We start from the raw sequence: 53,588 nt of genomic DNA on the forward strand, positions 1-53,588 counted from the left end.
CTTCCCCCTCCTCCATCCGGTGGCACGCCGTGAATGTCGTCCCCTCCGTCGGCCCGTACCCATTCACCAGCACCCCCTCCGCCACCCTCTCCCTCACCCTCCCCACCGGCAGCACGTCTCCTCCGGCAAGCACCTGCCTCACCTTCTTCAGCGCCTCCCCCTGCCTCCCCTGCATCTGCTCGAAGAGCGCCGCCGTCAGCCACAGCGTCGTCACCCCCTTCTCTTCCAGCGCCCTCCCCAACTCCTCCAGCGTCGGCGTCCCCGCCGGGTACACCTCCAGCCTCCCCCCGTGCAGCAGCGCCCCCCACACCTCCAACGTCGACGCGTCGAATGTCAGCGGCGCCAACTGCAGCACCACCTCTCCCTCCCCAAACCGCGCGTACTCCACCCCCTTCACCAACCTCGTCACGGCTCGCTGCGGGACTCCCACTCCCTTCGGCTTCCCTGTCGAGCCTGACGTGAAGAGCACGTACGCCAGGTTCTCTCCGCTCACTTCCACTTCAATGTTTGTCTTTGCTCGCTTCTCAATCTCACCCCTGTCCCCGTCCACCAGCACCACCACCTCGCCTCCCTCCGCCACCTCCTCCGCCAACTTCTCCTGCGCCACCAACAGCGCCACCCCCGCCTCTCTCCTCATCCACCCCAACCGCTCCATCGGGTAGCTCGCGTCCAGCGGGACGTATGCTCCTCCCGCCTTCACAATCCCCAGCACCCCCACCACCATCTCCACCGAGCGCTCCACGCACAGCCCCACCCTCACTTCCGCGCCCACTCCCATCCCTCTCAAGTGGTGCGCAAGCTGGTTCGCTCGCTCGTTCAACTCCCTGTACGTCAGCTCTTCTCCCCCGCACGCCACCGCCACCGCATCGGGCCTTCTCGCCGCCACCTCTTCGAACTGCCGCCCCAGGCTCACCTCTCCCGGGTACTCCACTCTCTTCCCGCTCCACTCCTCCACCACGCGCCGCCGCTCCTCCTCCCCCATCAGCGGCAATTCCCTCACCTTCTCTTCAGGGCGCGCCACCGCCGCTTCCACCAGCACTCGCAGGTGCCCCAGCAGCCCTTCCACCGTCTCCGCGTCGAACAAGTCACTGTTGTAGTTGGCCACCACGGCCACTCGTTCCGGCAGCTCCTCCACCAGCAGCGACATCTCGAACTTCGACGTGCGCTCCTCCGCCGCCATCCCTGTGAGGGTGAGATCGCGGAGTGTGATCTCCGAGACCGGAGTGTTCTGGAGCGTGAGCGACACCTGGAACAGGGGACTGCGACTCAGGTCTCGCTCGGGCTGGAGTTCCTCCACCAGCTTCTCGAAGGACACGTCCTGATGTGCGTAGGCCCCGAGCGTCACCTCTCGCACTTGCGCCAACAGCTCTCGGAACGTCATGTCCCGTGACATCCGAGCCCGCAGCACCAGCGTGTTCACGAAGAAGCCGATCAGCCCCTCCGTCTCCGCGTGCGTCCGCCCCGCGATCGGCGAGCCCACGCTCACGTCCCCCTGCCCCGTGTAGCGCGAGAGCAGCGCTTGATACGCAGCCAGGAGCACCATGAACACCGTGGCGCCCTCGCGACGTCCCACCCCCTCCATCTCCCGCCACAGCGACTTCGGCCACGCGACGTGGATGTTCGCGCCTCGGAATGTCTGCGCCGCCGGGCGTGGGCGGTCCGTCGGCAGCTCCACGCCGCTCGGCGCTCCCTTCAACTGCTGGCGCCAGTACTCCAGCTGCGACTCCAGCACCTCACCCTTCAGCCATGCACGCTGCCACAGCGCATGGTCCGCATACTGGATTGGCAATTCCGGCAACATCGGCGGCCGGCCTTCGACGCGGGCCGCGTAGAGCGCGGACACCTCACGCACGAGGATGCCCATGGACCAGTAGTCCGAGACGATGTGGTGCATCACCAGCACCAACACGTGCTCTTGCTCCGACAGCCGCAGGATCGTCGTGCGCAGCAGCGGTCCCGCTTCGAGATCGAACGGGCGCTGCATCTCTTCCTCGACGCGACGCTTCGCTGCATCACGGCGCTCGGGTTCGGGCAGCGCGCTCAGGTCCTCGCGATGGAGCGACGGCTCGACTTCTTCCGAGATGTGCTGTCGTGGCAGCCCCTCCACCACTCGGAACGTGGTGCGCAGGGATTCGTGACGCGCGATCAGGTCCCGGAAGCTCTGCTCCAGGACATCGACCTCCAGCGTTCCCGTCAGCCGAACAGGAGCCCAGAGGGTGTACGACGTATTGCTCGGATCCAGTTGGGCCAGGAACCACAGCCGTTGCTGGGCGAAGGACAGCGGCGTCTCGCTCCCCCGCGTCCTGCGCCCGAGTGGCGGAGCGGGCACGCCAGCGGTCGCCACCACACGCGAGATGCGCTCCGCGATGGCCGCCACGGTGGGCGACTCGAAGATGTCCCGCAGCGGCAGTTCGATACGGAACGCCTCACGGACCCGCGCGACGAGCTGCATGGCCAGCAGCGAGTGCCCACCGGCTTCAAAGAAGTTGTCGTGGAGACCCACCGCCTCGACTCGCAACACATCGGCCCAGACCCCCGCGAGGATCTGCTCCGTCGGCGTGCGAGGCGCCGCGCGAACCTCGCGACGCTCGGAGCTCGCTGCCTCGGGCGACGGCAGCGCGTGACGATCCACCTTGCCATTGGGCAACAGCGGCAAGCGCTCCAGCACCACCACGGCCTGCGGCACCAGGAAGCGCGCCAGCCGAGTCTCCAGTTCGGCGCGAACCTGACGGCCCTCCAGCGAGTGCCCGGGCCGAGGCACGACATAGGCCACGAGCCGGCGATCCCCCGGGACATCCTCTCGAACGAGGATCAGCGCCTCGCGTACACCAGGATGCGCGAGCACGCCGGCCTCGACCTCCCCCAACTCGACGCGATGGCCTCGGACCTTCACCTGCGCATCGGCTCGCCCCAGGTACTCCAGGCCTCCAGCTCGGCGCCACCGAGCGCGGTCCCCCGTGCGGTAGAAGCGCTCACCCTCACCCCACGGTGACGGGACGAAGCGCTCCGCCGTCAGGTCAGGGCGCCCCAGGTAGCCACGCGCCACGCCTTCGCCCCCGACGAACAGCTCGCCCACCACGCCAACGGGCACAGGCTCCAGCGCGGCATCGAGCACGTAGACGCGGACGTTCGCGAGCGGCCGGCCAATCTCCACCTCGCGGCCCGGCGCATCCTCGGACGCGGCCAGGTCGACGGAGGTCGCGACCGCGGTGACCTCCGTGAGGCCGTACGTGTTCAACAGCGGAATCGTGCTGCCCACGTGCCGACGCCACTGCGAGACGCGCTCTGGCATCGCGCGCTCTCCGCCAATCACCACCCACCGCAGGCCCGAGGGGAGCCGAGCCTTTCCCTCCACCAGACGCGCGGTCACCTCATGCCAGAACGCCGTCGGCAGGTTGAGCTGACGAATCCCTGCCGCGGCGCACTTCTCCAGGAAGGACTCCGGGACGTCGAGCATCTCCGGGGTCCGCAGAACGAGCGTCCCGCCTTGTGTCAGGCAGGGATACAGCTCCTCGGCGCTCGTGTCCCAGCTGATGGATGCGAACTGGAGCACGCGGTCGCCCGGCGCCACGGGAAAGGCGCGCCACGCCGCGCACGTGAAGTTCACCAGCGAGCGGTGTTGAACGACGACGCCCTTGGGCCGCCCCGTCGAGCCGGAGGTATAGAGGACATAGGCCGCCGCCTCGCCGGGCACCTGCGCCCCCAGCGGACTCGACTCCACCGACGCATCGAGGGCCTGACGCGCATCCACCCAGCGAGCGGGAACAGTCCCCAAGCGCTCACGGAGCGCCGCGCTGCCGACGATGATGCTCGCGCCGCTGTCCTCCAGCATGAAGGCGAGCCGCTCCGCTGGATACTCCGGATCCAACGGGACGTAGGTGCCTCCAGCCTTCAAGATGCCAAGCAGCGCCGTCACCAGTTCGATGGAGCGCTCGACGTGGACCGCGACGCGCGTCTCCAACCCGACGCCGAGCGCCCGCAGTCCACGCGCCACGCGGTTCGCTCGCGCGTCCAGTTCGCGATACGTCACGAACTCGGCTCCCGCCATCACGGCCAGCGCGTCTGGTGTGCGAGACACCTGCGCCTCGATGAGGGCGTGGATGCTGTCGGGTCCCGAATGGGGGCGTCGCTCGCCGTTCCACTCCACCAGCAAGCGCTGTCTCTCCATCTCGGAGAGCAGCGGGAGGCGCTCCACGGCGCGCTCCGGCGAGGACACCGCGCCCTCCAGCAGCACCTCCAGGTGCGACAACATCGCGTCCAGCGTGGCGCTGTCGTAGAGGTCCGCGTTGTAGGTCGCGCTGAGCGCGATGCCCGTGGGACCGCGCGCCATCATCAAGGTCAGGTCCAGCTCGGTGCTCGTCGCATCCGCATCGAGCGTGCGAACCCCGAGCCCAGGCACCGCGCGGGTGCTGGGCAGCGCGTCGAGTTGACCGAACAGCACTTGAAAGAGGGGCGCGCGCGTCAGGTCGCGCTCCACGCCCAGCGCCTTGAGCAGCGGCTCGAAGGGGACATGTGGATGCGCGAACGCCTCCACCGTCCCGAGGCGCGCACGTCGCAGCAGCTCGCGGAAGTGAGGGCGGTCGGAGAGATCGCCGCGCAGGACGAGCGGCTCGAAGAAGAGGCCGATCAACCGCTCTGTCTCCACGCGGTCGCGGTTCGCGTAGGGCGCGCCCAGGAGGACGTCCCGCTGTCCCGAGTAGCGAGACAACAGGGCCTGGAGTCCCGCCAACACCACCATGAAGAGCGTTGCCCCCTCCTCACGCGCCAGTGACTCCAGGCACTCCGTCAACCGAACGGAGAGCAAGGCCTTGCGCTGTCCCGCCGCCCCCGTGGCGGAGCGTCGCGGGCGATCCGTGGGCAACTCCAGCGCATGAGGCGCGCCGGCCAGCCGCCGCCGCCAGAACTCCAAGTGAGCGTCCAGCGCTTCACCTCGGAGGCGGCCCCGCTGCCACACCGCGTAGTCCGGATATTGGAGGGGAAGCTCCGGCAGGGGCGAAGGCTGTCCGCGTGTGAAGGCGCCGTAGAGCGCGACCAGCTCATGGGTGAGCACGCCCATGGACCAGCCATCGGAGATGATGTGGTGCATCACCACGCGCAGGACGTGGCGCTCCGAGGAGAGCCGCAGCAGCGCGGCGCGAATGAGCGGCCCGGCCTCCAGCCGGAACGGCGTGCGCATCTCCTGCTCGATGCTCCGCGCGACCTCCGCGTCGCGGGCCTCGGGCGCGAGGTGCGTGAGGTCCACCACGTCCAGCGCGAGGGACAGCTGCGACTCGACGAGCTGCACGGGTGCGCCGCTCGCCTCGCCGAAGCGGGTGCGCAGCGCATCGTGACGCCGGACGACTTCCTGGAAGGCGCGTCCCAGCGCGGAGGCATCCAGGGCCCCCGACAGCTCCACGACCAGCGGCAGGTTGTAGGCCGGGAGCCCGGGCGCGAGCTGCTCCAGGAACCACATGCGTTGCTGGGAGAACGTCAGCGGCAGCGCTGGGCGAGGCTTCTTCTCCAGCCGCCTGGCCAACAGCGCGAGCTTCTCCTCACGCGTCAGCGTGGGCTTCTTCTCGGTCTCGGTCCCCATGGTTCAGCTCTCCGCCTCGGTTGCATCCAGCAGTGCGTCCAGTTCGTCGTCCGAGAGCTGCTCCAACGCGTTGGCGTCCAACTCTCGGGACACCCGCGCGATGGGCTCATCGGCGATGCGCTTCATCGCGCCAGCGAGTCGCGCGACCGCGTTCGCCATCCCCTCCAGCGTGGGGGACTCGAAGACCGCGGCCAGCGACAGCTCCACGCCCAGCGACTCGCGCACCCGCGCGACGATGCGCGCGGCCATGAGCGAGTGTCCGCCGAGCGCGAAGAAGTCGTCTCGGGCGCCGATCCCCGTCCGTCCGAGCAGCTCGGACCAGATGTCGGCGAGCAGTCGCTCCTCGTGCGTCGCGGGCGCGACATACGCCGCGGCGTTTCCGATGGGCGTGTCGCGGTCACGGAGCGCGCGCCGGTCCACCTTGCCCGTCGTGGTGAGCGGCAGCGCATCCACCGGTGCGAACGTGGAGGGCACCATGAAGTCCGGCACCTTCTGCTTCAGCGAGCCGCGAACGTCGGCCACATCGAGCGTGTGCCCGGGCCGCAGGACCAGCCACGCCACGAGGTGCACCTCGCCTGCCACGTCCTCGCGTCCGACCACCGCGACCTCGGCCACGGAGGGATGGGACCGGAGCGCGGCCTCCACCTCACCGGGCTCCAACCGAGCGCCACGAACCTTGAGCTGTTCATCGGCCCGGCCCAGGTACTCGAGCTGTCCATCGCGGCGCCAGCGCGCGACGTCTCCGGTGCGATACATCCGGCCGCCGGGCTCGTCGCTGAAAGGATCCGCCACGTAGCGCCCCGCCGTCAGGTCCGGGCGGTCCAGGTAGCCTCGCGACACACCCGGGCCGGCGATGAACAGCTCGCCGCGGGCACCGATGGGCACGGGGCGCAGCGCCGCGTCGAGCACGTAGGCGCGCAGGTTGTCGATGGGGCGTCCGATGGAGACCGGGCCCACGCCCACCTCGGTCGCGGTGGCGTCGCCGGCCACTTCCGACGAGCCATACAGGTTGAGCAACCGCGCCTGCGGCAGTTGCTCGCGGAAGCGCGCGGCGAGGTCCTCCGGCAACCGCTCGCCGCTGGTCACCCAGAGTCGCAGCGCCTTGAGGCGGCACGACATGTCCGGGACCTCCAGCAGCCCGCGCAGCACCTGCGGCACCAGGACGACGCGCGTGACGGCGCCCGCGTCCAACTCCGCCACCAACCGAACCGGATCCTTCAACCCCTCTTCATCTGGAAGGACCACGGGGACGCCCGCCAGCAACGGCCCCAACAGCTCCCAGACCGCATCCACGAACCCGAAGCCCGTGGTCAACGCGCCGACCTCTCCGGCCTCGAAGGGATAGGCGCGCCACATCCACGCGAAGCGGTTGAGCGTCGCCCGGTGCGTGGCCATGACGCCCTTGGGCTGCCCCGTGGAGCCCGAGGTGAAGATGACGTGGGCGAGGGCATCCCCGCCCGGCGCGGGAGGCAAGGGAGCAGCCCCCGGCGCCGCTGCGTCCTCGTCCTCCAGCCACAACACCGGCAGTCCCGCGTGCGGGGGCAACCGGTCCGCCAGGTGTCGCCGTGCGAGCAGCGCACCAGGGCGCGACTGCTCCACCATCCAGCCGAGCCGCTCGCGAGGATGCGTCGGCTCCAGGGGAACATACGCCCCTCCCGCGCGCAGCACCGCGAGCAGACCCACCACCAGCTCCACCGAACGATCCGCGAAGAGGCCGACCCGGACCTCGGGTCCTACGCCCTGAGCGCGCAGACGCGAGGCGAGTCGATTCACCCGCGCCGACAGCGCGCCAAACGTCACCGGGCCGCTCCGCGTGAGCAGCGCGGGAGACTGAGGCGTCCGCGCGGCCTGGGCCTCGAAGAGGGCCGAGAGGCTCGACTCCGAATCCAGCGCGTGCACCGGACCGCGACCCAGGTCGATCACCGCCGCGCGGTCCTCGTCGCACAGCATGGGCACCGCGTCCAGCCGCTCCACGCCTGATGCCAGCCCCCGCAAGAGCGTGCTCCAGTGCGACAACAGCCGGCGAATCGCGCCCTCGTCGAACAGCGCGGGCGCATAGGCGAGGCTCAGGCGCAGCCGCTCCCCAGGCAGCACGTAGGCAGACAAGGGTTGGTTGCCCTGGTCGTGACTCTTGACGTCCCGTACCTCCAAGCCGGGCGCGCCTTTTCCGAGCGCCGCATCGAGGGGGTAGTTCTCGAACACGAGCACCGTCTCGAAGAGCGGCTGGCCCCGCGCCAGCTCGCTCCAGGACTTCACCTGGATGAGCGGGCTGTGCTCGTGGCGACGCATGTCGAGCTGGCGGGCCTGGAGCTGCTGCAACCAGGGCACCACCGCCGCATCCGCGGGCAGGCGCGCGCGGATGGGCAGTGAGTTGATGAACAACCCGACCATCTCCTCGGCGCCGGGCAGGTCCACCGGACGACCGGAGACCGTGGCACCGAACACCACGTCCCGCGCTCCCGAGTACCGACTCAAGAGCAGCGCCCACGCTCCCTGCACCACCGTGTTCAACGTGAGCTGGTGCTTGCGTGCGAAGGCTTGTAGCTCCGCGGTCACCTCGGGCGCGAGGAACAGCACCTCCTCGCCCGAGACCTCCAGCTCGCCGCCCGCATGGTCGCGCCGCGCCCCAGGCAGTGGCGTGGGTGAGGTGAACCCCGCCAACTCACCACGCCAGTACGCCTGCGCGGCGGACAGGTCCTGGCGCTGGAGCCACGCGAGGTACTCACGCCACGCGGCTGGGCGCGGCAACGAGGACTCACGCCCCGAGGCGAAGTCGCCATAGAGCGTGAAGACCTCGCGCAGCATCAAGCCCACGCTCCATCCGTCCAGGATGAGGTGGTGATGGCTCCACAGGAAGCGGTGCTCCTCGTCGCCCAGGCGCACCACTTCCATGCGCGCGAGCGGCGCGGCGGCGAGCGAGAAGCCTCGCGCGTGGTCCGCCTCGACCAGCGCCGTCATGCGCGCCTGCTGCGCATCCGGCGACAGGCCGCGCAGGTCATGCTCGATCCAGGGCAGCACGGCGTCCCGATGGATGAGCTGAAGTGGATCGCCGAGTCCCTCGTGATGGAACGACGTGCGCAAGGTGCCATGACGAGCGATCACCTCGCTCCAGGCCCGGCGCAGCGCGACCAGATCCGCGCGGCCTCGCAGGGTCCACGCGAGACGCTCATGGAAGACGCCGGATCCCGGCGCCGCGAGCACCGAGTGCAACAGCATCCCTTGCTGCAAGGACGTGAGGACGCTGAGGTCCTCCAGGTCCGGGTGCTGCCCCAACAACCGCGAGAGCGCCGCGGGCGTCGTCCTCGCCAGCGGGAAGTCTCCCAGCGAGCGGCGAGCGGCGTCGTCCGTGCCCTTCCCCGCCACCAGCTCGCGGAGCCCCTCGGAGAACCGGGCCGCCACGGACTGGATGGTGGCGAGCGCGTGCACGGCGCGACTGAACGCGAACGTCACCACCAACCGGCCGTCGCGCACCACGGCGTTCACGGCGAGCCGATGCGGGCGCTGGCCGCTCGGGGCATGCCATGGGCCCGCGGGCTCATGGGTCAACCCGAAGCGCTCAGCGCCTCGGGCCGCCGCGTCGAGCTGCCCCAGGTAGTTGAAGCCCACCTCCGCGCCCGCCTGCGCACGGAGCACCTGCGCCGCATCCGGCCGCAAGGAGCGCAACACGCCATGGCCCAGGCCGTTCATCGGCAGCGCCCGACGCGCATCGCGCAAGGCTCGGAGCGCGTCTCCGGGAGTCGCGCCCTCCGGCACCGTCACGTCGAGCGGGAACACGCTCGTGAACCAGCCCACGGTCCGCGACAGGTCCACGTCCGGGAACAGCGACTCGCGACCATGGCCCTCCAGCTCCAGCCGCACCCGAGGTCCGCCCGTCCACCGAGACACCGCGCGCGCCAGCGCCGACAGCAGCACTTCATCCACTCGGGCGCGATAGGCCGACGGCACTTCGTTGAGCAGGGTCTTCGTCTCGCCCGGCTCGACGGACACCGTCAGGAGCTGCTCGCTCGCGAAGGTGTTGTCTCCGCCCGGGAAGTCCAGGGGCAAGGCGGGCACGTCGCCGGAGGTCCGCCACAGCGGAAGCTCACGACCCATCGCCTCCGTGTTCGCGTGCGCGAGGAGCTTCTCCGCCCAGGCCTTGAACGACGTCGTCTTCGCGGGGAGCACCACCGTCTCGCCCCGCTCCAGACGCGCATAGGCCGTCTCCACGTCCTCCAAGAGAGGGCGCAGCGACACGCCATCCACCGCGAGGTGGTGCACGACCAGCAGCAACCGGGCCGTGCGCGCCGGGCCTCTCTCGAACAAGACCGCGCGCAGCAGGAGTCCTTCGTCCAATCGCAGGCTTCGTTGAACCTCCGCGCCCACGGCCTCCAGCGCGGTCCCCAGCTCCGCCTCGGGGAGCGCGGAGTGGTCCACCCGGCGCACAACCACGCGCTCGGGCACGGGGCCATGCGACTGCGTCCAGCCGTCGGTGCCCCGCGTGAAGCGCAGCCGGAGCGCGTCATGGTGGCCCACCACCGACGCGAGCGCTCGCTCCAGGAGCGCCGCGTCAACGGGCCGGCGCACCTCCAGCACGGCGGACAGGTTGTAGTGGTGCGGCTCGGGCAGCGCCCAATCCTCGAAGAAGATGCGCTGCATGGGCGTCAGTGGCGCGTGGCCTTCCACCGGGCCCTGTTCGCCCAGCGGGGCCTGAGCCTTGCCCACGCCCTCGGACAACTCGGCGAGCGTCTGCCGCTCGAAGAGCATCGCCGGCTCCAGCCGGAGCCCGGCTTGCTTCGCGCGCGAGACGATCTGAATGCCGAGGATGGAGTCCCCGCCGAGCTCGAAGAAGTTGTCGTGGATGCCCACGCGCTCCACGCCCAACACCTGGGCCCACAGCGCGGCGAGTGTCCGCTCGACCTCCGTGCGCGGCGCCACGAAGGCCTTGCCCGACGTCACCTTGATGGCGTCCGGCTCAGGCAGCGCGCCGCGATCCACCTTCCCTCCGGGCGTCTTCGGCAGGGCCTCCAGCACGACGAACGCCGCCGGCAGCATGTGGTCCGGCAGGCGGTCCTTGAGGAAGTCTCGCAGCGCCGTGAGCGCCGGCGCACCCGCGGAGGTCGCGACGACGTAGCCCACCAGGCGGCGCGTATTGCTCACGTCCGCTCGCACCACCACGACCGCGTCCGCCACGTTCGGGTGCTGACGCAGCGCCGCTTCAATCTCTCCGGGCTCGATGCGGAAGCCTCGGATCTTCACCTGCGCATCGACGCGGCCCAGGTACTCCAGGCGGCCATCCTCGCGTGCTCGGACCCGATCTCCCGTGCGGTACAGGCGGGCTCCCGCCTCGCCGGAGAAGCCGTCCGGCACGAAGCACTCCGAGGTCAACTCGGGACGCCCCAGGTAGCCGCGCGTGATGCCCGCGCCCCCCAGGTACAGCTCGCCTGACAGTCCGATGGGTACGGGTTGGCCTCGGACATCGAGCACGTAGGCCCGCGTGTTGTGCAGGGGCCGACCGATGTCGGGCCGCTCCGCATCCAGGCCGGTGGAGACGGTCGCGCAGACAGTGGCCTCCGTCGGGCCGTAGCCGTTGAGCAGTCGGCGCCCACGGCTCCAGCGCTTCGCCAGCTCCGGCGTGCAGACCTCGCCCGCGGAGATGACCGTGGACAGCGCGGGCATTCCCTCCGGCTCCAGTTGCGCGAGCGACGAGGGCGTGAGCGTGACAGTGGTGATGCCGCGCGACTCCAGCACCTCGCGCAGCGGTGCCCCCGGCAGCAAGGACTCACGTGGCGCGAGATGCAGCTCCGCGCCGGCGATCAGCGTGGAGAGGATCTCCAGCACGGACGCGTCGAAGCCCAGCGCGGCGGCTTGGAGCACGCGGCGCCCCGGCCCCACGTCGTGCGCGGGGACGATGGCCCGCACCGTGTTGCAGATGCTCTCATGCGTGACGAGCACGCCCTTGGGCATCCCCGTCGAACCCGAGGTGTAGATGACATACGCCGCGTTGCCGGCCGAGGCCCGTGCATCCGGCGCCGTGGCGGGCTGCCGAGCGATGTCGCCCCACTCCGCATCCACCGTGACGAGCACCTCGCCGCCCGATGGAAGCTGTGACATCAGGTGCTCCTGTGTCACCACGACCGCGAGGTTCGCGTCGCGCATCATGAAGGCCAAGCGCTGAGCCGGATACGAAGGGTCGAGCGGCACGAACGCCCCACCCGCCTTCAGCACGCCCAGCACGCCGACGATGAGTTCCCAGGAGCGCTCGGCGCACACGCCCACGCGCACCTCGGGCCCCACGCCCAGGCCGATCAGGTGCCGCGCGAGCTGGTTCGCCCGCGCATCCAGCGCGCCATACGTCAGGCGCTCCGAGCCCGTCACCAACGCGACGGCGTCCGGAGTCCTCGTTGCTTGCTGCTCGAAGAGCTGGTGGACACCGTCCACCCCGGGGAACACGGCGCGGGTGTCGTTCCACTCCACCAGCACCTTCTTCTGCTCCTCGGCGCTGAGCAGCGGCAGCTCCGCGACGCGGCGGAAGGGGTCCTCCGCGAGCCCTGACAGCAACAGGAGGAACCGCGCCCAGAGCTGCTCGACGGTGCGACGGTCGAACAGGTCCGCGGCGAACTCCAGCGCGCCATCCAGGCCCGCCTTCGACTCGCGCAGCTCCAGTGACAGGTCCACCTTGGTCGCGCCGATGTCCAGGTCCATGGGCTGGACGCCGAGCCCCGGCGCGAGCACGTCGATGGGCGGCGTGTTGTGGAACGTCAACATCGCCTGCACGAGCGGCATGCGGCTCGGGTCGCGCGGCACGCGCAGCTCGTCCACCAGCCGCTCGAAGGGGACATCCTGATGGGCGAAGGCCTCGATGGACGCGGTCTTCACCCGGCGAAGCAGCTCCGCGAACGACGGCCGACGGGAGAAGTCCGCGCGGATGGCGAGCGTGTTCAGGAAGCAACCCATGAGGCCCTCCAGCTCGGCGCGATTGCGCCCAGCCGCGGAGGTCCCGATGACGATGTCATCCTGGCCCGAGTACCGATGGAGCAAGGTCTGCCACGCCGCGGTGATGACCATGAACGGCGTCGCGCCCTCGCGCCGGCCCACGGCCCAGAGCGCGTCCACCAGCGGGCGCGGCACCGCCACGGACAGGCGTCCCCCACGTCCCGACCACCGCGCGGGTCTCGGACGATCCGTGGGCATCTCCAGGACCTGCGCCCCCGCGAGCTGCTCCTTCCAGTACGCGAGCTGGGCCGCCATGGCGGGGCTGTCCAACCAACTGCGCTGCCACGCGGAGTAGTCAGCGTACTGAATGGGCAGCTCAGGCAACGGCGACGGACGTCCGGTGGAGAACGCCTCGTAGTGGGCCACCATCTCGCGGTAGAGCACTCCGCTCGACCAACCATCCGAGGCGATGTGGTGGAGCGTGAGCTGCAACACGTGCTCCGTCTCCGCGATGCGGATCATCGCCGCGCGCATCACGGGCCCACGCGACAGGTCGAACGGACGCCGCGCCTCATCCATTGCGATACGGACCGCATCGGACTGGTCGCGGGCCACGTTCCGCGCCATCACCAGTGGCATGGACGGCACGATGACCTGCCGGGCGCCGTCCTCGGTCAACGTGAAGGTGGTGCGCAACACCTCATGGCGGCGGACCACCGCGTCCAGCGAAGCCTCCAAGCGGTCCACGTTCACCGGGCCCGACAGCCGCAACGTGACGACGTTGTTGTAGGCGATGCCATCGGGATCCAACTGATTCAGCGCCCAGAGCCGCTGCTGCGGGAACGACAGCGGAAGGGGTTGATCTCGCGGCACCCGCACCACGGGAACACCCGTCGTGGCCGGCTGCGCGCGCGGCTGAGCCCGAGGCGCCGCGACTGCCGCGGCCTTCGCTGGCCGACGCGGCTTCGAGGCAGGTGCCGGAGCAATGGATTCCAGTGCGCCGTCGCGCCCCCAGCGCGCCCGCTTCCCGGTCAGGAACACCGTCTCGCCATCCACTTCCACGAAGCGAGCCCGGGTTGAGTCCGCGTCCTTCCAGAACCCATGCGGCAGCGAGGGCCCCCCCACGGCGAGCGCGCCCACCACGCCCACCGGGACGACCCGCCCCTTCGCATCCAGGACACGCGGCCTCGCCGCGAATCCCTCCACTCCGAGCCCCCAGGACGAAGCCTGATGCACGGAAGCCGTGAGCCCGCGGAAGCCACGGGCCTGGATGTCCGGCCCGTCCGCCGGCCCCGCCTCGCCCGCGAGGAGCAGCCCCCTCACGCCCGCGAGCGAATCCTCGGCCCCGGGCAACTCCGCGAGCGCACGCGCCTGCGACGGCGTGCACCGCAGCACGGTGACGCCCTCGGCGCGAATCCAGGCCAGCAGTTCACCCAGCTCCGAGCCCACCTCCGTCAGGGCCCGCGCTTCGGCAACGGGCGGCGCCTGCATCCGCTGGCGAAGCGTGTCGAGCAGGCGGAGGCTGTCCATCGTCGGCTCCAGCGGCACGCCGAAGTCGACGAGGCAGGCCACCTCGTCCACGTCCATGGAGCGCAGGCTCTCGACGATGCGGGCGCCGTCATCCACCGTGCCCAACAGGCCACCGTCCTCCAGGTAGTGCTCGAAGCCCTGGACGAGCAGCGCCTCCATGTCCTGCGGCGTCAGCCCGCGCACGTCCACCTGGAGGCCCTGGCTGGCCACCAGGTTCCCGAAGATGTCCACTGAGCTGCGGAAGTAACTCATCAGCGGCTCGCGCACGGCGGCGCGGACCTCCGCGGCGTCGCGGCCGAGGAAGGTGTGGAGCATCAGCGTCACGTGGCCGCGCCCTGGCCCGTGGCCCTCCTGTCGCCAGGCCTCGCGATACAGCGCCACCTTGGCCCGCAGCTCCTCCAACTGAGAGCCCAACCCGATGACGTTGGTGAGGATGCCCGCGCCCACCGCACCTGCCTGACGGAAGGTCTCGGGGTTGCCCGCCGCCGTGAGCCACACGGGCAGCTCGGCTTGCTTGGGCTTGGGCCGCAGCGCCAGCTCCACCTCATGGCCCGCGCCGTTGCGGCGCCGCACCGTCCCGCCACGCCACAGGCGCCGCAGTTCGTCCAGCCGCTCGCGCAGCACCTCCTTGCGGCGGGCGAACGTCCCCGGGGAGAGCGAGAAGTCATTCGCGTGCCAGCCCGTGGCGAGTGACACGCCCACGCGCCCGTTGGACAGGTTGTCCACCACGGACCATTGCTCGGCGACCTCGATGGGGTCATGCAGCGGCAACACGACGCTGCCCGCGCGAATGCGGAGATTGCGCGTGAGCATCGCGAGCGCCCCGCCGACCACCGAGGGCGCGGGGTACAGACCACCGAACGAGTGGAACCGCCGCTCGGGCGTCCAGATGGCCGAGAAGCCGTGCGTGTCCGCGAACCTCGCGCCCTCCAGGAGCTGCTCGTACTTGTGCTCGCCCAGCGAGTCCTCGTCGTTCGCGAAGTAGGACAGGCTGAAGTCGATGGGCCGGTGCGCCTTCTCACTCGCGCCCAACACGGCGAAGCGCGCCGCCAATCGCTCCGGGGGAAGCACGGCGCGCAGCCCCCGCGCGAGCGCCCCCAGCAGCTCCAATCCCGAGACCTCCTCGGCGGGCCCGCGCGCGGCGAGCCACACATCACCCTCACGCCCCACGTTCCGGGCTTCGAGTCCATCCAACAGGTGCGCGACGTTCCGATGCGTCAGCGTCACCCGTCCCCGGCCACCCAGGGACTCTGGCGCGGGCACGATGAACGCGAGCCCGTCCGCGGCGGCCTCACGGAACGCTTCGGCCGCCAGTGCCCCCACTGAATCCAGCGCCACCACGCACACCCCCGGCGGCGCCGTCACCTCCCCGGCTCGCGCCACCACGAGCACGCGCGGGCCCGTGTCCGGGAGGAGCGACGCCAGCACGGCCAGGTCACCCGCCGACACCGGCAGGCACGCGCCGCCCGCGCCGAGGATGCCCCATTGCGTCACCACCGCCTCGACACCGGGCTCGAGTCGCACGGCCACGGGCACGCCGTCGCGTACGCCCTCGTCCATCAGCCGCGCCGACACGCGCCGCGCCCGCTCCGACAGCTCGCGCCACGTCACCTGAACCGCGCCAGACGACAGCGCCACGGACTCGGGGCTGCGTCGCGCGCGCGCGCTCAGCCGCGCGAGGAGTCCCAGCGGCTCAACGGGCACCTGCGTCACGGGGCTCGACACCTCGTCGCGCGTCGCCAATGGCAGGTGGGAGACACGCACCTCCGGCTCGGCGTGCGCGGCGATGAGCAGCGTCTCCAAGTGGCCCGCCAGCCGGGCCACGCGGGCTTCGTCGTACAGCTCGGTGGCGTACTCGATGACGCCTGAGAATCCACTGGCGCCTTCGATCAGCAGCAGCGTCAGCTCCCCCAGCGTCGCACCGAACTGCGCGGGCGTCCCCGGGACCTCGACGAGCCGCAGCTCCAAGCCCGGTACGGAGGGCGGCGCGGTGGCCACATGCGAATGCAGGATGATGGCCGCGTCGCACAAGCGCGCGCGCGCGGGATCTCTCCCTGGCGCCACGCGAGGCAGCAAGTGCTCGAAGGGCACGTCCTGATGCGCCGTCGCGTCGATCGCGGTGTCACGCGCACGACCGAGCAGCTCGCGGAACGTGGGGTCTCCCGACAGGTCCGTGCGCAGGGCCATGGCGTGGGCGACGAAGCCAATCAGCGGCTCCAGCTCGCCCCGGGCGCGATTTCCCACCGGCGTGCCCACGACGATGTCCTCGCGCCCCGAGTACCGAGCCAGGAGCGCGGAGAGCGCCGCGAGCAAGGTCATGAAGGGCGTGACACTCTCGCGGTGGCAGATGCCCTTCAGCGCGGCGGACGCCTCGGGCGACAGCGTCACGGGGAAGCGCTCGCCTCGCAGGCGCTGCTCGGTCGGACGCGGCCTGTCCGTGGGCAACTCCAGCGGCGCGGGATGATCGGCCAGCGTCTCTCGCCACCAAGCCTCCTGCGCGGACAGGACACCCCCGTCGAGCGCGCGGCGCTCCCAGGCCGCCGCATCCACGTAGTGCACGGGCAGCTCGGGCAGCGGTGCGGGCTTGCCCGCCAGGAAGGCCTGATAGTTCACCGCCATCTCTCGGAAGAAGGCCACGAGCGACAGCGTGTCCGCCGCGATGTGGTGCACCGTGAGGAGCATCACGTGGTCCGCGTCCCCCAGGCGCACCAGGCGCGCGCGGACAATCGGCCCCGTCTCCAGGGAGAACGGACCGCGGGCCTCGTCCAACGCCAGCCGGATCGCCTCCGCCTCGGCGTCGCCCGCGAAGCCGCGCAGGTCCACCACGGGCACATCCATGCGAACCTCGGAGGCGAAGCGCTGACGCACCTGGCCGTCCACGACGACATACGTGGCGCGCAACATCTCGTGGCGACGGATGACCTCGTTGACCGCGCGCTCCAGGACACGTGCGTCCAGCGCCCCGGTGAGCCGGATGGCCAGCGGCATGTTGAGCGAGGGGTTCCCCGGGTCCAGCTGCTCCATCCGCCAGACGCGCTCCTGCACGACGGAGAGCGGCAGCTCACCGCTCCGGTCGATGCGGACGATGGCGTCCTCGGGAACACTCGGCACACCGTTGGGTGCTCCCCCGAGCATCGCCTCGATGCGTGCCGCGATGCCGGCCACGGTGGGGGCCTCGAACAGCGCGCTCAGCGGCAACTGGACAGAGAACGTCTCGCGCAGGCGGGTGAGCATCTGCGCCGCCATCAACGAGTTGCCACCCAACTCCAGGAAGTCATCGTTGAGGCCGATCTCCACGGCCCCCAGGCGCTCGTGCCAGATCTCCAGAACGCGCTGCTGAATGTCGCTCAGCGGTGCGCTCGCGGTGGCGACTGGCACCTCGCTCCGAGGCGCCGCCGAGGCCCGCACGGCCCCCGGGACGAAAGTGCTCGGGGCCGCCGGTCCCGGCCCAGGTGCAGGCAGCGACTCGGCGCTCGGCCCCGCCAGCGTGAACGGCTGCTCCTCGAAGGGATACGTGGGAAGCGCCACGCGTCGGCGCTTCTCTCCCGAGGCGAGCTGCGCCCACGCCCCATCCACGCCCGCGCACCACAGGTCTCCGAAGGACTGGAGCAGTCCTCGGTAGTCACTCTCCGTGGGCCTGCGACGCAGGGACGGCGCGACGACGATTCGCTTGTCCTGACGCGCGAGGGGGCGGCACAGCGCGGTGAGGTCCTGCCCCGGCCCCACCTCCAAGAGCACGCTGCACCCTTCCGCGACGAGGAACGCGAGCCCCGTCGCGAAGCGCACGGGCTGACGCATCTGCCGCGCCCAGTACTCGGGATCGGTCGCCTCCTCCCCTCGTATCCACGTCCCCGTGGCGCTGGACACATAAGGGACCTTGGGCGCCTGGAGGCGCATCGAGGCCACGGCGCGCGCCAGCTCAGCCATGAGCGGCTCCACCGCGCTGGAGTGGAACGCATGCGCCGCGGGCAGTCGCACCACGCCCACGCCCTGCGTCTCCAACCGCGCACTCAGCTTCTCGATGGCGGGCACCGTCCCCGAGACGACGCACCGGTCCTCGCCGTTGACCGCGGCCAGCGAGAGCCCTTCGGACAACAGCGGCAGGAGCGCCGCCTCGGACATCCCCACCGCGAGCATCCCGCCTGGAGGCAGCCGCGCCATCAACGCGCCGCGGACGACCGCCAGCCGCAAGCCATCCTCGGCGGACAACACGCCCGCCACGCACGCGGCCACGTACTCGCCATAGCTGTGCCCCAGCATGGCGAGCGGCTTCACCCCCCACGACATCCAGAGCCGCGCGAGCGCATGCTCGACGATGAAGAGCGCGGGCAGCGCCACGCGCGGATCCGCGAGCAAGGGCGCCATGGCCGAGTCCTGACCCTCGGGCGTCAGCACCAGCGCGCGCACTTCCCTCGCCAGCGCCGGGTCCAAGCGCGCGAGCGCCGCATCCACGTCCTTGCGGAACCCGGCCTCCACGCCGTACAGCTCGCGCCCCATCCCCACGGCTTGCGCGCCCTGTCCTGGGAAGAGGAAGGCCACGCGCCGCAGACGCCCTTGCTCCACCGCCGCGGGCGGCTTGCGCAGACGCTCCACCAACTCCGCCGTGGTGGCGGCCACCACCGTGCGCCGATGCTCGAACGCGCGCCGGCCCACGTTGCGCGTGAAGGCCACGTCCTCCAGCGGCAGCGCACTCCCAGCGCCGCCGGTGTCCAGGTGCTCCGCGAGCTCCCGCGTCATCGCCTCCAGCGCGGAGGGCGTGCGCGCCGACAGGCTGACCACATGGAAGGGACGGCCGCTCGGCACCGGGCGAGCCTCGGCGGGCGCCTCCTCCACCACGACGTGCGAGTTGGTCCCTCCGATTCCGAAGGAGCTCACGCCCGCGCGGCGAGCGACCTCCCCTCGGGGCCAGGGCTTCAAGGCCGTGTTGACGTAGAACGGGCTGCGCTCCAGTCCCAACTCGGGATTGGCGCGCTCGAAGTGCAGGCTCGGCGGCAGCTCCTCGTGGCGAAGCGCGAGCACGACCTTGATGAAGCCCGCCACGCCGGCCGCGGCGTCCAGGTGTCCCAGGTTCGTCTTCACCGATCCCAGGCCGCAGTAGCCCTTTCGCTCCGTCGTCTTGCGGAACGCGCGCGTGAGCGCCGCCAGCTCGATGGGGTCTCCCAGCGACGTGCCGGTGCCGTGGGCCTCGACATAGTCGATGTCGTCGCCGCCCAGCCCCGCGTACGCGAGCGCGTCCGCGACGACCTCGGTCTGTCCCTCGATGCTGGGCGCGGTGTAGCCCACCTTCTGCTGGCCGTCGTTGTTGATGGCCGTGCCCTTGATGACCGCATACACGCGGTCTCCGTCGCGCAGCGCGTCCGCCAGGGGCTTGAGGACCACCACGCCCGCGCCATTGCCCGCCACCGTCCCGGCCGCGCGGTGGTCGAACGCGCGGCAGTGTCCGTCCGGCGAGTAGATGAGGCCGTCCTGGTACACGTAGCCCGTGCGCTGGGGGCTGGCGATGCGCACCGCGCCCGCGAGCGCGATGTCCGACTGCCGCGTGAGCAAGCTCTGGCAGGCCATGTGGATGGCCACCAGGCCCGTGGAGCACGCCGTATAGACAGCGACGCTCTCGCCCCGGAGCTGGAGCTTGAACGAGGCCTTCATCGCCAGGCTCTCCGGCCCCGAGGTGACCAGGTCCATGGCCGCGGCTGGATCCTTGCGCGCCTCGCCCAACAACGAGAGCAGGTGGCTGGATGAGCCCGCGCCCGCGTACAGCGAGATGCGCCCCTTGAACCGCGCGGGGTCATAGGCCGCGTCTTCGAGGGCGGCCCACGCGCACTGGAGGAACACCCGCTGCTGTGGATCCATCCACAGCGCCTCGCGTGGGGTGACGTCGAAGAAGGCGGCGTCGAATGACTCGGCCCCCTCCAGGATGCCGCCCGCGCGCACGAAGTTCGGGTGGCGCCGCAGCGCATCTGGCATCAGCGGCGAGGACTCCAGCGCGGACTCGGGGAAGAAGGAGATGGACTCCACGCCCTCCCGCAGGTTGCGCCAGTAGTCACGCAGGTCACGGGCCCCGGGGAAGCGCCCCGCCATGCCCACCACCGCGATGTCGTTTCCGAAGTCCTCCGCCTCGACGTGATTGTCCGCGTCAGCCATTGCCTTGGTTTCCTCGTCGACCCTGCCGGCGGATCGCCTGACGCCGCTGAGCGGCGCGATCCTCATGGGCTTCGTTGTCTTGCGGCTCCGCGGATTCCTCCGCGTCCCGCTCCAGTGCCGCGGCGAACGCGCGGACGGTGGAATGCTCGAAGAAGCGCGTCGCGGGCACGTCGCGCTTCATCTCCTCTCGGAACAGCGTGCAGGCCTTCACCACCGACATGGAGCTGCCGGCCAGGTCGGTGAAGAAGTGGTCCTCGACGCCGATGTCCTCGACCCCCAACACCCGCGACCACAGCTCCGCCACCTTGCGCTCCATCTCCGTCGTCGGAGCCACGAACGTGGCCCCAGGCGCGCGAGCGACCTCCGGCTCCGGCAGCGCAGCGCGGTCCACCTTGCCGTTCGGCGACACGGGCATCCGGTCCAGCGGCACCACGACCGACGGCACCATGAACTCGGGCAGCGCCTCCACGAGCGCTGCCTTCAACACGCGCGCGTCCAGCGTCTCGCCCGCGCGAGGCACCGCATAGGCGATGAGGCGCTTGCCTCCCGCCGGGTCCGGCCGCGCCACCACCACGGCCTCGCCCACCGCGGGATGGCGGCGCAGCACCTCCTCCACCTCGCCCGGCTCGACGCGGTAGCCCCGCACCTTCACCTGCGTGTCGATGCGGCCCAGGAACTCCAGGGTCCCGTCCTCGCGCCAGCGCACGCTGTCTCCCGTGCGATAGAGGCGCGCGCCCGGCTCGTCGCTGAACGGATCCGGAATGAAGCGCTCCGCCGTCAGCTCGGGCCGTCCCAGATAGCCCCAGGCGATGCCCTCGCCGCCCGCGAGCAGCTCGCCGGGCACTCCCACCGGAACCGGATGCAGGCGGCGGTCCACCACGTACACCTGCGTGTTCGCGATGGGCTTCCCAATGGACACGCTCCCCTCGGGAATCGAGCCCTCCATCACGGCGCACGTGGTGAAGGTGGTGACCTCGGTGGGGCCGTAGCCGTTGACCATCAGCCCCCCGCGCGACAGCCGCTCACGGACCGCCGCGGGAGACAACGCGTCGCCTCCCGACATGAACTGCCGCACGCCGTCCACCACGTCGGGCCGCGTGACGGCCACGCTCTCGAAGAGGGCGGCGGTCAGCCACAGCACCGTCACCCCGCAGCGAGCCACCAGGTCCTTGAGTTCCTCCGCCGTGGGAGGACGGGGCGGCAGGACGACCAGTCGCGAGCCGTGCAGCAGCGCGCCCCAGATCTCCATGGTCGCCACGTCGAAGCAGATGGGCGCCAGCTGCGTGAAGACCTCGGACGGTCCCCACTGGAGATAGCTCTGCCCCAACACCAGCCGCGCCACGCCGCGCTGCGGGACGCACACGCCCTTGGGACGCCCCGTGGAGCCCGACGTGTACATGATGTACGCGAGCGACTCGGGCGGGACGGTGATGCCCGGAGAATCCTCGCGCTCACTCGCCAGTTCGCCCTCCTGATCATCCAGGATGACGACTGACGCGTTGCCCTCGGGGAGCACGTCGAGGACGGCGCGCTGCACCAGGATTACAGGCAGCCGCGTGTCCCCCACCATGTAGGCCAGACGGTCGCGGGGATAGGTAGGGTCCAACGGTACGTAGGCCGCGCCCGCCTTGATGATGCCCACGGTGCCGATGATGAGCTCCAGCGAGCGCCGCACGCACAAGCCCACCGGCGTGCCCGGGGTGATGCCCCGGCGCAGCAGGTAACGCGCGAGCTGGTTCCCGCGGCGGTCCAGCTCTCGATAGGTCAACCGCACGCCCTCGAACTCGACAGCGAACGCGTCTGGAGTGCGCGCGACCTGCGCCTCGAAGAGCGTGGCGAGGCAGGCCTCACGCGGGAACTCGGTGCGCGGGCCGTTCCACGAAACCATGAGCCGGCGCCGCTCCGCGTCGTCCATCAGCGGCAGGTCCCCGATGCGCTGGCCCGGGTCCTCCACCGCGCCCTCCATCAACACCCGAAGCTGCGCCATCCAGCGCGTGGCGGTGGTGGCGGTGAACAAGTCCGTGTCGTACTCCAGCGTGCCGCTGAAGCCCTCCGGCGAGTCATCGAAGGCGAGGGCCAGATCGAACTTCGCGGTGCCCGCGTTGAGTTCCACCGGGCGGAGGGACAGCCCCTCCAGGCTCGCATCGGAAGGCGGCGAGTCGTTGAGCGACAGCACCACCTGCATCAGCGGCGCGTGGCTCATCGTGCGCGGCGGCTGGAGCGCCTCCACCACGCGCTCGAACGGCACGTCCTGGTGCGCATAGGCGGCGAGCGTCGTCTCGCGCACGTGGCCCAGCAGCTCGCGGAACGAGATGTCCGGCGCGAAGCGCGTACGCAGCACCAGCATGTTCACGAAGAACCCGATGAGGTTCTCCAGGCCCGCATGGTGACGCCCCGAGATGGGCGACCCCACGCTGACATCCTGCTGTCCCGACACGCGCGCCAGCAGGAGCTGGAACACCGCCATCAATCCCATGAAGGGCGTGACGCCCTCACGTCGACAGAGGGCGCGGAACGCCGAGGAGAGCCCCGCCGGCAGTTGAACCGGCAGGGTCGCGCCATGGAAGCGCTGCACCGCCGGCCGAGACAGGTCCGTGGGCAACTCCAACACCGGCGCCGCGCCGTGGAGCTGCTGGCGCCAGTAGGCGATCTGCTCCTCCAGCGCGTCCCCCTGGAGCCAGCTTCGCTGCCACACCGCGTGGTCCACCGGCTGAAGCCCAGGCGCGGGCAACGCCGAAGCCCGGCCCAGGAGCGCCGCCGAGTACAGCGCGGCCAACTCGCGGAACGTGACGCCCAGGGACCAGCCGTCCGAGATGATGTGGTGCAGGGTCAGCACGACGAGGTGGGTGCGCGCACCCGTGCGAATGAGCACCGGGCGAATCAGCGGCCCTTGCGCGAGGTCAAACGGGCGCCGCGCGCTCTCGGCGGCGGCGCGCAGGGCCTGCTCCTCACGCTCGGCCTCCGCGATGTCGCTCAAGTCCACCACGGGCAGGGACAGGGAGACCGCGTCGTGGATGCGCTGGACGGGCTCTCCCGCTTCCATCGAGATGGTCGTCCGCAGCGACTCGTGGCGGCGGAGCAGCTCGGCCAGGGCCTGTTCCAGCGCGGCCACGTTCAGGTCTCCCTCCAACCACGCCGCCCACCGGACGTTGTAGACACCCCGGTTCGCCTGGAGCTGCTCCAGCAGCCACAACCGCTCCTGCATGAGCGACAGCGGCAGGCGCCCCTCTCGCCGCACCGGCACGATGGGCGGAGGACGCCTCGCGTCCGTCTGTCCGCGCACCTGCGCGATGCGCGATGCGAGGCCCTCCACGGTGGGGTTCTCGAAGAGGTCACGCAGCGAGAGCGACACGCCACACGCCGCCAGAATGCGCGCCACCACCCGCGTGGCCATCAGCGAGTGGCCGCCCAGGTCGAAGAAGCTGTCACGCACTCCGACGCGCGAGACACCCAACAGCTCGCGGAACAGCCCCGCGACCAACTCCTCCGAGGGATCGCGTGGAGCCACGAGCCCCGTGCCCGCCTCGGCCCACTCCGCCTCCGCTGGGGCAGGCAGGGCGCGGCGGTCCACCTTTCCGTTGGGCGTGAGCGGCAGGCGCTCGACGCGCACGAGCGCCGCGGGCACCAGGTACGACGGCAGGTGCTCGGAGAGGAACGTCCTCAGCGCGGTGGGCGTCACGGACGACGCGACGACATAGGCCACGAGTTGACGCGAGCCACCCGAGACCTCCTCTCGCGCCAGCACCACCGCCTCGCGCACCTCGGGGTGTTGGAGCAGCGCGGCCTCCACCTCGGCGGGCTCCACGCGGAAGCCTCGCACCTTCACCTGTGCATCGACGCGTCCCAGGAACTCCACCGCGCCATCCAGCCGCAGCCGCACGCGATCCCCGGTGCGGTACAGCCGCGCGCCCGGAGCAGCCGCGTAGGGATTCGGCACGAACCGCTCGGCCGTCAACGCGGGCTGCCGCAGGTAGCCCCACGCAAGTCCATCACCGCCGAGCCACAGCTCCCCTGCCCCACCCGGCGGCACGGGCATGAGCCCCGCATCCAGGACGTACTGCTCGGTGTTGGCCAGGGGGCGGCCCATGGGCACCGTGGTCGCGTGCTCGGCGACCGCGTCAACGAGATGCCACGTCGCGAAGGTGGTGCTCTCGGTGGGCCCATACACGTGCAGCAGGCGCTCCGGCCCGCCCTCGCGAAGCACCGCGCGCACCGCGCGCGGATCCACGGCCTCGCCCCCGAAGTGAACCTGTCGCACGGTCCGGAACGCATCCGGAACTTCAGCCACCACCTGATTGAACCAGGCCGTCGTGAGGAACATCACCCGGATGTCTTGCTCGCGCAGCCATGCGGCGAAGGACCGAGGCTCGAGCGCCCGCTCGCGCGAGACGCCCACCAGCCGTGCCCCCTGGAGCAATGCACCCCAGACCTCGAAGGTCGCCGCATCGAACGAGGCGTTGGATGCCTGGGCCACGCGATCATCGGGACGCCACTGAATGAAGTTCGTCCCCACCACCAACCGCGCCACCGCGCGGTGTGGCACGCCCACGCCCTTCGGTGTCCCCGTCGAGCCCGACGTATAGATGACGTACGCGAGGTCCTCAGCCGAGGCGCCCGATTCAAGCACGGTGGCCGGCATGCCCTCGAACGTCCCGAGCGCATCCAGTTCAAGCAGGGGGACGCCTCCCACGGACCACCGCGAACTCAAGGCGGACTGCGTGAGCAGCACCGACGCGCGCGAGTCCCCGAGCATCCAGGCCAATCGCTCCGTCGGGTACGTGGGATCCAAGGGGACATAGGCCGCGCCCGCCTGGAGGATGCCGAGCAGGCCCACGACCCACGCTGGCGATCGCTCCACGCACACCGCCACCGTGTCCCCTCGGCGCACGCCCATCGCGGCCAGCCGGTGGGCCAGCTGGTTCGCCCGGCGCGCGAGCTGCGCATACGTGAGCGCGCTCCCTTCGTACTCCACCGCCACGGCGTCCGGCGTCCTCGCGGCTTGCGCCTGGAACAGCGAATGGACCGTGGCCTCTCGCGGGTACGTGGTGCGCGAGGCGTTCCACTCCACCAACACCCGCTGAAGCTCGACCTCGGAGAGCAGCGGGACCTCTGCCAGCCGGCGCTCAGCGCCCTCGGCCATCTCGCGCAGCAGGGCGCGCCAGTGCCCCAGCATCTGGACGGCCGTGCACTCCGGCACGCGCGCGGTCTGGAACTGCACCTTGAGGCGCAGGGTGCGTCCGGGGAGCGCCACGGCGGTCAGCGGATAGTGCGTGCGCTCATGCATGTGCACGCCGTGCAAGGACAGGCCCGCGCCGCCCCGCGAGAGGGCCTCGTCCACGGGGTAGTTCTCGAAGACGAGCAGCGATTCGAACAGCGGCGTGCCGCGCGGAACCTCGCTCCAGCCCTGGATGCGCGTGAGCGGGACATGTCCTCGCTGCGCCAGCGCCACCAGCAGGGACTGAAGCTCTCGCAGCCACGGCAACAGCCCCTCGGTTGGCCTCAGCCGCGTGCGCACCGGCACCGTCTGGATGAACAACCCCACCGACTCCTCGGCCCCCGCCAGCTCCGGAGGACGCCCGGCGAGCGTCGTCCCGAAGGCGATATCCTCGCCGCCTCCATAGCGAGCCAGCAGCAGCGCCCACGCGCCATGAACCAGCGTGCTGGGCGTGACGCGGTGGCGGCGCGAGAACTCCTGGAGCGCATTCGACTCCGCGTCGCTCAGCGCCTCGTCGCGCTCGCCCACTCCGTCATCGCGAGCATCGCTTGCTCCGGGCAAAGGCGTGGGGGACTCGAAGCCCGCGAGCTGCTCGCGCCAGAACTCCTCGTCTCCCGTGGCGGGGCGCCGCGCCAGCCATGCGAGGTACGCCCGGAAGGGCGGCACCGGGGCGGGCGTCCAGACCTCTCCACGTGTCAGCGCCGCATACGCCTCAAGCAGCTCGCGCAGCACGCGCGCGAAGCTCCAGCCGTCCAGCACCAGGTGGTGGAAGCTCCAGAGCCAGCGCCAGGATTGTTCTCCCACGCGAACGACCGCCACACGAGACAGCGGGGCACGCTGCAACGCGAAGCCGCGGGCTCGGTCCTCGCGCGTGAAGTCCTCCCACCGCGCCGCGCGCTCCGCCTCCGACAGCGTGCGCCAGTCCTCCTCACGCCACGGCAGCTCCGCCTGGGGATGAACCACCTGAAGTGGCTCCTCCAAGCCCTCCCAGTGGAAGGACGTGCGCAGGACCGCGTGCCTGGCCCCGAGCAGCTCCCAGGCCCGGCGCATCGCCCCCACCTCCAGCGGGCCCGTGAGCGTCCAACTCAGCTGCTCGAAGTACGACTCGCCACCCGGCGACACCAGCTCCTGGAACAGCAGGCCGTGCTGAAGCGGAGACAGCGGATACACGTCTTCCACCGCGCCCGCGCGCGCAGTGAGTCGCGCCAGCTCCTCCGGAGACAGGGAATGGAGGACCGCGGTCGCACCGGGACGCGCCCCCTGCGCCGAGCCCCGAGGCAAGGCATCCAGGCGCGCGGCCAGCGCGCTGAGCGTCCCGGCCTCGAAGACATCTCGCAGGGACAGCTCCACGCCCAGCGCCTCGCGCAGCCGAGCGGCGGCACGCGTGGCGAGCAGCGAGTGTCCGCCGAGCGCGAAGAAGTCATCGTCCGCGCCCACGCGCTCCACGCCCAGCAGCGCGGACCAGACCGCCGCCACGCGCAGCTCGGTGTCGGACCTCGGCGCGAGGTACGGGCGGGTGGCATCGCGAGCGCCCTCCGGAGCGGGCAGCGCCTTCCGGTCCACCTTCCCGTTCAGGGTCAGCGGCAGCTTCTCCAAGAGGGCCCATGCGGAGGGCACCAGGTGCTCGGGGAGCGTCTGTCGCGCGAAGGCGCGAAGCGCATCCAGGCCCACCGTCGCGCCGGGCTGAGCAACGACAAACGCGACCAGCCGCGCGCCCGCGCCCTCGTCCTGGCGAGCCACGACGACGACCTGCCGCACGCCGGGATGGCCCGACAGCGCGGATTCAATCTCTCCCGGCTCGACCCGGAAGCCGCGCACCTTGAGCTGGAAGTCCACGCGCCCCAGGAACTCCGCCGTGCCCTCCCCCCGCCACCGCGCCCGATCGCCCGTGCGATACAGGCGCGCGCCAGGGCTCGAGCTGAAGGGATCCGGCACGAAGCGCTCGGCCGTCAGCGCGGGCCTCGCGTGATAGCCCTGAGCCACCCCCGCGCCGCCGATGAACAGCTCTCCGGGAACACCGATGGGCGTGGGCCGCAAGCCGGCATCCAGCACGTGGAGCCGGGTGTTCACGATGGGCGTCCCGATGGGGACGGGCCCTGGCGCGCCCGTCACGCGATGGGTGGCCGACCACACGGTGGTCTCGGTGGGGCCATACATGTTGAGCAGCGCTCCACCCACCCGCTCGCGCAAGCGCGAAGCGAGCTCCGGACCCAGCGCCTCGCCGCCCACGAGCAGCGCCTCCAGCCCACTCAGGGCGCTCGCCGCGCCCGGCTCCAGCAAGAGCGCCTCGGCGAACGAAGGCGTGCACTGAAGGTGGGTCACCGCGTGGCGGCGGATCAGCCCGGGCACCGTCGCGGTCGCGAGGACGCCGCGCTCCGCGAGCAGGACGACCTGGAAGCCGCGCGCCAGCGTCCACAACACCTCCAGTACGGAGATGTCGAAGGACACGCTCGTCACCGCGAGCCACGTCCCTGAGCGCCGTGCCAGCCGCGCGTCCATGCCGGCCAGGAAGTGCGCGACGTTCCGGTGAGAGACGAGCACGCCCTTGGGCTGTCCCGTCGAGCCCGAGGTGTAGAGGACATACGCCACGTGGTCCGGCCCCACGTCGCTCATCAGCGGGGGCTCCGCCACGTCGCGAGCCCCCTGCTGCGTGAGCAGCACCACGCCGCGCCCACCCGTGGGGAGGCCGTCCGCCAGGTGCGCCTGCGTCAGCACGACCGAGGCCCCCGAGTCGCTCAGCATGAACGCGAGCCGCGCCTCGGGATACGTGGGGTCGAGCGGAAGGTAGGCGCCTCCCGCTTGGAGTATGCCGAGCATCCCCACCACCAACTCCAGTGAGCGGTCGACGCACAACCCGACCACCACGCCAGGCCCCACGCCGCGTGCCCGCAGGCGCAGCGCCACGGCCCGCGACTGACGCTCCAGCTCCCGCCACGTGAGGGACTCTTCGCCGCACACCAGGGCCACCGCGTCGGGCGTCTGGGCCGCCTGTGACGCGATGAGCGTGTGGACGCAGTCCTCGGAGACCTCCTGGTGCGTGTCGTTCCAGGTCGCCAGCAGCCGCTGCTCGTCGTCGGGCATGAGCGGCAGCGAGTCCACGCGCAGCTCGGGCTGCTCGATGATGGCTTCGAGCACGACGTGGAGACGCTCGACGAGCCGGGTCGCGGACGCGGCGTCGAACAAGTCCGTGGCGTACTCCATCCACCCCGCGAGCCCCGCGGCGCCTCGCGTGAGGGACAGCGTCAGATCATAGGGCGTGGCCCGCGGCTCCAACTCCACCGCCTGCGACTCCAGGCCCGCCAACGACCACGCCTCTCGCGGCTCGGGCTGGAGCACGAACAGCACCTGGAAGAGCGGCGCGCGTGAGCGATCTCGCACGGGCAGCACCGCCTCGACGATGCGCTCGAAGGGGACGTGGCGGTTCGCGAACGCATCGAGCGAGGTCTCCCGCGCGCGCCGCAGCAGGTCCCGGAAGCGCTCCGTGCCCGACACAGACGCGCGCAGGACGAGCAACTCCAAGAAGCAGCCCATCACCCCGTCCAACCCCGCGCGCTCGCGCCCCTGGATGGGCGTGCCAATGCAGAAGTCGTCCTGCCCCGAGTGGCGATGCAGCAGCGCCTGGAAGGCCGCCAGCACCGTCATGAACAGCGTGGCCCCCTCCTCCCGTCCCAGCGCCTCCAGGCGCGCGGTGAGCCGCGCCGAGACCTGCACGGGCACACGCGCGCCCGCATGCGTGGGGCGCGAAGGACGGACGTGGTCACTCGGCAACTCCAACACGCCGGAGACACCCGCCAGCTTGCGGCGCCAGGACTCCAGCGAGGGTGCTGTCGCGTCCTCGGACTCCTGCGCGGCGCGCCAGTGCGCGAAGTCCAGGAAGCGCACGGGCGGCAACGGCAACGCGGGCGCTCGGCCGTCCCGGAACGCCGCGTAGAGGGCGCTCAGCTCGCGCGCCAGGATGCCGAAGGACGCGCCATCCGAGACGAGGTGGTGCACGACCACCACGAGCAGGTGCACCTGGGCATCGAGTTGGAACAACGTGACGCGGAGCAGCGGCCCCCGCGTCAGATCGAATCGAGTACGAGCCTCCGTCTGGGCCAGTCGCAGCGCCGCCGCCTCACGCGCGTCCATGGGCACGTCGCGCAAGGAGACGCGGCGGAAGACAGAGGGCATCTCTCGCGCGACTCGCTGGGAGGGGATGCCGTCCTCCTCTTGGAACGTCACCCTCAGGGCATCGTGCCGCCCGATGAGTGCTGCCACCGCGCGGTCGAGCGCGTCCACATCCAGCGGCCCCACCAGCCGCGCCGCGGCCGGGAGGTGATACGCGGGAACGCCACGCCCGAGCTGTTCGAAGAGCCAGAGGCGCTGCTGGGTCGCCGTGAGGGGCGCGGCCAGCGAGTCCGCCCGACGGGGGATCGCGTCGGCGTGTCCGCTCCCTCGCGAGGCCGCGAGTCGGCGCGCCAGCTCCGCCACGGTCGGCCCCTGGAGCAATGCCTCCATGCCGGAGCGCGCCCCCACCTGCTCCAGGTCGTTCGCCAGCTCGACCGCCGCGAGCGAGTCCAGCCCGAACGAGGTGATGGGGACGTCCTTGTCGAGCGTGTCGCGGTGGATCCGCAAGCGCTCCGCCAGGCGCGTCAGCAGCCACGCCTCCCACGACGCCACGGAGTCCGGTGCGCCCGCTGGTCCCGCCTGCGCGACCAGCCCCTTCGCGTCGGACGAGACCGCTCCTTCCCGCCAGTTCAGGAGCGCCCGAGGCGCGCCCTCGAGCAGCTCCGCGCGGCAGGCTCGCCGTTGGACCTTGCCGCTGGAGGTCTTGGGCAGCGCCCCTGGCTCGATGAGCACGAGCGCGTGGAGCTGCACTTCATGGGTCTCCGAGAGCGCCCGGCGAACCGCGCCCAGCACATCCTCGGGCGTCCAGGCCTTGCGCGGATCCACCTCGTACATCACCGCGAGGCGCTCCTCTCCCGCCACCTCGATCGAGAACGCCGCGCCACACCCCGGCCGCAAGGCGGGATGCGCGCGCTCGAGGGTCACCTCCAGGTCCTGCGGGTGCAGGTTGCGACCGCGCAGGATGATGAGGTCCTTGCGGCGCCCCACGACGAACAGCTCGCCGTCGCGCAGCAACCCCAGGTCTCCGGTGCGCAGCCACCGCGTCTCTTCCGTCGAGTCCGCGAGACGCGCCTCGAAGGCCTCGCGGCTCTCGTCCAGCCGCGCCCAATACCCGGTCGCCACGCTGGGGCCACTGAGCCAGATCTCCCCCACCCGCCCAGGCGCGCAAGCCCGCCGCGACTCGGGCTCCACGATGAGGAGCCGCTGCTCCGCGAGCGTGGTGCCGCACCCCACGAGCGTCCGCGCCTCCTCGCCTTCGCGAGCCTCCACCGCCTCATTGCGCTCCAGCGCGGCCGCATCCCAAGCCCGCGTGCGCACGCCCTCCCCCTTGCGGCCGCCCGAGGCGATCAGCGTCCCCTCCGCCAGGCCGTAGCAGGGGTACAGCGCGCCGCCCTGGAAGCCAGCGGGCGCGAAGGCCGCCTGGAAGCGCGCCATCACCTCGGGCCGAATCGGCTCCGCGCCACAGAAGGCCATCTCCCACCGCCGCAGGTCCAACCCCTCCCGCTCGTCGGGAGAGACCTTGCGCACGCACAGGTCGAACGCGAAGCACGGCCCGCCGCTGATGGTTCCCCCGAAGCGCGTCAGCGTCTCCAGCCAGAAGCGCGGCCGTCGCAGGAACGCGAGTGGCGACATCAGCGCGACGGGGATGCCCGCCGCCAGCGGCTGGAGGATGCCGCCGATCAAGCCCATGTCGTGGTAGGGCGGCAACCAGATGACGCCCACGCTGTCCGAATGGACCTGGAACGCGTCGGTGATGAGTCCCAGGTTGTGCAGCAGATTGCCGTGCGTGAGCTGCACGCCCTTGGGATCGCCCGTGGAGCCCGACGTGTACTGGAGGAAGGCCAGCGTGTCCCGCGTCGCTTCGGGACGACGCCAGGTGGACTCGGCGCCCTCGGGCACCGTGTCCGTGGCCAGCCAGCGCAGCGCGGCCAGCTCGGGCGCGTCCGCGAAGAATGCCTCCCCCATTCCCTGGATGAACGACGTGGTGAGGACCACGCTCGCGCGCGCGTCGCGGATGATGGCCCGCAGCCGAGGCAACGTCCGTTCGAGCCGAGATGGATCCGGAGGATAGGCGGGGACCGCCACCAGCCCGGCCTGAAGACACCCGAAGAACCCCGCGATGTACTCGAGGCCCGGTGGATACAGCAGCACCGCGCGCTCCCCCGCTTGGGCAAGGGATTGGAGCACCGCGGCGATGCGACGCGCGCGCAGCTCCAGGCCGGCGTAGCTCAAGACCTCGTCGGCCTCGCCATCCGACACGAAGGAGTAGAGCGGTCGCTCACCGAACGACTCGGCCCTCCTCTCCATCAATTGAGCAAGGGTCGAGGACGAGGCGAAGCGCTCGGACGGGAGTGCCATGAGATGGGTCGGCGTGCAGGGGGGAGTGGCCAGTGCATATTCGCGGAAAGCTCGCGACCACGTAAGCCATCGAAACCCGTGTCAGTACGTGTCACACCGCCATTCAGGAAGGAGCATCAATCCCGATTCAGCCTGATGATTGAATCAGACCGACTTGTCAGGAACTTTCCGTCAGCATTGCGAACCTCGGGGAGGATTCCTGCGCACACCCGAGCACCTGCGCGCTCTCGGGAGGCTGTTGACAGTCGAGCACGCGTCGGGCCGCCAGCTGGCCTCATCGCGAGCGCGCGCCCACCGTGGGAACCGCGGAGGGAGCCAATGAGACGACTGCGACGGAAGGCAGGAGGAATCGCGCTCGCGGGGTGCCTCGCCTGTGGAGGCCCGCCGGACACGCAAGCACCAGGGGCAGCGGCGCACGCGGGCTCCGTGTCGCTCGGCGTGGAGACAGGGCGGGCCTCGCGGCTCACCGGGCCCGGCGAGGAGCAGGCCGCGGCGGCGGTCCATGACGGAGATGGGAACCTCGTCATCGCCGCGAGGTTCGCCCAACGCCTCTCCGACGAGTCGGGGCCGCTCAGCGTCGCGCCGGGAGAAGCCTCCGTGGTGGCGAAGTATCGCCCTCAGGGCGAGCGCCTCTGGTCACGCACGGTGCTCGCGCGCGTGGCGGCCGTCGCCGCACGTCGGGATCGTCATGTGCTCATCGCGGGAACCTTCGAGGGCAGCGTCGACCTGGGCGGAGGTCCACTCACCGCGGGCGAGTTCCCCACCGGAGTCTTCCTGGGCGAGCTCGACGCGGCCGGGCGCCACGTCTGGTCGCGCGCCTATCCGTTGGAGTACACGAGCTGGTTCGACCCCCGGCGACTCCGCGTGGATCGCGCGGGCAACCTCGCGATGGGTGGACTGCTCCGAGGCGCCATCTACTTCGGAACGGCCGTCATCGTCGCGGACAACTCCGCCGTGCTCCTTCACCTCGACGCCCGGGGGAACTTCCAGTGGGGCTACGACGGCGAGAGCCGTTTCGCCGAGGCAAGCGACTTCGCCCTGGACGAGGACGACAACCTCTACCTGGCGGGCACCTGGGCCTCGGACCTCTATCCCCCCATCGACCGCATCCCCTTCGTCTACAAGTTCTCACCCACGGGGGAGGTGCTGTGGCGGCGGGAGCTGGGCACGGTGGCGGCCCAGGGACACGCGGTGGGCGTGCATGGCAACCGGGTCGTCCTCACCGGCGCCTTCTCCAGCCCGCTGACGTTCGCGGGGACCACGCTGAGCCCTCGCGGCGGCAATGAGGGATTCCTGGTGGGCTTCTCTCGCGCGGGGGATGAGCGGTGGATTCGACGCCTGGGCTTCGAGGGGCTCGACCTCGTGATGGCCCCGCTCGATGACGTGACGGTGGTGGGCAGATACCGGGATGGGGACACGCTCGGCAGCGGCGCAGTGCCGGGCGTTCCGGGCAGCGACACCAACCTCTTCGTCGCCCAGTTCGATCGCAACGAGGGCAACGCCCTGCGCGCCCGCGCCTTTCCCATGGCGCATCCCAGCGGCGTCTTCACCGGGGCGGATCGCTACCGTGTGTCGGCGGAGGAGCACGGCACGGTGGCGTTCCTCGGGGGCCTCATCGCGCCACTGGACGTGGGGCCCGTCACGCTCGAGCCCGATGGCCTCCGCGACCTGTTCCTCCTGGTGGGCCGCCCCTGAAACTCATCCACAACGGGAAGAGCCAACCGGAGCGTCGTGAACAAGGGAGGAGTCCTCGTGGCAGCCACTCCTGCACGTCAAGAGTGAGCGGCGCGGGCACTGCGTGCAGGGAGACCGTCAGCGGCCCCCGAGGTGCGTGCTGGGATTTCGCCACCGCCGAGGCAGCGGCGTTCGGTGAGTGGGTGTTCTGCTGCACGATGGGGACGGCCACGCTCGACGCACTCCACGCCTGAGCGAGGCGGGCTGACACAGCCCATCCCAACGGCACCCCACCGGACCAAGAACTCAGCCCGGTGGGAACTCAGCACCTCAGCATCAGTCAAGCCTGTCACTCAAGGCAGAGCTTGATCTGGTCCGCGTAATCGCTGCGCGGCGAGAGCAACGCCCACTGACATGTCTCGCCTTTCGCGCAGACGCCGTCGTCGCAGCGCCGATGGCAGCGGCGATCTCCCTCTTCTTTCTGGCATCCAGGGTTCCAGCCCCCTCCGTCGAGACCATAGGGCATACACTCCTGGCTGACATTGCAGCGCTCCCCAGGATCGGAGCACGCATCGTCAAACGAGCAAACCGCGAGGGAGGAAGACCGGACGCTGCTTTCGGAATCGTCGCACGCGGCGGAGAGAAACAGCACCAAAGGAGCAATCAAAGACAAGCGCATGACAGGTCCCGGGAAGGCAGTGAGAGCACGGCATCGTACGCCCAGACCTGCTTCCTCCAACGAGGAATCAGGGTGAATCACCGGCAGAATGTGCGTCCAGCAACCTGTCTCAGACTCATGAAACCGGATGAAACTTGACGCTGGACAACAGCGTCAATCCAGGCGCCTCCACGGGCACTCGGCCGCGGAGCGCGTCCAGCAGTGACCAGCCATGATCCGCGAGTAGGACCACGCCTGCATCCGCCTCGGGCACGAATCCGAGGAACCCCACGAAGCCCCCCATCACGGACGAGCGCCAGAGCACCTCCCGGCCCTGCTGACGCGTCACCGTCCAGCCCAGGCTCCAGCGTGCACGCCCCGCCTCCACCCGAGGCGCCTGCGTTCGCTTCAGTGCTCGCACGACCTCGGGCGCGCCTCGCCCCAGGTGTGCATCGAGGAAACGCAGCACATCCCCCACCTGGGAGTGGACCGCCCCCGCGCCCGGGAGCGCTGGAAACGTCCAGCTGGGAACGGCCTTGCCTCGCGCGGTGTGGCCAGACATCGCTCGCGGCGCCTGCTCGTCCGTGATGCGGGTGGTGGTGTCACCCATGCCCAACGGCTTGAACACCAGGTCCCTCAACGCATGGCCGTAGTTCACACCCGCGCGCCGAGACAACGCATGCCCCAGGACGCCCATCCCGAGGAAGGACTCGGAATGGGGGCGCGGCGCGGGCCGCGAGGGCCGGTAGCTCCGCAGGAACTCTCCGAAGAGTCCCGCCGAGTAGTGCCCGAAGGGGTCCTCCGGATTCTGCGGCGCCGCATCCAGGTTCGGCGGCAGGTGCGGCAGCCCGGACGTATGGGTCGCGAGCTGCTCCAGGGTGATCCGGCCCGCCGCCTCATCCACCAGGAGTCCCCGGGGAATCAACTCCGACAGCGGCGTGTCCAGCCGCAGCTCCCCCCGCTCCACCAGGACGGACAACAGCGCGGTGGTGAACACCTCGGTCAGCGCCCCCAGCGAGAACAGCGCGTCCGGCGCGGGCGGCGTGCCCTTCCCTCGAAGCCCCTCGACGACATGCGTCCCGCCAACCGTGAGCCCCACGCACAGGGACGCGTTGCGGTAGCCACGCAGGTAGCGGCGGGTCTCGGAGCGCAGCAACTCGGCGGGCGTCGACATGGGGCGAGGCTCATACCAGAAGCGGCGTCAGCGCACGCGCCCCGGCCCCGTACCGAAGAGCTGGCGGTACTGCCGCGGGCTCAACCCCGTCACCAGCTTGAACTGCCGCGACAGCGCGCTCTGGTCGCAGAACCCCACCGCCAGGGCAATCGCGGCGATGGGCAGCCCAGGATCCAAGAGCAATCGCTCCGCCGCCGCGTCGATGCGCGTCTTCATGATGAACTGCCCCGCGGAGAGCTGGAAGATGCGCCGCATCCGCCGCTCGAACTGCGCCCCGGACATGCCCGCGCGCCGAGCCAGCCCGTCGATTCTCAGCCGCTCCCCATAGTGCGCCTGGAGGTAATCGATGGTCGCCGCGAAGCGCTCGTCCACCAGTCCAATGCGCCCCGGCTCGTGCACGTCCTTGGACAGGCACGCGAGCCCCAGGATGCGACCATCCCCGGCGAACAGCGGGACCTTGCTCGTCAGACACCACCCAGGCTTGCGGTTGTTGAAGAGCGTCAGGTCCAGGTTGTCCACCAGCGGACGGCCGGTCCGGAAGACGCGCTCGTCCTGTCGCACGTATCGGTCCGCCATGTGTCGCGGAAACAGCTCGTGCGCCGTGCGCCCCACCGCCGCGGCCTTGCTGCGCAGACCGCAGCGCTCCGCGCACGCCTCGCTGATGCACACGTAGCGCCCTTGGATGTCCTTCACACTGAAGACGATGTCCGGGACCCGGTCGAACAACGCCTCCGCGAACAGCGGGTTCGCCACCCTCCCCATGAACTCCACCCGCCACTGCTCCAGCGCGTCGCGGGCTTTGGTCGTTTCCATTCGTCCCCACGTAGCAAAGACACAAGAACGACAGACTCAGTCACGAATACCTTGAACTCCACGTGAAACCCACGTCGGTGTCACGGGAGCCGCGAGACACCGAGCATTCCCCCTCGTGCCAGGAGTCCAAGCCATGCGCTGTCCCCCCGAGACCGGGCATCGTCACGCCCTGCTCCTCTCGTTGTGTCTCACCTTGACGGCCACCTCTGCCGCCGCGCTTCCCGGAGGTCCCGCCCCGGGACGAGCCGAGCGGGGCCACGGCGTGGAGCGCGCCGAGGCGCGCATCCGCACCGGCGACCGAAGCCCCAACGTGGCCCCGGAGCAACTCCGCCGCGAGCCCACGCCCAGCTCCGCGCGCCTGGGTCTGCTCGCGACGTGTGACACCGCCGCGTTCGCCTCCGCCAGCGGCAGCGCCCTGGTCACCCTGGTGAAGGGCTCCGCGGAAGACTGCGTCAACTCGCTGTTCAACCTCACCGGCACGCTCGCCGGACAGGTGTTCATCGAGAGCAAGATGGTGGCCGTCGCCAACGCGCTCACCACGAGCGCGCAGCAGTACCCGGGCAACAACACCGGCAAGGCGCTCCAGCTCGTCCTGTTCCTGCGCGCCGGCTACTACGTGCAGTACTACAACTCGGACGCGGTGGGCGCCTACGGCACCGCGCTGCGCAATGCCATCCGCCCGGCGCTCAACGCCTTCGTCGCCAACAGCCACTTCGCGGATGTCAATGATGACCACGGCGCCGTGCTCAGTGAGTTCGTCATCCTCATCGACAGCGCGGGAGAGAACGCCCAGCACCTGAGCACCTTCCGAGGCATCCTGGATCGCTTCAACAGCACGGCCCTGCCCTACTGGTACATGCGCAGCGCCACCAACAACGTCTTCACCGGCTTGTTCCGCGGCCACTACCTCACGGACTTCGTCGCCGCGGTGCAGCGCGACTCCTCCATCCTGGACTCCCTGGACAGCTTCGGTGTGCGCACGGACTCGCTCCTGGGCACGGACAACCAATACCTCACCGTCAACGCCGCCCGCGAGCTGTCGCGGTTCCTCCAGTATACCGGGGCGCTGCAAGACAAGACCCGCCCCAAGGTGAAGGCGCTCATCACCAATCACGCCATGACGGGCCCCACCGCGGGCGTCTGGGTGGGCGCCGCCGAGATGGCGGACTACTACGATGGCGCCAACTGCTCGTACTACGGCATCTGCAACTTCCGGGTCGCCCTGGAGCAGGCGGTGCTCCGCACGTCGTACAGCTGCGGCGCCACGCTGCGGCTGCGCGCCCAGGACATGACGTCGGATCAGCTCACGCAGAGCTGCACGGTGCTCGGCGCGCAGGAGGCGTACTTCCACGACAAGCTGAAGACGAACAAGGTGCCCGTGGCCAATGACGGCAACACGTCCTTGGAGATGGTCATCTTCGACAGCAGCCTGGACTACGAGACGTACGCCGGCGCGCTCTTCGGCATCGATACCAACAACGGCGGCATGTATCTGGAAGGCGACCCGGCGGCCGCGGGCAACCAGGCCCGGTTCATCGCCTACGAGGCCGAGTGGGTGCGCCCCACGTTCAAGATCTGGAACCTGGAGCACGAGTACGTGCACTACCTCGACGGGCGCTTCGACATGATGGGCGACTTCGGCGCCAGCACCAGCCAGCCCACCATCTGGTGGGTCGAGGGCCTGGCCGAGTACATCTCCAAGAAGAACGACAACGCGGACGCGGTGCAGCTCGGCACGAGCAAGGCGTTCCAGCTCAGCCAGATCCTGCGCAACGACTACAACAGCGGCACGGAGCGCGTGTACTACTGGGGCTACCTGGGCGTGCGCTTCATGTTCGAGCGGCACGCGAGCGAGGTCACCACGATGCTCGGCCAGTTCCGCGCGGGCAACTACACGACCTACCGCACGTACCTGGACGGACTGGGCACCTCGCACGACACCGAGTTCCACCAGTGGATCGACTGCGTCTCCACCGCGGCGGATCCCAGCACGTGCGCCACGCCGGGACCTGGGCCGGGCTCGGGCACGCCGTGCACGGACTCCAACCCCATGGTGCTGGGCAATGGCTGCTACCGGGGCTCGCTGGCGTCCAGTGACGTCCTGTACTTCTACCTGTGGGTGCCGGCCGGCGCGCGCAACCTCCACTTCCAGACGAGCGGCGGCACGGGCAACGCGGACCTCTACATCCGCGCCGTCACCTGGCCCACCACGACGACCTACGACTACCGCCCCTACCTGGCTGGCAATGACGAGACGGTGGACATCCCCAGCCCCGCGGCCGGCAACTACTTCCACGTCATGCTCAAGGCGCGCGCGCCCTACGCCGGCGTGAAGCTGGAGGCGCGGTTCGATCCCGCCCCGTGACGAAACGATGACCGAACCACGGAGCGCGACAGGCCAACGCGCCGGCGCTCCGTGGTCCCCTGTCAGCCTCCACATCCCCACGGAGGTTGAACGTGAGAGCGCCCGTCGTTGCCCGCCGCGGCAAGATCACCGTCGTCAAACCCGCCTCGGACATGCGGTCCGACATCAACATCACGCCGCTCGTGGACGTGGTGCTGGTGCTGCTCATCATCTTCATGGTGATGACGCCCCTCATGACTCAAACGCTGTCACTGCAGCTGCCCGTCCCGGATGACTCCGCCTCGACCGCCGAGCTGGCACCCGGCGTCGTGCGCCTCGCGGCGGACGGGGCGTTGCGCCTCGAAGGCGAACCCCTCCGCGGCGAGGACTGCGTGCCGCGCCTCCGCGCGTTCCTCGCGGCCCGGCCTGAAGGGCAGCGCGGCCTGCTCTTCGAGCCGGATCCACGCGCCCCCTACTCGCGGCTCGTCTCCGCGCTCGATGGCGCGCGGCGCGCGGGCGCCGAGGCCCTGGGCCTCTCGGTCGACGCGCCGTAATCCAAGCGGGCCCTCGGGCGGGCGCCCCTCCGAGGGCTCGCGGCACGTGCAGCCCCTGTCGCCTCCCCGGGCCGGAAGGCGGCGGACCACCGCGCCGCCCGCGAGGCCGGCTGCGATGCCTCCGGCCCCGGCCCATGCACATCGTCTCGGGACACTGGATGCACGTTGAGGAAGGAGCTCTCCATGGCCCAGGCCATTCCCGATACGATGAAGGCCGCCGCGCTCGACAAGTTTGGCGGCCCCGAGGTCATTGGCATCAAGACCGTGAAGGTCCCGAGCTGCGGCGACGATGAGATCCTCCTCCGCGTCGATGCCGCGGGCATTGGCGCGTGGGACGCATGGGAGGTCGGCGGCGGACTCGCCGACATGATCGAGGGCGGCCCGCGCTTCCCCTATGTCCCGGGCAGCGATGGCGCGGGCGAAGTGGTCGCCGTGGGCAAGAACGTGAAGAACTTCAAGGTGGGCGACCGCGCCTACGGCTTCGCGTTCGGCAGCCCCAAGGGTGGCTTCTACGCGGAGTTCACCGCCGTGAAGGCCGAGAACGCCGCGCGCGTTCCCCAGGGCCTGTCCATCCAGCAGGCGGCCACGCTGGCGGCGGATGGCATCACCGCCCTGCGCGGCCTGGAGGATCAACTCCAGCTCAAGTCCGGTCAGCGGTTGCTCATCTTCGGAGCCAGCGGCGGCCTGGGGCACATCGCGCTCCAGCTCGCGCGCCGACTGGGCGCCAAGGTGCTGGCCGTCGCCTCGGGAGAGGATGGCGTGGCGCTGGTGCGGCGCCTCGGCGCCGATGCCGCGGTGGACGGCCGGAGCGGTGACGTGGAGAAGGCCTGCCGCGAGTTCGCGCCGGACGGCCTGGACGCGGCGCTCGTGCTGGCGAACCGCGGCGCTTGCGAGGCCGCGCTGAAGCTTGTCCGCAAGGGGGGCCGCATCGCGTACCCCAACGGAGTGGAGCCCGCGCCCAAGGGCCCCGCGGGCGTCAAGACGATGGCGTATGACGGGCTCCCAGGGGCCGACGTCCTCCAGCGCCTCAACGCGTTGATCGAAGCCGGCCCGTTCCACCTGGAAGTCGGCCAGACCTACCCCATGGCGGAGGCCGCCAAGGCCCAGCAGGACGTGGCCCGGCACCACCTGGGCAAGCTCGCGCTGCGGATCCACTGACCCCCACGGCGCTCGCGGCCGCACGGTCCCCACCGTGCGGCCCGCGCCAGGTGTCGTGCCGAGCCCACCAATCCATTGAAGTTCAAATTTTCTTCACTGACTGGACTTCCCGATATCTCCTTCGGAATGATGCGGGCTCACCCGCCGAGCGCAGCAACTCGTCCGTCATCCGAGGGAGCGACACCCGTGCCGCGTACGACCATCAAGAACCTGATCATCTTTGGCGACAGCATGTCGGATATCGGGACCAAGGCGCAGACCGGCATGGGTGGGTTCGCGGGGTTCTTCGGGCTCATGCAGGTCAATGAGCTGGGCCGGTTCAGCGATGGGAGGAATTGGACGGACTTCCTCTGGGAGTGGGCGGGAGGAACCTCGATGTTCCGCGCCGCCCAGGTGCGCTTCGAGATCCCCGACGAGCCGCCGCCGAAGCCCGCCCTGCCGCCGACCTCTCCGCTCATCGAGAGCCGGGCCGCCACCGTGGTCCACCGCTCGCTCACCGTGGACTCGGATCAGGACTCGGGGAGAGGGCTGACGGATCCATCGGATCCAAGCTCTGGCTCCGGTCGTGCCTTCACGTATGTGAACTACGCGGAGGGCGGCGCGATGGGGGCCTCGGATCGCTCGAAGATCGGCTGCGGCACCTTCCGCGATCAGATCAACCGCTTCACGACCCAGGTCCGCGCGCGTCCGCTCCACGGTGAGACGCTGTTCATCATCTGGTTCGGGCTGAACGACCTGGTGACGAACAATCGCGACCCGGACACCATGTCCAAGGTCGTCAATGAGATGTTCCGGCACATGCGCACCCTGCGGGTTCTCGCAGGAGGGACCGCGCACTTCCTGCTGATCAACCTGCCGGACCCCTCGGACGCCGTGCGCTTCGTCAATCTTCCGCGCGAGGACCCCAAGAAGGTCCGCTACACGTCCGGCGCCACGGTGTTCAATGCCTATCTGGCGGCGGCCGTCGCGCTGGGGTACGCGCCGGAGGAGCCCGATGACAAACGACTCGTCGTCGGCCTCGTGGACATGTTCAACATCCTCAAGGCCGTCACGAGGAGTCCCGCGCGCATGGCGGAGAACCACCTCCGGCCTGGAGCGCAGTCCAACCTGCCTGCGCTCCGCTACCCCACCATCGGGCCCCTGCCGTCCTATCCCCCGCTGCCGCCACCACCGGGCGGAATGTTCCGGATCCCGCCGCCCCCTTCGTCGCCATCCCGCCGCTCGGGCGGCTTCCGCCCGCATCCGCCCTCGGGTCCACCGCCCTCCAGTTCCAGCTCCAGTTCCAGCTCGAGTACCAGCTCCAGCTCCATGATGGCGCTGCCTCGCGTGCCGCCCATCTCCGGTCCGCCACCGCCCACCCCCATCGCGACGAGCGACCTGGCGCACCCGACCGAGGCGGTCTATCGGGTCATGGCGCGGTACATCGCGCGAAGCATCGTCACGCGCTTCGAGATCGGCTCCCTGGCGCGTCACTATGAGTGCCGCGGGGTTCGCGCGGATCCGCACTGAGCACCCGCAGACGAACCAAGTCCCGCCGTGGGCCGCGCGAGGGGGGAAATCGCGCGACCCACGGCGAGCACAGTGCGCTCCCTCGCCTCAGGGCGTGAGCGTCAAGGTGTAGTTCGAGTAGCTGTCCGTATCGAGCTGGCGGTATCCGAGGTTGCGCGAGTCCGTGCTGCACGTGTTGTCGCACCAGTCGAAGGCGGTGTACGGCGTGCACGTGAAGTAGGGGCCCGCCCAGGCCATGCCGCCCCCTTCCGCGTAGTAGTACGAGTAGCGGTTCACGATGGGCGCGCCCGAGACGACCTTGCATTGTCCCGGCGTCAGGCTCCACCACCCCTGCTTCTCCCAGGTGGAGCCATCCTCGACCAGACATCCCGGCGCGTACCAGGAGTAGGCGGTCCACAGGGTGACGTTGGTCCCGTTGCAGAACTGCACCCAGGCGCGCGCCTCGGGAGCGCTCACCACGCCCAGCAGCACCGCGCCCACGACCATGAGCTTGCGATTCGTCATGACAGTCTCCTGAATCGTCGCGGGTGGGGACTAGGGCAGGACTCGCCGCACGCGGCCGGGCACCGCGCTTTCGGGCTTCGTCGTGCCCGCCGTCTCTCGGCCCACGGAGACCGAGCGCTGGGCGGAGCTCGAGGGGTCCACCGCGTAGTGGACCGGGACGGCCTGGAGCGGGGCGCCACTCGGGGGCAGGGCCAGCTCCGCGTCGGTGGGACGGGGTTGAGCGGGCGCGGCCTCGACCACCTGGGGCGACCGGGTCGCTTGCGCGGACGGCGGGCCACCACCACAGCCCAGGGCACACACCACCAGCCCCAGGAGCATGAATCCTCGCGGCGTCATCATCGAATTGTTCCCCTTCGAGCGCGCGGCGACCGGACCGTGGACCTCGCCCGGCCGTCCAGCGCGTGCACTCCATACCCCGAGGGCTTCGGATCGCTTCACACCCCCGGGCGCATGGGCTTCATCGAAGGAGCGACACTGTTCGCATGCCTCCGCTCCGAACCTCGGAGGGCTCAGTAGTTCGCATCCACATCCACGCTGTGCTTCTTGAGTGGAACCAGGAACGAGCGCTCGAAGGTCATGAAGACCGTGCCATCGGGCTTCACGCCGCGCGTCTCGACCGTGACGATGCCCTGGGTCTTCCGCGAGCGGGACATGCGTTTGTCCAACACGCGGCTCTCCGCGTAGATGGTGTCACCGACGAACACCGGCGCCGTCAGGCGAATCTTGTCCCAGCCCAGGTTGGCCACCCCCTTGGCGCTGGTGCTGTTGAGGCTCATCCCACCCACGATGGCCAGCGTCACCAGGCTGGACATCAGCGGCTGCTTCCACTCCGTCTTCCCCGCGTAGACCGCGTCGATGTGCAAGGGATGGGTGTTGAGGCTCAACAGGGACTGCCAGATGTTGTCCACGTCGGTGAGCGTGCGACCCGGCCGGTGCTCGAAGACGTCTCCGACCTCGAAGTCCTCGAAGTACAGGCCATGGGTCTCTCGGTATCGCTGCTTGCCCACCTTCTTGTGAGCGGGGACCAGCTTCTTCATGACTCTCCAGCACGGGAGCCGATCCTCAAGGGAACGGGCTCGTCGTCGTCGTCGGGTTGAACACTCGCCAGCACGCGCTTCGCCGCGGCCACCAGGGGCGGGCCCACCATGTTTCCGCCCACCACGTGGATGCCGCCCTTCCCGTCATCCGCCTGCGCGAGCACCCGGCGCGCGTGGTCCACCACGCGCGCGCTCGGCTTGAGGGCCTCGTGGATGATGCCCACCTGCTGCGGATGGATGGCGATCTTCCCGGTGAAGCCCAGCGCGTGGGCCCGCAGCATCTCCGCCGCCAACCCCTGCGGATCCCCCAGGTCGAAGAAGGGCGAGTCGATGGCGCAGCGTCCGCCCAGCGCCGCGGCCATCGCGATGCGCGAGCGCGCGTAGAACATGGGCTCCCAGGTGAGCGGCACCCCGAGCTGCGCGGAGAGGTCCGCGGCGCCGAAGATGATGCCCCGCAGCCGCTCGCACGCGGTGACGATGGCGTCCACCGCCTCCACCCCCCGCGGCGTCTCGATGATGGCCATGAGGGCCACGTCCGGCATCCGCGGGGCGAGCAACTCCTCCAACTGCTGCACCTCCGCGGGCGCCTCCACCTTGGGCAACATGACGACGCGAGGGCGGGCCCCGGACTCCAGGAGCGCGAGGATGTCTCGCAGACCGTCCGCCGTGCGCAGGCTGTTGATGCGCACCGCCAGGGGGAGGCGCGCGCCAGTCCGGCACAGGTGCTCGACGGCGAGCTGCCGCGCCTGGGCCTTGAGCGCGGGCGGCACGCCGTCCTCCAGGTCCAGCAGGCCCACGTCCGCGCCCACGTCCAGCGCCTTGTCGAAGCGCGAGGCGTCCAGGGCGGGGGTCACGAGGAAGGTCCGACAGGGATTGGGCAGGAACATGACGTCGGCTCCCAGGTGACTCAGGTGAACCGCCGCTTCATGTCCGCCACCGCGTCGCACAGCCGCTGGATGTCCTCGCGGCTCACGTTGGCGCGCATCATGAATCGCAGGCCCGCGCGCCCGCGCGGAACGATGGGGAAGAACACCGCCGAGGAATAGAAGCCCCGCTCCAACATGAAGCGCGAGCCGGCTACCGCGGCCTCCTCCGGCCCGATCTCGATGACCTTGATGGGGAAATCCTCGCCCGAGGTCCGCGTCGGCACGCGCTCGTCGAACTGGCGGATGTTGGCGCGCAGGGCCTCCTGTCGCGTCGCCAACTCGGGCGTGCCGTGCAGACGCGCCGAGGCGAGGCTCGCGCCCACCGCCGGGACATTCAGGCTCTGCGACCAGCCCAGCGGCCCGGCGAAGCGCCCCACGAGGTCCTCATGCTGCTTCGAGCCGAGCAGCACCACGCCCCCCGAGGTGCCGAAGCCCTTCGCCAGCGAGGCGATGATGACGGTCCGGGGGTTGATCTCCTTGCCCACCAGCGTGCGCACGAACCCCTCGCCGGACGCTCCGAAGACAGACAGCGAGTGGGAGTCATCGAAGTAGAGGAAGAGGCCGTAGCGCTCCTGCAGCGAGAGCAGGTCCTTCACGATGGCCGCCCCGCCCATCGAGTAGAAGCCATCCGCGACGTACGCCACCCGGGCGTGCTTGCGGCACACGTCCTCCAGGAAGTCGAGGTCGTTGTGCGGAGCGGTGAGCACCTCCGTCTCATCCGCGCAGATGGGCTTGATGAGGTTCATGGAGAAGTGCGCCGCCTTGTCGAAGACGAGCACGGGCGACTTCTTCTCCGGCAACAGGTGCCCGGACGCGATGAGGGGCAAGAGCCCCGCGCTGGCCGCGCTCGCCGTGGTCGTCACGATGGCGGTGCCGCGCCACCGACGTGACAGCTCAGCCTCCAACTCGTCCAGGAGCGCCAGGCGGATCCGCAGCCGCGAGACGCCCATGTCCATCGTCTTCTCGCGCTCCAGCGCGTGGATGGCGCCTTGGAGGACCTCCGGATGGGAGTCCAGACCCAGGTACGAGCAGGAACACATGTTGATGAACTCCCGCCCGTCCGGCAGCGAGAGCGAGCCTCTCCCCGTGTTGCGGACCGACAGTCCCAGGAGCCCGGCCTCCTTCGCGGCATCGAAGGACGGGTTGCCATGGGCAATCATCGACTCGGTGTTGCGGTAGCGGTTCTTCTCGTCCATGAGTTCCCTCGCACGCGCTGCGGAACTTCGTCTGGAACCTCAACTCCGGTGGGGCTCGACCTTGCTTGCGCCCATGCCCTCGTCGGGATGGGACAGCGCGCGGTCGAGCAAGGCGAACCAGGCATCCCGCAGCCGCTCGATGCTCGCGAGTGCGAAGAGGTCCGTGTTGAACACCCACGTGCCGCTGAACTGCCCGTCGCTCTCGCTCAGCACCAGGCTCAGCTCATATGTGGCGGACCCCGAGTCCTCAGCGACCGGCAGCAGCATGACGTCCGGCAGGCGCACGGGCTCCATGGGCGCGTTCTGCAGCGCGAACATGGCCTGGAAGAGCGGCGTGCGGTGCGGAAGCCGCTCGACGCCCAGCGCGTCCACCACCAGGTCGAAGGGGATGTCCTGGTGCGCATACGCCCCCAGGGTCACCTCGCGCATTCGCGCGAGCAGTTCGCGGAAGCTCGGCCCGCCGCGCAGGTCCACGCGCAGCGCGATGCCGTTGACGAACAGGCCGATCAACGGCTCCAGCTCGGGCAGCACCCGGTTGGCGATGGGTGAGCCAATGACGACCTCTTCCTGGTTCGACTGGTGGCACAGGACGGCCCCGTACACGGCCAGCAGCGCCATGAACGGGGTCACCCGCTCCTTGAGGCAGAGGGCATTGAGCGCCTCGCTCCGCGCCGTCCCCAGCACCACGGGGATCGAGGCCCCCGCGAACGTCCGCGTGGAAGGACGCGGCTTGTCGAGCGGCAGGTTCAGCAAGGTCGGCGCCCCGGCGAGCACCGTCCGCCAGTAGCCTAGGCGCGCCTCCAGCGTCGGGCCCGTGAGCCACGTGTGTTGCCACACCGCGAAGTCCGGATACTGGAACGCGAGGGGCGGCAGCCGAGGCGTCTCGCCCCGCGCGAAGGCCGCGTAGAGCAGTCCGACCTCTCGCATGAGGACTCCCTCGGACCATCCGTCCGAGAGGATGTGGTGCTTGGTGAGGAGCAGCAGGTGCTCGTCTTCGCTCAGGCGCAGGAGCGCGCCACGCACCAGCGGGCCTTGAACCAGGTCGAAGGGGGTTCGCGCCTCGTCGCCGATGCGGCGGAGGACCTCCGCGTGGGCATCCGCGTGCTCGCGCAGGTCCACCCTGGGCAGGTCGAACCGCAGGGTCGGCGCCACGCGTTGCACCGGCTGCCCCGCCTCTTCGTCGAACGTGGTGCGCAGCGACTCGTGGCGATCGATGAGCGCCTGGATGGCCGCGTGCAGCGCATCCGGATGCAGCGCGCCTTGGAGCCGATAGGCCCCAGCCATGTTGTAGGCCGTGGAGGCCGGACTCGTCTTGAACAGCCGCCAGAGGCGCCGCTGCGAGAACGACAATGGCAACGCGTGCTCGCGCGAGGCACGGGTCAGCGGAGGGGGAGAGGACGCCGCCTCGTTCCCCGCGCCATCCATCCGGCGCGCCAGCTCCGCGACAGACGGCCCCGTGAAGAAGTCGCGCAGCGACAGCTCCGTCTTCAGCTCGGCCCTCACGCGCGCGAGCAACTGGGTCGCCAGCAATGAATGGCCGCCCAGCTCGAAGAAGTTGTCATGCACGCCGACGCGCGGCTTGCGGAGAACCTCCGCGATGAGCCGCGCCAGGGTCTCCTCCGTGGGCGTGCGCGGCGCCACGAACTCGCGCCCCGCTCCCCCTGCCCCGCTCGCGTCCGGGTGCGGCAAGGCCCGGCGATCCAGCTTGCCGTTGCGCGTGACTGGCAACGCGGGCAGCACCACGAAGGCCGCCGGAATCATGTACTCGGGGAGGCCCCGGCGGAGGAAGTCGCGCAGGGCACTGGGGTCCACCGACGCACCGGGCTGCACGACGACGTAGGCGACCAGCGCTGTTCCCCCAGGCATGTCGCCCCGGGCGAGCACCGCCACCTCACGGACTGACGCATGTCGCGCGAGCGCGGCCTCAATCTCCGCGGGCTCGACGCGGTAGCCCCGGAGTTTGACCTGCGCATCCTTGCGCCCCAGGAACTGGAGGCTTCCGTCCGGCATCCACCGCGCCAGATCTCCCGCGCGGTAGAGGCGCGCCCCAGGCGCCGCGCTGTACGGATGCGGGACAAAGGCCGACGCCGTGAGGTCTGGTCGCCGGTAGTAGCCCCAGGCCAATCCGTCGCCTCCGATGAACAGCTCGCCGGGCACCCCCACCGGCACGGGCCGCAGGTGCGCATCGAGGATGAAGACCTGTGTGTTGGCCAAGGGGCGGCCAATGGACACCGACGGTCCCACCGTGTCGGGATGGGTGAGCACCGCGCACGAGGTGAAGGTCGTTCCCTCCGTGGGGCCGTAGCCGTTGACCAGGCGGCCCGCGCGCGACAGGTGCTCTCGCACCTTGCCGGGCGCCAGCACGTCGCCGCCCGCGAGCACCTGCCGCACGCGCCCCAAGGGTTCGGGCTGGTGCGTGACCATCTGCGCGAACAGCGCGGCGGTCAGCCACAACGTGGTGACGCCATGGCGGTCCAGCGCGCGGCCCAGCTCCTCCAGCGTGGGCGTGTGGCGGTCGAACACGACGAGTCGCCCGCCGTGCAGCAAGCAACCCCACAGCTCGAACGTCGAGGCATCGAAGGCGAGCGGCGCGAGTTGGAGGAAGACCTCGTCCGGGCCCAGCCGCGCGTAGTCCGTGCCGACCACCAACCGGACCACGGCGCGATGCGGGATACAGACACCCTTCGGGGTCCCCGTGGAGCCGGACGTGAACATCACATACGCCAGGTCATCTGCTGAGGCATGCATCGCCGGTCGCGTGTCGGGCAAGGACGTGGGAAGCGGCGCCTCCAACAGCAGCACGCGCGTGGCCAGTCGCTCGCCTCCGAGCCGCTCTCGCAGCCCCGCCTGGGTGAGCAGGCACGACGCCTGGACGTCCTCGAGCAACATCGCGAGGCGCTCCGGCGGCGTGGTCGGCTCCAACGGGACGTAGGCCGCGCCCGCCTTGAGGATGCCGAGCACCGCGACCACCATCTCCAGCGAGCGCTCCACGCACAGCGCCACCCGGTCCCCGTGGCGCACGCCCTCCGCGCGCAGGTGGTGGGCCAGCCGGTTCGCCCTCTGGTCCAGCTCGCGGTACGTCAGACGCTGTCCCTCGAACTCCACCGCGACCGCTTCGGGCGAGCGCTCCACCTGGGCTTCGAACAACGACGGCACGCTGGCCTCGCGCGGGAAGTCGCGAGCGGTGGCGTTCCAGTCGCACACGACGCGCTGGCGCTCCTCATCCGTCACCCACGCCAACTCCGAGATGCGCCGCTCCGGATGCGCCACCACCGCCTCCAACAGCACGCGGTAGTGCGCCAGCATCCGATGGAGCGTGTCCGGCTCGAACAGGTCCGCGCGGTACTCCAGGCCGCCCACGAGGCCCTGCGGCGTCTCGCTGAGGCCCAGGTTGAGGTCGAACTTCGCGGTGCCGGCGTAGACCTCCCACTGCTCCAGTTCAACGGAGGGCAGGCGGATCTTCATCGCCGGGGTGTTCAACAGGCTCAGCACCACCTGGAAGAACGGCGTGCGCCCGAGCTGACGAGGCGGCTGGAGCACCTCCACCAGCTTCTCGAAGGGAATGTCCTGGTGCGCATAGGCGCCAAGGGTCGACGCCTTCACCTGGCCCAGCAGCTCGCGGAACGTGGGGTTTCCGCCCAGCCGCGCGCGGAACACCAACGTGTTCACGAAGAAGCCAAGCAGGCCCTCGGTCTCGGGCGGATTGCGCCCCGCGATGGGCGCGCCCACGCAGAAGTCGTCCTGGCCGGAGTAGTGGCCCAGCAGCAACTGCCAGCTCGCCAGGAGCCCCATGTAGAGCGTGGAACCTTCTCGGCGACAGAGCGCGTGGAGCGCCTCCGTCAGTGACGAAGAGAACGCCACGGGAATCACCGCCCCGGGACGGCGCGGATCCGCCGTGCGCGGATGATCGGTCGGAAGCTCCAGCGCCGAGGGCACGCCCTCCAACTGTCCGCGCCAGAAGTCGAGCTGCCGCTCCAGCGTCTCCCCTTGCAACCAATCGCGCTGCCACGCGGCGAAGTCGGAGTACTGAATGGGCAACTCCGGCAACGGCGACGGCTGTCCCGCGGAGAAGGCGGCGTACAGCGCGGCCACTTCCTTCAGCAGCACCGAGATGGACCATCCATCGGAGATGATGTGGTGCATCGTCACGAGCAAGAGATGCTCGCGCTCCGCCATCACCAGCAGCCGCACGCGCAGCAGCGGTCCACGTGACAGCTCGAATGGACGCGACGCCTCCTCACGCGCCAGCCGACGCGCCTCGGACTCTCGCGCGGCCTCGGGGAGCGCGCGGAGGTCCTGCACCTCCACCTTGAACGAGGACGCGGGCGTGATGACCTGCACCGCCCTGCCCTCGCTGACGCGGAACACCGTGCGCAGGACGTGATGACGCCGCACGAGTTCCACGAACGTGCGCTCCAGGGCCAATACATCCAGGGCCCCGCGCATCTTCAACGCGGCCGGGATGTTGTAGTCGGGGCTGCCGGGTTCGAGCTGATCGATGAACCAGAGGCGCTGCTGCGCGAACGACAGCTCCGCCTCCTGGACACGCGCCAGGATGACGGGTGCCGCGGCCGGTACCGCTTCACCCGCGGCCAATCCACCAAGGCGCTCGGCCAGCGCGGCCACGGTGGGGGCGTCGAACAGCTCCTTGAGCGGCACATCTCGACCCGTCAGCGTGCGGATGCGCGCGATGACCTGCGTCGCGAGCAGCGAGTGGCCACCGAGGTCGAAGAAGTTGTCGTGGATGCCCACCGACGGGCGGCCCAGCACCTCGGCCCACAGCGCGACGAGCTGCGCCTCCAGCGCGTTGCGCGGAGCGGCGTCCTCGGTGGGCCGTGCGACCGGCGCCTCGGGCGCGGGCAAGGCTCTCCGGTCCACCTTGCCGTTGGGGGACAGCGGCAGCGCGGCCAGCTCCACCACGGCCGAGGGCACCATGTACTCGGGCAGGTGCTTCTGCACGTGCTCTCGCAGCGAGGACACCTCTCCGCCGGGGACGACGTAGGCCACCAGCCGCTTGTCTCCGGGGACGTCCTCGCGAGCCACCACCACCGCGTCGCGCACGCCCGGGTGTTGGCGCAGCACGGCCTCCACCTCGCCCGGCTCGATTCGGTAGCCGCGCACCTTCACCTGGAAGTCCACTCGGCCGAGGAACTCCAGCGTGCCGTCCGCGCGCCACCGCGCCTTGTCCCCCGTGCGGTACAGCCGCGCTCCGGGCGTGGCGCTGAAGCCATGGGGCACGAAGCGCTCCGCCGTCAGGTCCGCTCGACGCTGGTAGCCCCACGCGAGGCCGTCTCCGCCGACGTACAGCTCTCCGGGCACGCCCGGAGGCACCGGCTGCTGGCGGCCGTCCAACACCCACGCCGTCGAGTTCGACAGCGGCCGGCCAATGGGCACCGTGCGCCCCACCGAGTCGCCGCTCCGCAGCGAGTGCGTCGCCGAGAACGTGGTGTTCTCCGTCGGGCCGTACCCGTTGATGAGCACCGAGCCCGAGGGCAACCGCGCCAGGTGCTCGGACACGCGCTCCACGGGCAGGACATCTCCTCCCGCGAGCACTTGCCGGACACGCGCCAGGGCCGCGCCCTGGTGCTGCACCATCTGCGTGAAGAGGGCCGCCGTCAGCCACAGGGTGGTGACGCCTTCCCGAGTCAGCAGCGCGCCCAGCTCCTCCAGCGAGAGCGCACGCGGCGGGGCCAGCACGAGCCTCGCGCCGTGCAGCAGCGCACCCCATACCTCCAGGGTGGAGGCGTCGAAGGCCACGGGCGCCAACTGAAGGAGGACTTCGTCGGGGCCGAAGCGCGCGAAGGTGTTGTTTCGCACCAGTCGCGTCACGCCTCGGTGCGGCACGCAGACGCCCTTGGGGCGCCCCGTGCTGCCGGAGGTGAACATGACGTAGGCGAGGTCGTCTGCGCACACCTGCGTATCGGGCGGGGTCGAGGGCCTCGCCGCGATGGCGTCCCACTCAGCGTCCAGCAGCACCAGCAGGCCGCCCACTTCGGGCAGCTCATCCGCCAGTCGCTCCTGCGTCAGCACCACACTGACGCCGGCCTCCTGGAGCATCCACGCCACGCGCTCCGTGGGCTGGCTCGCCTCCACCGGCACATAGGCCGCGCCTGCCTTGAGGATGCCCAGCATGCCCACGATGAGCTCGGGCGAGCGCTCCACGCTCAGGCCCACGCGCCCGCCCGGTCGCACCCCCATGCGCCCGAGGTGCCACGCGAGCTGATTCGCGCGCGCCTCGACCTCGGCGTAGGTGAGCCTTTGCTCACCCGAGCTGACCGCCACCGCGCCGGGTGTCGCGACGGCCTGCATCGAGAAGAACTGATGCACGGGCAGGTCCCGCGGGAAGTCGCGGGTCGTGTCGTTCCATTCAACGAGGACGCGCCGCCGCTCCTCCGCCGTCATCAGCGGGAGCTCGAACACGCGCGTCTCCGGCGCCTCAATCGCCGCTTCGAGCAGAACGCGCAGATGGCCCATCATCCGTTCAACCGTCGCGGCATCGAACAGGTCGCTGCGGTACTCCATCCGGCCAATCAGCCCCTGGGGAGACTCGGTGAACGTGCCCGTCAGGTCGAACTTCGCCGTGCCCGTCGTCTGGTCCAAGGGCTTGAGCCGCAGGCCATGCAGCTCCAACTCCGCCGTGGGCGTGTTCAACAGCGTCAGCGACACCTGGAACAGCGGGGTGCGATCCGGGAGGCGCGGCGGCTGGAGCACCTCCACCAGCTTCTCGAAGGGCACGTCCTGGTGCGCGTAGGCACCGAGCGTCGACTCCTTCACCCGACGCAACAGCTCGCGGTACGTGGGGTTCCCGTCGAACCGGGTCCGGATGACCAGTGTGTTGACGAAGAAGCCGATCAACGCCTCGGTCTGGGCCTGGTTACGACCAGCGATGGGTGCGCCGACGCTGATGTCGTCCTGGCCCGAGTGACGCGCCAGCACGGCCTGAAGCCCAGCCAACAGTCCCATGTACAGCGTGGCGCCTTCGCTCCGACACAGGGCCGTGAGCCGCTGCATCACCGCCAGCGACAAGTCCACGTTGGCAACGCTCCCCGTCGGCGTCGAGCCGCGCGGACGATCCGTGGTCAGCTCCAACGCGAGGGGCGCACCCTGGAGGTGCTTCTTCCAGTAATCGAGTTGCTTCTCCAGCACCTCCCCCTGCAACCACTCCCGCTGCCACGCCGCGTAGTCCGCGTACTGGATGGACAGCTCGGGCAGTGGCGAGGACCATCCCATGAGGTAGGCCGCGTACAGCGTCGCGACCTCGCGGATGAGCAGCGCGATGGACCAGCCATCCGAGACGATGTGGTGCATCGTCACGAGCAACAGGTGCTCTTGCTCCGCGACGCGCAACAGGCGGGTGCGGAACAACGGGCCTCGCGACAGCTCAAACGGTCGGACCGCCTCTTCGCGCGTGAGGCGCACGGCCTCCCTCTCCCGTTCGGAGAGCGGGATGGAGGTCAGGTCCTCGACGGACAGGAGCATTGTCGTCGCGGGGGCGATGACCTGGACGGGCTTGCCATTGCGCGCGGCGAAGTGCGTGCGGAGCACCTGGTGGCGTCGCACCACCTCGGTGAAGGCACGCTGGAGGGCGGCCACCTCCAGCGGTCCCTCCATCTGCACCGCGGCGGGGATGTTGTAGACCGAGGCGCCTGGTTCGAGCTGATCCAGGAACCACAGGCGCTGCTGCGCGAAGGACGGCTCCACCTCGACCTTCCGCGCCAGCAGCGAGGGCCCACTCGACGCAGGGCGCGACGCCTGGGCGGGCGGCGGCTCACCGTGGACCGGGCGAGGCTCGAATCCCGCGGGCTCCGGCCGTGAAGGCACGAGCCCATCCAGGTGCTTCGCCAACCCCGCGACCGTCGGCTCGTCGAACAACGTGCCCAGAGGCAGCTCGACCCCAAAGTCGCTCCGCACGCGCGAGACGACCTGCGTGGCCAAGAGCGAGTGGCCTCCCAGCGCGAAGAAGCTGTCGTGGATGCCCACCTCCTCCAGCCGCAAGACCTGGACATAGAGGGCCGCGAGCTTGCGCTCCGTGGCCGTGCGAGGAGCGACACGCGCGCCCCGCGACGGTGCGGTCAGGTCCGGGGCCGGCAGGGCGGCGCGGTTCAACTTGCCGCTCGTCGTCAGAGGCAGCGCATCCAGGTGCACGAAGACGGTGGGCACCATGTGCTCGGGCAACCGCTGCTGAAGGGAGGCGCGCAGCGCGGCG

The 53,588-nt window shown here is 70.3% G+C and carries 16 protein-coding genes; 5 read left to right on the forward strand and 11 right to left on the reverse strand.

Annotated elements, in window-relative coordinates; translation table 11 throughout:
• The 3 genes from KRR26_RS32410 to KRR26_RS32420 form a co-directional block, all read right to left on the reverse strand.
• Positions 1-5,572 (reverse strand): non-ribosomal peptide synthetase (locus KRR26_RS32410; protein WP_217081705.1); only part of this gene is annotated, 5,572 nt, incomplete at its 3' end.
• A 3-nt stretch (positions 5,573-5,575) separates the two neighbouring features.
• A complete protein-coding gene (locus KRR26_RS32415; RefSeq protein ID WP_217081706.1) occupies positions 5,576-20,155 on the reverse strand; it encodes a non-ribosomal peptide synthetase/type I polyketide synthase in 14,580 nt (4,859 codons plus the stop codon).
• The gene (locus KRR26_RS32420) at positions 20,148-31,835 is read right to left on the reverse strand and encodes a non-ribosomal peptide synthetase (RefSeq protein ID WP_217081707.1); all 11,688 of its coding nucleotides are present in this window, start codon (positions 31,833-31,835) and stop codon (positions 20,148-20,150) included. Before KRR26_RS32420 ends, KRR26_RS32415 begins: the two co-directional genes overlap by 8 nt.
• A 318-nt stretch (positions 31,836-32,153) precedes the next feature.
• Between KRR26_RS32420 and KRR26_RS32425 the strand changes: the two genes are divergently transcribed.
• Positions 32,154-33,530 carry a hypothetical protein gene (locus KRR26_RS32425; RefSeq protein ID WP_236069412.1) on the forward strand — a complete coding sequence of 459 codons (1,377 nt, stop codon included), beginning with the start codon at positions 32,154-32,156 and terminating at the stop codon, positions 33,528-33,530.
• 773 nt (positions 33,531-34,303) lie between these two features.
• Here the strand turns inward: KRR26_RS32425 and KRR26_RS32430 are convergent.
• A complete protein-coding gene (locus KRR26_RS32430; RefSeq protein ID WP_217081708.1) occupies positions 34,304-35,341 on the reverse strand; it encodes a serine hydrolase domain-containing protein in 1,038 nt (345 codons plus the stop codon).
• 27 nt (positions 35,342-35,368) lie between these two features.
• Positions 35,369-36,154 (reverse strand): AraC family transcriptional regulator, encoded by a 786-nt coding sequence (locus KRR26_RS32435; RefSeq protein ID WP_217081709.1) that lies wholly within the window; start codon positions 36,152-36,154, stop codon positions 35,369-35,371.
• A 133-nt stretch (positions 36,155-36,287) separates the two neighbouring features.
• Between KRR26_RS32435 and KRR26_RS32440 the strand changes: the two genes are divergently transcribed.
• The 4 genes from KRR26_RS32440 (at position 36,288) to KRR26_RS32455 (ending at position 41,719) form a co-directional block, all read left to right on the forward strand.
• Positions 36,288-38,519, forward strand: coding sequence for a M9 family metallopeptidase (locus KRR26_RS32440; protein ID WP_217081710.1), 2,232 nt, complete (start codon positions 36,288-36,290; stop codon positions 38,517-38,519).
• 92 nt (positions 38,520-38,611) lie between these two features.
• Positions 38,612-39,052 carry an ExbD/TolR family protein gene (locus KRR26_RS32445; protein ID WP_217081711.1) on the forward strand — a complete coding sequence of 147 codons (441 nt, stop codon included), beginning with the start codon at positions 38,612-38,614 and terminating at the stop codon, positions 39,050-39,052.
• 183 nt (positions 39,053-39,235) lie between these two features.
• Positions 39,236-40,210 (forward strand): NADP-dependent oxidoreductase, encoded by a 975-nt coding sequence (locus tag KRR26_RS32450; RefSeq protein WP_199723911.1) that lies wholly within the window; start codon positions 39,236-39,238, stop codon positions 40,208-40,210.
• 186 nt (positions 40,211-40,396) lie between these two features.
• On the forward strand, positions 40,397-41,719 hold the full coding sequence (locus tag KRR26_RS32455; protein ID WP_217081712.1) for an SGNH/GDSL hydrolase family protein: 1,323 nt from the start codon (positions 40,397-40,399) through the stop codon (positions 41,717-41,719).
• A gap of 87 nt (positions 41,720-41,806) precedes the next feature.
• Here the strand turns inward: KRR26_RS32455 and KRR26_RS32460 are convergent, their stop codons facing one another.
• The 6 genes from KRR26_RS32460 to KRR26_RS32485 all read right to left on the reverse strand — a co-directional run bounded on the left by KRR26_RS32460 (position 41,807) and on the right by KRR26_RS32485 (position 53,545).
• Entirely contained in the window at positions 41,807-42,223 is a 417-nt protein-coding gene (locus KRR26_RS32460) for a DUF1036 domain-containing protein (protein WP_120209552.1), read from the reverse strand.
• 30 nt (positions 42,224-42,253) lie between these two features.
• Positions 42,254-42,562 (reverse strand): hypothetical protein, encoded by a 309-nt coding sequence (locus tag KRR26_RS32465; RefSeq protein WP_120209553.1) that lies wholly within the window; start codon positions 42,560-42,562, stop codon positions 42,254-42,256.
• 170 nt (positions 42,563-42,732) lie between these two features.
• The gene (locus tag KRR26_RS32470; RefSeq protein ID WP_120209554.1) at positions 42,733-43,260 is read right to left on the reverse strand and encodes a MaoC/PaaZ C-terminal domain-containing protein; all 528 of its coding nucleotides are present in this window, start codon (positions 43,258-43,260) and stop codon (positions 42,733-42,735) included.
• Entirely contained in the window at positions 43,257-44,147 is an 891-nt protein-coding gene (locus tag KRR26_RS32475; RefSeq protein ID WP_120209555.1) for an HpcH/HpaI aldolase/citrate lyase family protein, read from the reverse strand. Before KRR26_RS32475 ends, KRR26_RS32470 begins: the two co-directional genes overlap by 4 nt.
• 20 nt (positions 44,148-44,167) lie before the next feature.
• The gene (locus tag KRR26_RS32480; protein ID WP_120209556.1) at positions 44,168-45,382 is read right to left on the reverse strand and encodes an aminotransferase class I/II-fold pyridoxal phosphate-dependent enzyme; all 1,215 of its coding nucleotides are present in this window, start codon (positions 45,380-45,382) and stop codon (positions 44,168-44,170) included.
• Positions 45,383-45,421: 39 nt separating this feature from the next.
• Positions 45,422-53,545 carry a non-ribosomal peptide synthetase gene (locus tag KRR26_RS32485; RefSeq protein WP_217081713.1) on the reverse strand — a complete coding sequence of 2,708 codons (8,124 nt, stop codon included), beginning with the start codon at positions 53,543-53,545 and terminating at the stop codon, positions 45,422-45,424.
• Positions 53,546-53,588 lie beyond the last annotated feature (43 nt).

This window comes from Citreicoccus inhibens, assembly GCF_019039035.1.
Lineage (GTDB): Bacteria > Myxococcota > Myxococcia > Myxococcales > Myxococcaceae > Citreicoccus > Citreicoccus inhibens.

Bases quoted from the DNA above. Each gene is read 5' to 3' on its own strand.
- KRR26_RS32415 (WP_217081706.1), bottom strand. From the start codon at position 20,155: ATGGCTGACGCGGACAATCACGTCGAGGCGGAGGACTTCGGAAACGAC.
- KRR26_RS32420 (WP_217081707.1), bottom strand. From the start codon at position 31,835: ATGGCACTCCCGTCCGAGCGCTTCGCCTCGTCCTCGACCCTTGCTCAA.
- KRR26_RS32425 (WP_236069412.1), top strand. From the start codon at position 32,154: ATGAGACGACTGCGACGGAAGGCAGGAGGAATCGCGCTCGCGGGGTGC.
- KRR26_RS32430 (WP_217081708.1), bottom strand. From the start codon at position 35,341: ATGTCGACGCCCGCCGAGTTGCTGCGCTCCGAGACCCGCCGCTACCTG.
- KRR26_RS32435 (WP_217081709.1), bottom strand. From the start codon at position 36,154: ATGGAAACGACCAAAGCCCGCGACGCGCTGGAGCAGTGGCGGGTGGAG.
- KRR26_RS32440 (WP_217081710.1), top strand. From the start codon at position 36,288: ATGCGCTGTCCCCCCGAGACCGGGCATCGTCACGCCCTGCTCCTCTCG.
- KRR26_RS32450 (WP_199723911.1), top strand. From the start codon at position 39,236: ATGGCCCAGGCCATTCCCGATACGATGAAGGCCGCCGCGCTCGACAAG.
- KRR26_RS32460 (WP_120209552.1), bottom strand. From the start codon at position 42,223: ATGACGAATCGCAAGCTCATGGTCGTGGGCGCGGTGCTGCTGGGCGTG.
- KRR26_RS32465 (WP_120209553.1), bottom strand. From the start codon at position 42,562: ATGATGACGCCGCGAGGATTCATGCTCCTGGGGCTGGTGGTGTGTGCC.
- KRR26_RS32470 (WP_120209554.1), bottom strand. From the start codon at position 43,260: ATGAAGAAGCTGGTCCCCGCTCACAAGAAGGTGGGCAAGCAGCGATAC.
- KRR26_RS32475 (WP_120209555.1), bottom strand. From the start codon at position 44,147: ATGTTCCTGCCCAATCCCTGTCGGACCTTCCTCGTGACCCCCGCCCTG.
- KRR26_RS32480 (WP_120209556.1), bottom strand. From the start codon at position 45,382: ATGGACGAGAAGAACCGCTACCGCAACACCGAGTCGATGATTGCCCAT.
- KRR26_RS32485 (WP_217081713.1), bottom strand. From the start codon at position 53,545: ATGGTGCCCACCGTCTTCGTGCACCTGGATGCGCTGCCTCTGACGACG.